The 56,601-nt window shown below is 71.1% G+C and carries 50 protein-coding genes, 3 tRNA genes and 1 pseudogene (1 of these 54 only partly in view); 24 read left to right on the forward strand and 30 right to left on the reverse strand.

What is annotated here, in order from left to right:
* Positions 1–125: 125 nt before the first annotated feature.
* Positions 126–1,670 carry an MFS transporter gene (locus LIV37_RS25845; protein WP_020870041.1) on the reverse strand — a complete coding sequence of 515 codons (1,545 nt, stop codon included), beginning with the start codon at positions 1,668–1,670 and terminating at the stop codon, positions 126–128.
* A 153-nt stretch (positions 1,671–1,823) separates the two neighbouring features.
* Here LIV37_RS25845 and LIV37_RS25850 point away from each other — a divergent pair, with 153 nt between their 5' ends.
* Positions 1,824–2,849, forward strand: coding sequence for an Lrp/AsnC family transcriptional regulator (locus LIV37_RS25850; protein ID WP_020870042.1), 1,026 nt, complete (start codon positions 1,824–1,826; stop codon positions 2,847–2,849).
* A 180-nt stretch (positions 2,850–3,029) separates the two neighbouring features.
* Positions 3,030–3,479, forward strand: a complete 450-nt coding sequence (locus tag LIV37_RS25855) for a phospholipase (protein ID WP_020870043.1) — start codon at positions 3,030–3,032, stop codon at positions 3,477–3,479.
* A 106-nt stretch (positions 3,480–3,585) separates the two neighbouring features.
* On the opposite strand, the gene LIV37_RS25860 is transcribed toward LIV37_RS25855, so the two are convergent.
* The 9 genes from LIV37_RS25860 to LIV37_RS25900 form a co-directional block, all read right to left on the reverse strand.
* Positions 3,586–4,416 (reverse strand): HAD family hydrolase, encoded by an 831-nt coding sequence (locus LIV37_RS25860; protein ID WP_020870044.1) that lies wholly within the window; start codon positions 4,414–4,416, stop codon positions 3,586–3,588.
* The gene (serS, locus tag LIV37_RS25865) at positions 4,413–5,690 is read right to left on the reverse strand and encodes a serine--tRNA ligase (protein ID WP_121824509.1); all 1,278 of its coding nucleotides are present in this window, start codon (positions 5,688–5,690) and stop codon (positions 4,413–4,415) included. The genes LIV37_RS25860 and serS overlap by 4 nt, the downstream gene beginning before the upstream one ends.
* A 599-nt stretch (positions 5,691–6,289) precedes the next feature.
* Positions 6,290–7,225 carry a prephenate dehydratase gene (gene pheA / locus LIV37_RS25870; protein ID WP_020870046.1) on the reverse strand — a complete coding sequence of 312 codons (936 nt, stop codon included), beginning with the start codon at positions 7,223–7,225 and terminating at the stop codon, positions 6,290–6,292.
* Between the two features lie 128 nt (positions 7,226–7,353).
* Positions 7,354–8,595, reverse strand: a complete 1,242-nt coding sequence (gene efeB, locus LIV37_RS25875) for an iron uptake transporter deferrochelatase/peroxidase subunit (RefSeq protein ID WP_020870047.1) — start codon at positions 8,593–8,595, stop codon at positions 7,354–7,356.
* Entirely contained in the window at positions 8,592–10,715 is a 2,124-nt protein-coding gene (locus tag LIV37_RS25880) for a copper resistance CopC/CopD family protein (protein ID WP_020870048.1), read from the reverse strand. Before LIV37_RS25880 ends, efeB begins: the two co-directional genes overlap by 4 nt.
* Before the next feature lie 6 nt (positions 10,716–10,721).
* Complete coding sequence (locus tag LIV37_RS25885; protein ID WP_020870049.1) at positions 10,722–11,225, reverse strand: copper chaperone PCu(A)C; 504 nt, start codon at positions 11,223–11,225, stop codon at positions 10,722–10,724.
* Positions 11,222–11,881 (reverse strand): SCO family protein, encoded by a 660-nt coding sequence (locus LIV37_RS25890; RefSeq protein ID WP_020870050.1) that lies wholly within the window; start codon positions 11,879–11,881, stop codon positions 11,222–11,224. The genes LIV37_RS25885 and LIV37_RS25890 overlap by 4 nt, the downstream gene beginning before the upstream one ends.
* 141 nt (positions 11,882–12,022) lie before the next feature.
* Positions 12,023–12,769 (reverse strand): YcnI family copper-binding membrane protein, encoded by a 747-nt coding sequence (locus LIV37_RS25895; RefSeq protein ID WP_020870051.1) that lies wholly within the window; start codon positions 12,767–12,769, stop codon positions 12,023–12,025.
* A 96-nt stretch (positions 12,770–12,865) separates the two neighbouring features.
* Positions 12,866–13,684, reverse strand: a complete 819-nt coding sequence (locus LIV37_RS25900; protein ID WP_121824508.1) for a hypothetical protein — start codon at positions 13,682–13,684, stop codon at positions 12,866–12,868.
* Positions 13,685–13,884: 200 nt separating this feature from the next.
* On the opposite strand from LIV37_RS25900, the gene LIV37_RS25905 reads away from it, so the two are divergent.
* Entirely contained in the window at positions 13,885–14,388 is a 504-nt protein-coding gene (locus LIV37_RS25905; RefSeq protein WP_121824507.1) for an ATP-binding protein, read from the forward strand.
* Positions 14,389–14,494: 106 nt separating this feature from the next.
* Here the strand turns inward: LIV37_RS25905 and pdxR are convergent, their stop codons facing one another.
* On the reverse strand, positions 14,495–15,970 hold the full coding sequence (pdxR, locus tag LIV37_RS25910; RefSeq protein WP_121824506.1) for a MocR-like pyridoxine biosynthesis transcription factor PdxR: 1,476 nt from the start codon (positions 15,968–15,970) through the stop codon (positions 14,495–14,497).
* A gap of 122 nt (positions 15,971–16,092) precedes the next feature.
* On the opposite strand from pdxR, the gene LIV37_RS25915 reads away from it, so the two are divergent.
* Positions 16,093–16,602 carry a carboxymuconolactone decarboxylase family protein gene (locus LIV37_RS25915; protein WP_020870055.1) on the forward strand — a complete coding sequence of 170 codons (510 nt, stop codon included), beginning with the start codon at positions 16,093–16,095 and terminating at the stop codon, positions 16,600–16,602.
* Between the two features lie 79 nt (positions 16,603–16,681).
* Here LIV37_RS25915 and LIV37_RS25920 read toward each other — a convergent pair whose 3' ends face one another.
* Positions 16,682–18,178 carry an aminopeptidase P family protein gene (locus LIV37_RS25920; RefSeq protein ID WP_121824505.1) on the reverse strand — a complete coding sequence of 499 codons (1,497 nt, stop codon included), beginning with the start codon at positions 18,176–18,178 and terminating at the stop codon, positions 16,682–16,684.
* Between the two features lie 204 nt (positions 18,179–18,382).
* Positions 18,383–20,035, reverse strand: a complete 1,653-nt coding sequence (locus tag LIV37_RS25925) for a GAF domain-containing SpoIIE family protein phosphatase (RefSeq protein ID WP_121824504.1) — start codon at positions 20,033–20,035, stop codon at positions 18,383–18,385.
* 581 nt (positions 20,036–20,616) lie between these two features.
* Here LIV37_RS25925 and LIV37_RS25930 point away from each other — a divergent pair.
* Positions 20,617–21,291, forward strand: coding sequence for a bifunctional DNA primase/polymerase (locus LIV37_RS25930; RefSeq protein ID WP_020870058.1), 675 nt, complete (start codon positions 20,617–20,619; stop codon positions 21,289–21,291).
* Positions 21,292–21,853: 562 nt separating this feature from the next.
* Here the strand turns inward: LIV37_RS25930 and LIV37_RS25935 are convergent.
* The 3 genes from LIV37_RS25935 to LIV37_RS25945 form a co-directional block, all read right to left on the reverse strand.
* Positions 21,854–22,822, reverse strand: a complete 969-nt coding sequence (locus LIV37_RS25935; protein WP_020870059.1) for a DUF5926 family protein — start codon at positions 22,820–22,822, stop codon at positions 21,854–21,856.
* 184 nt (positions 22,823–23,006) lie between these two features.
* Entirely contained in the window at positions 23,007–23,720 is a 714-nt protein-coding gene (locus LIV37_RS52650; protein WP_373920651.1) for an ATP-binding protein, read from the reverse strand.
* A gap of 140 nt (positions 23,721–23,860) precedes the next feature.
* Complete coding sequence (locus tag LIV37_RS25945; protein ID WP_020870061.1) at positions 23,861–24,694, reverse strand: glycerophosphodiester phosphodiesterase; 834 nt, start codon at positions 24,692–24,694, stop codon at positions 23,861–23,863.
* 231 nt (positions 24,695–24,925) lie between these two features.
* Here LIV37_RS25945 and LIV37_RS25950 point away from each other — a divergent pair, with 231 nt between their 5' ends.
* The 5 genes from LIV37_RS25950 (at position 24,926) to LIV37_RS25970 (ending at position 28,895) form a co-directional block, all read left to right on the forward strand.
* Entirely contained in the window at positions 24,926–26,530 is a 1,605-nt protein-coding gene (locus LIV37_RS25950; RefSeq protein ID WP_121824502.1) for a S1C family serine protease, read from the forward strand.
* A 39-nt stretch (positions 26,531–26,569) separates the two neighbouring features.
* Positions 26,570–26,656 (forward strand) — tRNA-Ser (locus LIV37_RS25955).
* A gap of 283 nt (positions 26,657–26,939) precedes the next feature.
* On the forward strand, positions 26,940–27,539 hold the full coding sequence (locus LIV37_RS25960; protein ID WP_020870063.1) for an ALF repeat-containing protein: 600 nt from the start codon (positions 26,940–26,942) through the stop codon (positions 27,537–27,539).
* Positions 27,540–27,725: 186 nt separating this feature from the next.
* On the forward strand, positions 27,726–28,388 hold the full coding sequence (locus LIV37_RS25965) for a M15 family metallopeptidase (RefSeq protein WP_020870064.1): 663 nt from the start codon (positions 27,726–27,728) through the stop codon (positions 28,386–28,388).
* Between the two features lie 192 nt (positions 28,389–28,580).
* Positions 28,581–28,895, forward strand: a complete 315-nt coding sequence (locus LIV37_RS25970; RefSeq protein WP_020870065.1) for a DUF1330 domain-containing protein — start codon at positions 28,581–28,583, stop codon at positions 28,893–28,895.
* 245 nt (positions 28,896–29,140) lie between these two features.
* On the opposite strand, the gene LIV37_RS25975 is transcribed toward LIV37_RS25970, so the two are convergent.
* Entirely contained in the window at positions 29,141–29,575 is a 435-nt protein-coding gene (locus LIV37_RS25975) for a VOC family protein (protein ID WP_020870066.1), read from the reverse strand.
* Positions 29,576–29,799: 224 nt separating this feature from the next.
* Between LIV37_RS25975 and LIV37_RS25980 the strand changes: the two genes are divergently transcribed.
* A complete protein-coding gene (locus tag LIV37_RS25980; RefSeq protein ID WP_158634887.1) occupies positions 29,800–30,309 on the forward strand; it encodes an SRPBCC family protein in 510 nt (169 codons plus the stop codon).
* Between the two features lie 90 nt (positions 30,310–30,399).
* Here LIV37_RS25980 and LIV37_RS25985 read toward each other — a convergent pair whose 3' ends face one another.
* From LIV37_RS25985 to LIV37_RS25995, 3 genes are all read right to left on the reverse strand, one after another.
* Positions 30,400–30,690 carry a hypothetical protein gene (locus LIV37_RS25985; RefSeq protein ID WP_148717799.1) on the reverse strand — a complete coding sequence of 97 codons (291 nt, stop codon included), beginning with the start codon at positions 30,688–30,690 and terminating at the stop codon, positions 30,400–30,402.
* Positions 30,691–30,775: 85 nt separating this feature from the next.
* Positions 30,776–32,278: an MFS transporter gene (locus tag LIV37_RS25990; protein WP_020870069.1), complete on the reverse strand. Its 1,503-nt coding sequence runs from the start codon at positions 32,276–32,278 to the stop codon at positions 30,776–30,778.
* Positions 32,279–32,447: 169 nt separating this feature from the next.
* Positions 32,448–32,897 (reverse strand): hypothetical protein, encoded by a 450-nt coding sequence (locus LIV37_RS25995; RefSeq protein WP_020870070.1) that lies wholly within the window; start codon positions 32,895–32,897, stop codon positions 32,448–32,450.
* Between the two features lie 326 nt (positions 32,898–33,223).
* On the opposite strand from LIV37_RS25995, the gene LIV37_RS26000 reads away from it, so the two are divergent.
* Positions 33,224–33,475: a helix-turn-helix domain-containing protein gene (locus tag LIV37_RS26000; RefSeq protein ID WP_338060263.1), complete on the forward strand. Its 252-nt coding sequence runs from the start codon at positions 33,224–33,226 to the stop codon at positions 33,473–33,475.
* A gap of 103 nt (positions 33,476–33,578) precedes the next feature.
* Here LIV37_RS26000 and LIV37_RS26005 read toward each other — a convergent pair whose 3' ends face one another.
* Together LIV37_RS26005 and LIV37_RS26010 are read right to left on the reverse strand one after the other, a co-directional pair.
* A complete protein-coding gene (locus LIV37_RS26005) occupies positions 33,579–34,376 on the reverse strand; it encodes a hypothetical protein (protein WP_020870072.1) in 798 nt (265 codons plus the stop codon).
* Between the two features lie 443 nt (positions 34,377–34,819).
* Positions 34,820–35,842 (reverse strand): bifunctional DNA primase/polymerase, encoded by a 1,023-nt coding sequence (locus LIV37_RS26010; RefSeq protein ID WP_020870073.1) that lies wholly within the window; start codon positions 35,840–35,842, stop codon positions 34,820–34,822.
* A 708-nt stretch (positions 35,843–36,550) separates the two neighbouring features.
* On the opposite strand from LIV37_RS26010, the gene LIV37_RS26015 reads away from it, so the two are divergent.
* The 6 genes from LIV37_RS26015 to LIV37_RS26040 all read left to right on the forward strand — a co-directional run bounded on the left by LIV37_RS26015 (position 36,551) and on the right by LIV37_RS26040 (position 42,591).
* Positions 36,551–37,555 (forward strand): bifunctional MaoC family dehydratase N-terminal/OB-fold nucleic acid binding domain-containing protein, encoded by a 1,005-nt coding sequence (locus LIV37_RS26015; RefSeq protein WP_020870074.1) that lies wholly within the window; start codon positions 36,551–36,553, stop codon positions 37,553–37,555.
* Positions 37,556–37,579: 24 nt separating this feature from the next.
* A complete protein-coding gene (locus tag LIV37_RS26020; RefSeq protein WP_020870075.1) occupies positions 37,580–38,065 on the forward strand; it encodes a MaoC family dehydratase in 486 nt (161 codons plus the stop codon).
* Entirely contained in the window at positions 38,062–39,228 is a 1,167-nt protein-coding gene (locus LIV37_RS26025; RefSeq protein ID WP_020870076.1) for a lipid-transfer protein, read from the forward strand. Before LIV37_RS26020 ends, LIV37_RS26025 begins: the two co-directional genes overlap by 4 nt.
* A 53-nt stretch (positions 39,229–39,281) precedes the next feature.
* Entirely contained in the window at positions 39,282–40,151 is an 870-nt protein-coding gene (locus tag LIV37_RS26030; RefSeq protein ID WP_020870077.1) for a DUF1906 domain-containing protein, read from the forward strand.
* A gap of 156 nt (positions 40,152–40,307) precedes the next feature.
* Positions 40,308–40,838 carry a SigE family RNA polymerase sigma factor gene (locus tag LIV37_RS26035; protein ID WP_020870078.1) on the forward strand — a complete coding sequence of 177 codons (531 nt, stop codon included), beginning with the start codon at positions 40,308–40,310 and terminating at the stop codon, positions 40,836–40,838.
* 97 nt (positions 40,839–40,935) lie between these two features.
* Complete coding sequence (locus LIV37_RS26040; RefSeq protein ID WP_020870079.1) at positions 40,936–42,591, forward strand: long-chain fatty acid--CoA ligase; 1,656 nt, start codon at positions 40,936–40,938, stop codon at positions 42,589–42,591.
* A gap of 127 nt (positions 42,592–42,718) precedes the next feature.
* Here LIV37_RS26040 and LIV37_RS26045 read toward each other — a convergent pair whose 3' ends face one another.
* Both LIV37_RS26045 and LIV37_RS26050 read right to left on the reverse strand, forming a co-directional pair.
* A complete protein-coding gene (locus LIV37_RS26045; protein WP_185057994.1) occupies positions 42,719–47,353 on the reverse strand; it encodes a PAS domain-containing protein in 4,635 nt (1,544 codons plus the stop codon).
* A 213-nt stretch (positions 47,354–47,566) separates the two neighbouring features.
* Positions 47,567–48,016: an SSI family serine proteinase inhibitor gene (locus LIV37_RS26050; protein WP_020870082.1), complete on the reverse strand. Its 450-nt coding sequence runs from the start codon at positions 48,014–48,016 to the stop codon at positions 47,567–47,569.
* A 304-nt stretch (positions 48,017–48,320) separates the two neighbouring features.
* Between LIV37_RS26050 and LIV37_RS26055 the strand changes: the two genes are divergently transcribed.
* A tRNA-Ser gene (locus LIV37_RS26055) sits at positions 48,321–48,411 on the forward strand.
* A 23-nt stretch (positions 48,412–48,434) separates the two neighbouring features.
* On the opposite strand, the gene LIV37_RS26060 is transcribed toward LIV37_RS26055, so the two are convergent.
* Together LIV37_RS26060 and LIV37_RS26065 are read right to left on the reverse strand one after the other, a co-directional pair.
* Positions 48,435–48,884, reverse strand: a complete 450-nt coding sequence (locus LIV37_RS26060) for a tyrosine-type recombinase/integrase (protein ID WP_020870083.1) — start codon at positions 48,882–48,884, stop codon at positions 48,435–48,437.
* A 338-nt stretch (positions 48,885–49,222) separates the two neighbouring features.
* The gene (locus LIV37_RS26065; protein ID WP_020870084.1) at positions 49,223–50,152 is read right to left on the reverse strand and encodes a LysR family transcriptional regulator; all 930 of its coding nucleotides are present in this window, start codon (positions 50,150–50,152) and stop codon (positions 49,223–49,225) included.
* 114 nt (positions 50,153–50,266) lie between these two features.
* Between LIV37_RS26065 and LIV37_RS26070 the strand changes: the two genes are divergently transcribed.
* Together LIV37_RS26070 and LIV37_RS26075 are read left to right on the forward strand one after the other, a co-directional pair.
* Positions 50,267–50,794 (forward strand): DapH/DapD/GlmU-related protein, encoded by a 528-nt coding sequence (locus LIV37_RS26070; protein WP_121825266.1) that lies wholly within the window; start codon positions 50,267–50,269, stop codon positions 50,792–50,794.
* Positions 50,795–50,829: 35 nt separating this feature from the next.
* Positions 50,830–51,321: pseudogene (locus LIV37_RS26075) on the forward strand (IS5 family transposase); the annotation flags it as partial.
* A 3-nt stretch (positions 51,322–51,324) separates the two neighbouring features.
* Here LIV37_RS26075 and LIV37_RS26080 read toward each other — a convergent pair.
* Entirely contained in the window at positions 51,325–52,560 is a 1,236-nt protein-coding gene (locus LIV37_RS26080) for an IS110 family RNA-guided transposase (RefSeq protein ID WP_121824500.1), read from the reverse strand.
* Between the two features lie 727 nt (positions 52,561–53,287).
* Here LIV37_RS26080 and LIV37_RS26085 point away from each other — a divergent pair.
* Positions 53,288–53,360 (forward strand) — tRNA-Arg (locus tag LIV37_RS26085).
* Positions 53,361–53,450: 90 nt separating this feature from the next.
* On the opposite strand, the gene LIV37_RS26090 is transcribed toward LIV37_RS26085, so the two are convergent.
* The 3 genes from LIV37_RS26090 to LIV37_RS26095 all read right to left on the reverse strand — a co-directional run bounded on the left by LIV37_RS26090 (position 53,451) and on the right by LIV37_RS26095 (position 54,701).
* The gene (locus LIV37_RS26090; RefSeq protein ID WP_020870087.1) at positions 53,451–53,822 is read right to left on the reverse strand and encodes a tyrosine-type recombinase/integrase; all 372 of its coding nucleotides are present in this window, start codon (positions 53,820–53,822) and stop codon (positions 53,451–53,453) included.
* Positions 53,823–53,949: 127 nt separating this feature from the next.
* A complete protein-coding gene (locus LIV37_RS53055) occupies positions 53,950–54,243 on the reverse strand; it encodes a DUF7848 domain-containing protein (RefSeq protein WP_455569395.1) in 294 nt (97 codons plus the stop codon).
* A complete protein-coding gene (locus tag LIV37_RS26095) occupies positions 54,240–54,701 on the reverse strand; it encodes an ATP-binding protein (protein ID WP_121825265.1) in 462 nt (153 codons plus the stop codon). Before LIV37_RS26095 ends, LIV37_RS53055 begins: the two co-directional genes overlap by 4 nt.
* Before the next feature lie 135 nt (positions 54,702–54,836).
* Here LIV37_RS26095 and LIV37_RS26100 point away from each other — a divergent pair, with 135 nt between their 5' ends.
* Entirely contained in the window at positions 54,837–56,384 is a 1,548-nt protein-coding gene (locus LIV37_RS26100; protein WP_185057995.1) for an NsdA family TPR-like regulatory protein, read from the forward strand.
* A protein-coding gene (gene ribD / locus LIV37_RS26105; protein WP_020870090.1) for a bifunctional diaminohydroxyphosphoribosylaminopyrimidine deaminase/5-amino-6-(5-phosphoribosylamino)uracil reductase RibD crosses the window boundary here: on the forward strand, positions 56,384–56,601 show its start. The gene runs 667 nt beyond the window's last position; 218 of the gene's 885 nt are visible here — the first part of the coding sequence; the start codon lies at positions 56,384–56,386; its stop codon lies beyond the right edge, outside the window. The genes LIV37_RS26100 and ribD overlap by 1 nt, the downstream gene beginning before the upstream one ends.

Consider the following 56,601-nt stretch of genomic DNA (forward strand, 5'->3'; position numbering starts at 1 on the left):
TCGCGTTGACGGACGTCAGTCTCAACGCCGCGAGGGGCGGGCGCCGTCGGGCGCCCGCCCCTCGTCGTACCGCGTCGTGCCGAGCCGTACCGAGTCATGCCGAGCCGTACCGCGTCGGCCACCGCTCAGGCGTGGACCGGCTCCGGCGGGGATTTCTCGGGGGTCGGCTTCGGGGGCGTGCCGCCGGGGCCGCCGCGGACGACGGCGAGGACCAACAGGCCCGCCGCCAGGGCCGCGATGCCCGCGATGACGCAGATGCGGTCGAGGCCGGCCGCGAACGACTCGTGGACCAGGGCGCGCGCGGCGTCCGCCCGGGCCGGGGGCGCGGCGGCGATCACGGCGTCGGCGTGGCCGCCGCTGATGGCCTCGGCGGCCTGCCCGGCGGCGCGGGCCGGAACGGTGTCGCCGCTGTCCACCATGTCCCGCACCCGGGTCGCGAACACCGTGCCCAGGACGGCGATCCCCAGCGCATAGCCCATCTGCCGGAAGGTGTTCACCGCGCCGCTGGCCATGCCCGCCCGCTCCGGCGGGGCCGAGCCGAGGGCGGCCGAGACCAGCACCGGCATGGCCAGGCCGATCCCCACACCGGCCAGGGCCAGACCGGGGACGAAGGCGGTCCAGTCCGCGTCCGGGGTCACCATCGCCGCGTTGACCAGCGCGCCCGTGCCCACCAGCAGCAGTCCGCCGCCGAGCGCCCGACCGGGGGCGACCCGGTCCAGCAGCCGTCCGCCCGCCGCGCCGACGACCAGCGAGACGCCCGCCATCGGCGTCACCGCGAGCCCCGCCTGCACCGGGCTCATCCCCAGCACCGACTGCAGCCACAGTCCGGCGTAGGTGAGGTACGGGAAGGCCGCCGCCTGGAGCAGCAGGGCCGCCGCCATGAGCACCGCGAACGTCGGGCGGCGCATCAGCCCCAGGTCCAGCAGCGGCTGCCGCTTACCGCGCTCCAGCAGGACGAAGGCGACCAGCGCGACCGCGGCCGTCACCAGCGCGGTGACCGTGCCGGTGTCGGCCCAGCCCTCCTCGCCGCCGCGCATCAGCCCGTACGTCAGCGCCCCGGTGCACACCGTGAACGAGGCGGCGCCCGGCAAGTCGATGCGCACCCCGGCCGCGCCGCGCGACTCCTCGATGGAACGGACCGTGATCCATACCGCGATCGCCGTCAGCGGCAGATTGACCAGGAAGATCGCGCGCCAGTCGACATACTCGGTCAGCACCCCGCCCAGCACCGGGCCGACGGCCGCGGCCGCCCCGCTCGTACCGCCCCATACGCCGAAGGCGATTCCGCGGTCGCGGCCGGAGTACGTCGCCATCAGCAGCGGGGTGTTGGTGGCGAACATGGCCGCGGCCCCCACGCCCTGCACGGCGCGGGCCGCGATCAGCACCCCGGCGTCCGGTGCCAGACCGCAGACCAGGGAGGAGATCGCGAACACCGCGAGGCCGACCAGGTACAGCCGCCGCCGTCCGAAGAGGTCCGCCGCCGATCCGGCCACCATCAGCAGCGCGGCCAGCGCCAGCGCGTAGATGTCCATCACCCACTGGAGGGAGGTGAAGGACGCGTCCAGGCCCCGTGCCACCTGGGGCAGCGCGGTGTTCACGATCGTGACGTCTATCAGCAGCATGAAGTTGCCGAGGGTGATGGCGGCGAGCGGCCACCATGATCTGCGCATGACTGACTCCGGGATCCGGCACATTCCGACAAGGGGAGGCGGGACCGGCCCCGAGGGCGGTTCCCGCGGCTCTTACGGTCGCCCCGACCCGACAGGTTCTCCCAGCCGGCCCCCGACCCGGCGGCGATATCCGACAGCCGCTAGCTTGGTGCGGTGGAATCCGACGCGTACGACGATCTGGACCGGGCGCTGGTGCACGCCCTCCAGCTCGACGGCCGGGCCCCCTTCAGCCGGCTCGCCGAGGTGCTGGGCGTCTCCGACCAGACCGTGGCCCGCCGCTACACCCGGCTGCGGACGACCGGAGCGATCCGGGTGCTGGGGCTCACCGACCCGGCGGCGGTCGGCGATGTGGTCTGGATGGTACGGGTGCGGTGCCTGCCGGACGCCGCCCTGCCGGTGGCCGAGGCGATGGCCCGGCGGCCGGACACCTCCTGGGTGTATGTGCTCTCCGACGGCACCGAGGTCGCCGCGTCGACGCGGGCGGCGTCCGGCCAGGACAGCGACGCCCTGCTGCTGCGCAAACTCCCGCAGACCCCACGGGTGGTGGGGGTGAGCGCGCACTGCGTGCTGCACGAGTACTTCGGCGGGGAGCAGAGCCTGGTCAACAAGTCCGACGCGCTGACGGCCGAGCAGATCGCTCGGCTGCGCACGCCCGCCGCGGACCGGCCGAAGGGCCCGCGCGGACCGGTGAGCGCCGGGGACCGCAAGCTGCTGGACGTCCTCGCCGGGGACGGACGGGCGCCGCTGGCCGAACTGGCCGCCGCCACCGGCTGGTCGCAGTCCACGGTGCGCCGCCGGCTGGCCGATCTGCGCGCCGACGGCACCCTGTACTTCGATGTCGACTACTCCCACCGGCTGTTCAGCCAGGGCATCACCACCGCGATATGGCTGTCGGTACGGCCGTCGGAGCTCGCCGCCACCGGGCAGACGCTCGCGAACCACCCCGAGGTGGCGTTCGCATGTGCGACCACCGGAACGAAGAACCTGCTGGCGACCGTGGTCTGCGCCGATGTCCCGGCCCTCTACACCTATCTGACGACCCGGATCGCCGAGCTGACCTCCGTGCGGGACATGGAGACCACCCCGATCCTCCGTCGGGTCAAGGGCCCGGGGCCGCTGCTCACCTCTCCCTCCCGGGTGCCCTGGCGGGCTCCTGAACGGCCCGTTCCGCAGCGGTAGTTGGAGGAAACTCCGAAACTCTGGTGGTCGAACTCTGTTCATCTCTACGTCGATGTAGATCTTGACGGTTGTCAGGGACCTGGCGAACTCTTGGCGTGCGCTGGATCACACCGCGCCGCCCCCTCCCTTGGTCACGAGCCTTTGAGGGGGTGTCAGGAGTGAAAACGGAGGGAACCCCGAATGCGTCGTCTCGTCACGAGTCTCGCCGCCACAGCCGTCACCGCGGCCGCCACCATCGCCCTGGCCGCACCCGCCCAGGCGGTCCCCGCGGACAAGCAGCAGGTCCTCGCCAGCTGGACCCAGACCAGCGCCAGCAGCTACAACACCTGGCTCGCGGCGCGGAACAACCAGGGCGCCTGGGCCTCCTACCAGTTCGACTGGTCCACCGACTACTGCAGCAGCTCCCCCGACAACCCGTTCGGCTTCCCCTTCCAGACCGCCTGCGCCCGGCACGACTTCGGCTACCGCAACCACAAGGCGATGGGCATCTTCGACGCCAACAAGGCGCGCATCGACAGCGCCTTCTACGAGGACCTGAAGCGGGTGTGCAGCGCCTACAGCGGTGCCACCAAGACGTCGTGCGACGGCACGGCCTGGACGTACTACCAGGCGGTCAAGGTCTTCGGCTGACCATTCCGCCGCAGGTTGACCATCCCCGCCGCGGGCCGACCATCCCCGCGGCCGAGCCCGGATGCCGGGCGGTCCGCCGAGGCGGCCGCACCGGCGTCCGGCCGGTTCAGCCGCTCGTCGCCGCCGACGGGAAGAGCCGCTCCAGCACCACGGCGATGCCGTCCTCCGTGTTGGACGCGGTGACCTCGTCGGCGACGGCCTTGAGGTCCTGGTGCGCGTTCGCCATCGCGACCGCGTGCTCGGCCCAGCCGAACATCGGGATGTCATTGGGCATGTCGCCGAAGGCGATCGCGTCCTCCGCGGTCATCCCCAGCCGGCGCGCGGCCATCGAAAGGCCCGTGGCCTTCGTCAGCCCCAGCGGCAGCAGCTCCACCAGCCCGGTGCCGGCCATCGTCACCCCGACCAGGCCCCCGGCGGCCGTCCGGGCGGCGTCCGCGAGCGCGTCGTCGCCCAGCTCGGCGTGCTGGATGTAGAGCTTGCTGATGGGCTCCGACCACAGCTCGGCCGGCTCGGTGAACGGCACCAGGGACATCCCCTCGTGGTCCATCCGGTACCCGTCGCCGAACAGCACCTCGCCGTCCAGTCCGTCGCGGGCCGCGGCCAGGAACAGCGGGCCGATCTCCGCCTCGATCTTCTCCAGCGCCAGCAGCGCCACCTGGCGGTCCAGCGTGACGGAGGTCAGCAGCCGGTGCTCGCCCGCGTGGTAGAGCTGGGCGCCCTGGCCGCACACCGCGAGCCCCTCGTAGTCGAGGTCGTCGAGTATGTGCCGGGCCACCGGGACGGTCCGCCCGGTGACCACGATGTGGGCGGCGCCCGCCGCGGTGGCCGCGGCGAGCGCGTCACGGGTGCGCGCCGAGACGGTGTGGTCGGGGCGCAGCAGCGTCCCGTCGAGATCGGTCGCGACCAGGCGGTACGGAAGGACGTCGCCGCCGCTCACCGTGCGACCGGTTCCAGGACCTCGCGTCCGCCGAGGAATGGCCGCAGTGCCTCGGGCACCCGCACCGAGCCGTCGGCCCGCTGGTGGTTCTCGAGGATCGCGACGATGGTACGGGTGACCGCGCACAGCGTGCCGTTGAGCGTGGCCAGGGGGCGGACCCGCTTGCCCTCGCGCATCCGGATCGACAGCCGGCGCGACTGGAACTCGGTGGTGTTGGAGGTCGAGGTCAGCTCGCGGTACTTGCCCTGAGTCGGGATCCACGCCTCGCAGTCGAACTTCCGCGTCGCCGACGAGCCCAGGTCACCCGAGGCCAGGTCGACCACCCGGAACGGCAGCTCCAGCGAGGTCAGCCACTGCTTCTCCCACTCCAGCAGCCGCTGGTGCTCGGTCTCGGCCTCCTCCGGCGTCGTGTAGACGAACATCTCGACCTTGTCGAACTGGTGCACCCGGAAGATCCCCCGGGTGTCCTTGCCGTACGACCCGGCCTCACGGCGGAAGCAGGAGGAGAACCCGGCGTAGCGCCGCGGCAGCTGGTCCGCCTCCAGGATCTCGTCCATGTGGTACGCGGCCAGCGGCACCTCGGAGGTGCCCACCAGGAAGAGGTCGTCCTTGTCGAGGTGGTAGACGTCCTCGGCGGCCTGGCCGAGGAAGCCGGTGCCCTCCATGGCCTTCGGCTTGACCAGCGCCGGGGTGAGCATCGGGGTGAAGCCCGCCGCGGTGGCCTGTGCCATCGCCGCGTTCACCAGTGCGAACTCCAGCAGGGCGCCGATGCCGGTCAGGTAGTAGAAGCGGGAGCCGGAGACCTTGGCGCCGCGCTCGGTGTCGATCGCGCCGAGCAGCTCGCCGAGCTCCAGGTGGTCCTTGGGCGCGAAGCCCTCGGCCTCGAAGTCGCGCGGGGTGCCGACGGTCTCCAGGACGGCGAAGTCGTCCTCGCCGCCGACCGGGACCTCGGAGTGGACCAGATTGCCCAGCTGGAGCAGGAGCCGCTGGGTCTCCTCGGCGGCCACGTCCTGCTCGGCGTCGGCCGCCTTGACGGCGGCGGAGAGCTCGCCCGCCTTCTTCAGCAGCTCGGCCTTCTCGTCGCCGGAGGCCTTGGGGATGAGCTTGCCGAGCGCCTTCTGCTCGGCACGAAGCTCGTCGAAGCGGACACTGGAGGACCTGCGCCGCTCGTCGGCGGTCAGGAGCGCGTCGACGATGCCGACGTCCTCTCCACGAGCGCGCTGGGAGGCGCGCACACGATCGGGGTCCTCACGGAGCAGGCGAAGGTCAATCACCCCCCCAGGTTACCGGTGTGACCTCGGGTGCTCGACGCGATATTCCTTTGCGTCCTATTTTGCCCCCTTTTGGGGCTGTGGGTAAACCGGGGAATTCCTGTGACGGCCACCGTCAAGGAATGCTTCCGCATTCCCCGAAAAGGGGCAAAGAGGCGGCGCCGAGTCGACCTTCTTCCCTTGCGTGCGGGGTGAGTTGGGGGTTGGTTGTCCACAGGCCTGGGGGGAATCCCCGAAGTTATCCACAGGCTGTGTGTGAGATCTGTGGATGTCGCAGTGATCGTTGAGGGCGCCCAGATGCTCGGCGATGGATTCCCCTATCAAACCGCGTTCACACACTCCTCAAGAGAGGAATCCCTCACTCCAAAGAGTTGGTCGAGCGAATTGAGGTGACAAGTGAGTGATGTCCGTCGATGGAGATAAACGCGAAGAGTGTTGCGATGTGCCCGGTGTGCCGGATTGATGATGTCGACTTATCCCCAGCGCGAGGCGTCTGCCTGTGGATAACTTTTCCGCAGCGATTGTGTTGACGCGCTCCGGCGTGGGTCCGGGACCGCTCCGGGGCCGCTCAGGCGCGGGTCCGGGTCAGGCGCGGGTCCGGCTCAGGCCCGGCCGTCCTGGCAGCGGGCCAGCCACTCCGCCGCCTCCGTGAACGCCTCGTCCGACGTCCCGTGCCGCAGCGACGCCATGTCGTCGGCCGTCACACCCGCCCGGGGGTACGAGCCCAGGAACCGCACCTTCGGGCAGATCCGCTTCAGCCCCATCAGGGCCGAGCCGACCCGCCGGTCGGAGATGTGCCCCTCACAGTCCACCGAGAAGCAGTAGCGGCCGATGCCCTCGCCGGTCGGGCGTGACTCGATCCGCATCATGTTGACCCCGCGCGCGGAGAACTCCTGGAGCAGCTCCAGCAGCGCGCCCGGGTGGTCGTCACCGAGCCAGATCACCACGGAGGTCTTGTCCGCGCCCGTCCGGGCGGCGGGCCGGGCCGGGCGTCCGGCCAGCACGAAGCGGGTCATCGCGTTCTGCGCGTCGTGGATGTCGGTGACCAGCGGGTCGAGACCGTACCTGGACGCCGCGAACTCGCCCGCGAACGCCGCGTCGTACCGCCCCTCCTGCACCAGCCGCGCGCCGTCCGCGTTCGAGGCGGCCGACTCCCATCGGGCGTCCGGGAGGTTCGCCGCCAGCCAGTTGCGCACCTGGGGCTGGGACACCGGATGCCCGGTCACCGTCTTGATGTCCGTGATCGCGGTGCCCGGCCGGACCAGCAGCGCGAAGCTGATCGACAGCAGCACCTCGCGGTAGATCATCAGCGGTTCGCCGGTGGCGAGCTCGTCGAGGGTCGCGGTGACCCCGCCCTCGACCGAGTTCTCGATGGGCACCAGGGCGGCCGCCGCGGCTCCGGAGCGCACCGCGTCGAGGGCCACCGGCACGGAGACCATCGGCACCAGCTCCCGGGTGGCGGCCTCCGGCATGGACCGCAGCGCGGCCTCGGTGAAGGTGCCCTCGGGCCCGAGGTAGGCATAGCGGCTGGCCGACATCACGGTCGCTCCCTGTGATCAGACGAGACCGCCACGATACCCGCGTCGGCCGGGGCCTCCGCCCCGCATGGTGGACACCCATATGGACACCCTTGGACGCGATGCCGCGGGGCGGCTCGTCCCCTTTCCTATGCCTCCAAGAGTGCCTGACCCACGTACTCCCCCGGGGCGCAGCCAGGAGGCACCGCGAACAGCGCGCTGGCCTCGTGCCGCAGGAACCGCGACAGATCGTCGCCCAGGTCCAGCTTCCGCTGCACCGGCACGAACCCCTTCATCGGGTCCGCCTGCCAGGCGATGAAAAGCAGCCCGGCGTCCGGCGCCCCGTCGTCGCGGAAGCCGTCGTGGTACGAGAAGGGCCTGCGCAGCATCGCGGCGCCCTGGTTGGACGCGGGCGCCGCGACCCGTACGTGGGCGGCGCCCGCGATGGCCAGGGCACCGTTCCTGTCGACCTTGTCGAGCTGAACCGGGGTGGTCTCGGTGCCGCCGGACAGCGGGGCGCCGTCGGACTTGCGGCGGCCGACCACCTTCTCCTGCCGCTCCAGGGAGAGGTGGTCCCAGGAGTCCAGCAGCATCCGGACGCGCCGGACGACCGCGTAGGAACCGCCCGCCATCCATGCGGGCTCGCCCCTCTCCGGTACGAAGATCCGCCGCTCGAAGTCGTCGTCGGTCGGCTTGGGGTTGTTGGTGCCGTCGATCTGGCCCATGAGGTTGCGGGTGGTCATGGGGCGGCCGGTGGCGCCGGGGGACCGGTTGAAGCCGTTCATCTGCCAGCGCAGCCGGGCCGTGTCCGCGGCCTCGCGCTGCAGGGCGCGCAGCGCGTGGAAGGCGACCAGCGCGTCGTCGGCGGCGATCTGGATCCACAGATCGCCGTTGCTGCGCTTGGGGTCGAGCGCGTCCGAGACGAAGTCGGGGAGCGGGGCGAGCGCCTCCGGCAGCCGGTCCTCGACCCCCGCCTTGCCGAAGAAGGTCCGGCCGAAGCCGAAGGTGACCGTAAGGGACGAGGGACCGGCGTCGAGCGCGATCCCGGTGTCATCCGGTGGGGCCTCGCCCGCCATCAGCTCCTTGGCCGTCCGAGACCAGCGGCGCAGCAGTGCGGCGGCCGCCTTACGGTTCGCACCGGGCGCCAGGTCGAAGGCGAGGAGATGGCCGTGGGCCTGGAGGGGGGTGGTGATGCCCGCCTGGCGCCTGCCGTGGAAGGGCACGGCGGTCGCGCCCAGCGAGCTGAGGGGCGCGGGGGCCTCCCGCGTCGCCTCGGACGCGTAGGCTCCGGCGGCTCCGCCGGCGACCAGTCCGGCCGCTCCGGCGGCGCCCGCCGAGCCCAGCAGACGCCGCCGGGAGATGCCGGACGAGGGTGGTTGCTCTGTGGTCATTGAGCGACTTTCACGTTCCTGGTCTCCGTCACCTGGTCGATGTCGGAGGTTCGTACGGTCAGGGAGAGCTGCCAGGTGCCCGCCATGGGGAGCTGGACGGTCTTGGCGCTCCAGTGCCCGGTCGAGAGGCGCTCGAGCGGGATGCGCAGTGGCCCGATCCCCTTGCCCTTGAGCGTCAGCGACAGCTTGACCTCGGGCACGTCCACGGGACGGTCGGCCAGGTCGGTGGTGAAGACGTGCAGCGTGTTGTCACCCGGCAGAGCGGGGTCGATCATCACCACGGCCTTGCCGCGTCCGCTCTTGGGGCCCGTGTCGTAGGGGATCAGCACGCTCACCGGGTCGACGTTCAGCTGGTCGCCGGGCTTGGCGGCCGGAGCGCTTGCCTGCTCGGTCTCGGCCCGGCCGGGCTGGGTGCCGCTGAGCACGGTGGCCACCGCGAGCAGCACGACGGCCACGATGGTCTCGGCCAGCACCGAGCGGCGCAGCCCGCTGCGCTCGCGGTCGGCGTCGCGCTCCCGCAGCGTGGCGGTCCTGTCCTTGGCGGCCCGCTGACGGGCGAGCTGGGCGGTGCGTACGGGGTCGTCATCGGCGGCGGCGCCGGTACCGGAGTCGTCGCCGGTACCGTCACCGGGCTCGGTTTCGGCCTCGGCGGGGGTGTCGACCGCCGCGTCGGCCGCACCGGTACGTACCGGCCGCGCGGCCTTCACCGCTGCCTTGGTCCCGGCCTTGGCCGTGTCGGCCGTGGCTTCGGCATCGGTCTCGACGTCGGTCTCGGCATCGCTCTCCGCCTCGACCGCCAAGTCCTTCTCCGCCTCGGCCCCAGCCGCCTCCGTGACATCCGTAAGGCGCCCGGTCCAGCGGCGCGAGATGGCCGCGATGCCCACGAGCACCGCCACCAGACCCACCTTGACCAGCAGCCATCGCCCGTACTCGGTGTCGGTCAGCGCGCCCCAGGAGCCCACCTGCCGCCACGACTGGTACAGCCCGGTGACCACCAGGGCGACGACCGAGCCGAAGGCCAGCCGTGAGAAGCGGCGCACGGCCGCCCGCTCGATCGGCTCGCCCGCCCGGAGCGTCACCGCGAGCGAGGCCAGACCGCCCAGCCAGACCCCGACCGCGATCAGATGGATCACGTCCACCGGCATGGCCAGCTGCCGCTGCAGGCCCACCGAGGCGTGCTCGGCCATCGCCCAGGTCGCGGCGAGTCCCACCGTCATCACCGTGCCGCCGAAGCCGAGCCCGAAGGCGAGGTCCTGGCGGCGCCGCGCGTCCGCCTCCCCCTCCCCGGTGCGCCGGGTGTACGAGCCGAAGAGGACGGCCAGGAAGACCGCCGCCGCGCCGAGCAGCAGCAGCCGGGAGAGCAGCGCCGCGCCCGGCTTGGTGGACAGCACATCGCCCAGCCTGCCGAGGTCGAGGAGCCCGCCGATCCCCTCGCCGTCGGTGTACGGCCCGCGCAGCAGCAACAGCAGCAGGCTGGCCGTGAAGACCGTCACCCAGCCGCCCACGGCGATCTTCCGCACCGGGCGCGAGGACCGGCAGACCCCGGCGAACACACAGCCGCCCACGAGCGCCGCGAAGCCGCCGTAGGCGGCGTACCGGCCGATCCCGTAGAGCGTGCTGACGGTGGTGTCGGACGCCTCGCCCGTGGGCACCTTGGCCTTGGTCTTGGACGGGGCGCCGATGGAGAAGGTGAACGCGCCGCTCACCGGGTGGCTGTCCTCCGAGACCGCCTTCCACGCCACCGTGTAGGTGCCGTCCGGCAGCCCGGAGTGCAGCCCGGCGGCGGCGGTCGACGACTTGCCGTCGACATGGGCGGTCTTCCCGGTGTCCACGCGCTTGCCCTTGGGGTCGAGCACGCGCACCGAGTCGCCGGAGAGCAGCACGCCCTCCGAGAAGTTCAGCGTGACCTCCCTGGGGGCGGTCTTCACCACCGAGCCGTCGGCGGGGTCGGTCGAGGTGAGCGCGGCATGCGCGGACGCGGAGTTCGCGCCCACGCTCAGCGCGCACAGCAGCGCGGCGAGCAGGGTGCCGCAGATCGCCATCAGCCGCCGGGCGGTCGCGGTGGTCCGGGTGGGAGTCGCGGTGGGTCCGGCGGGGGCCAGGGAGGTCGGAGAGGGCATCGGGCGTCAGTCCTTGGGGCGGTACGTCGTCGGCTCGACCGGGACTTTGATCTCGATGGGGTCGGAGGTGGCGAAGTGGAGGGTGAAGCTGACCCTCTCACCGACCTTCGGCCGGTGGGTGAGGTTTGTCAGCATCAGATGATCTCCGCCGCTGGTCAGCTCGAGCCGGCCGTCGGCCGGGACATCGAGCGAGCTCACCTGCTTCATCCGGTTGCCCTTGGTGGTGTGCAGGGTGACCTCGGAGGCGAGCGGGGTGGTGACGGACGTGAGCTCGTCGGCGCCGCCACCGGCGTTCCGTACGGCCAGGTAGCCCGCCGCCATGTCGTCCATGGGCGGCTGCGAGACATAGGCACCGCTCACGGACAGCTTCGGGGCGCCCTTGTGGCCCGCGTGGTTCCCGCCGTCCCCGCCGCCGCTGTCGTCGCTCCCGCAGGCGGTGAGCGCGGCGGACAGACTGACGGTGAGGACTACGGCGGCCGCCTTACGGATGCCGGGGCCGGTCGCCGTCACGGGTTCCGCCCCTCGATGATCTTTGGCAGATCCTTGGCGTAACGGTCCGCCGTGGCCTCCGTCGTGTAGATCCAGTGGCCCTTGTCGTCCTTGGGCGAGAAGCCGATCACCTCGGCGCCGTGGCTGACGGTGATGCTGCCGTCCTTCTCCTTCTTCGGCTTCTCGATGAAGATGCCCAGCGGCCGCGCGGCGGCCTCGATGGTGTTGAAGTCGCCGGTCAGGCCGACGAAGTCGGTGCCGCCCTGGGCGTCCAGCCAGGAGCGGATCCGCTTGGGGGTGTCGCGGGCGGGATCGGTGCTGACGAAGACGACCCGCAGCTTCTCCCGCTCGGCCTTGGGGAGCTTCTTCACGGCGAGGCCGACGTTGCTCATGGTCAGCGGGCAGACGTCCGGGCAGTGGGTGTAGCCGAAGAAGAGCAGGGTGGGCCGGCCCTCGGTCTCCTTCAGCAGGTCGTACTTCTTGCCGTCGGTGCCGGTGAGGACGAGGTCCGGCTTGGCCTTCGCCTGGTCGAGGACGATGGCCTGCCCCGACCTCTGGCCGCCCTTGACCTCGGCGGCGGCGTTGTCGCCCTTGCCCCCGTCGTCCGAACCGCCACAGGCGCTGAGGGTGAGCGCGGCGGCGGCGACGATGGCGGTGGCCAGGATTTTGGTGCGCATGGAGCTGTTCTCCCAGGAGGGGGTGGATCGGTGGCGTGGGGGGCGGCGGGCACGAGGGCCCGCCACCCCCGCCGGGGTCACGCGGTCGGTTCAGGACCGTGCTCACCGGCGGTCACGCGCATACGGTCGAGTGGTCGGCGGTCAGGCGGAGCGGCGGCGGCTGGCGACCACGCCGAAGACGACACCGGCGGCGCCGACGACGATGCCCGCGATGCCCAGCACCCGGGCGGTGGTGTCGCTGCCGTCCTCGTCGTCCGAGGCGTCCTTGGAGGCGGAATTCTCCGCTCCGGCCTTCTCGGAGCCCTTGTCCTGTCCGGACGCCGCGGCGGCGTCGCCGTCCGAGCCCTCGGCCGGGGCGACCAGCTTGAGCACCGGAGCCGGGTTCTCGGGCTCGGCGGCACCCTCCTTGGGCTCCTCGATCCAGCGCACGACCTCCTTGTTGTCGTACGTCTGGAGGGCCTTGAAGGCGAGCTGGTCGGCGTCGTCGGGCAGCTGGCCGACCGAGAGCGGGAACTGCTGGAACATCCCCGGCTCGATCTTGCCGCCGGTCCAGGTGACCTTGGTGACCGCCTCGGTGATCTTCTCGCCGTGCATCTCCAGGGGCTTGGGGAGCTTGGACTTGGTGACCTTGACGTCCCAGCCGGGCACCGGCTGGGGCATCACCGAGGCGAGCGGGTGGTCGGCGGGGAGGGTCACCTCGAGCTTGACGGTGGAGGAGTCGTCGCGCTCGTTGGGCACCTTGAAGTTGATGGTGCTGTAGCCGCCCTTCTCGGCCTGGCCGGGCTGCACGCTCACGTGTGCGAAGGCCGGGCCCGCGGTGAGCAGCACCAGGCCGCCCGCGGTGAGGGCGCCGAGGACCGGCAGACGGCGGAGACGCATGGCGTTCATGTCAACACTCCAGGAACAGGAATGATCAGATGGGTGGGCGCGTGTGCGGCGACGTCGCGGCCGCCCTCCGGTCCCGCTGGAGGAGCGTCGCGTCGGTCAGGCCGCGAGGTCGCAGACCGGCGGTCCCCGCCTGATCACGCTGTGCTGGAGGACGAGGGCCGTCGTCCCGCCCTCGTCCCGCTCGGCCGGGCACGGACGGCACGGCCCGCCGTAAGGCGCCTGCGAAGGGGCCAGGAGCACCCGTACGAGCCTCAGGGCGGCGCGCAGCGCCCGTACGAGCGCGGCCTCCGCGACCCCCCGGGCGCCGTCCACCGACAGTCGCACCGCCCGCCATACGGCCATCTCGCCCCGGCGCAGCAGCCAGCCGATGGCCAGCGCGGCGAGCAGATGGCCCAGGGCCATGGGCAGCGACGGCAGCAGGCTCTCCATCCCGGCCGCCCGCCCTGCCGGGGCGGTGGACGCCGGCATGGCGTGCGGGCCGCCGTGCGTCGCGGACGGGTCGATGCCCGCGTGGGCGACGATCCGATGGGCCGCCGCGGCGTCGAGCCGTCCGGGGCCCGAAGCGCACAGCAGCCTGGCGGCCAGGCCGATCACATGGCCCTGGGCGGCGTCGGCCCGATGGGCGGCCTCCTCGGCCGCCGCGGCCCGGTCCTGCCCGAGCGCGAAGAGCGCGTGCAGCGCCAGCTGCCCGACGGCCAGCACGGCCGCGATCCCGGGCAGCGACCGCTCCCGCCCGGCCAGCGACAGCGCCACCGTGAACATCGCCGCGCAGCCCACGCCCAGCGTCCACAGCGGCACGGTGGCGCAGGAGCCCAGCACATGCCCCGTCGCGGACAGCACGACGCAGACCGCGGTGAAGACCGCGGCCCGCAGCATTCGCAGATCGGCGCCGGCACGGGCGACAGGGGAAGCCATGGCCGCGCCATCATCCCACTGGGTGGACGCGTTCCCCACGGCGGGTGGGGCGTACCGGCGCACACCAGGACAGGCCATACACCGGTTCGTGCATCGAGCGCGTCCGCTGAATGAGCGGAGTCACGTCAATAACACGCTTACGGACCATGGACCCAGGCAATACGTAACGGTATGTCGAGCCGCGGCCGGGAGGCTGGAGCATGAGCATCTGGTGGTCACTCCATTTGCCCCGCGAGGCGGCGAGCGTTCCGCTCGCACGACGACTGCTCCTCGGCACCATGGAGACGGCCGGAGTGGATCCGGAGATCTCCTACGATCTGTCGGTCGCCCTCTCCGAGGCGTGTGCGAACGCGGTGGAGCACGGGGGTCGCGACGGCACGGGCGGGGATTATCGAGTCACGGCCTATATCGACGGCGACACCTGCCGTATCGAGGTCACCGACTCCGGTCCCGGCTTCGCCGGACGCGGCACCGTCCGCCGCGAGGCCCGCACCCGGAACGAGCGGCGTCCGGCGGGCGCGCCGAGACCACAGCAGCCGCGCAGTCCGGCCCCGCCACAGGCGGAGCACGGACGGGGGCTCTTTCTCATCGAGGCCCTCACCGACCATGTCCGCTACCGCGACCGTCCGGGGCGCGGCGGGGTGGTGGTGAGCTTCGACAAGATTCTCAAGTGGCGTGAAGGAGCGCTGCTGAGGGCGTCATAACCGTCTGAACGTCAGGGAGCCGCCTGAACGTCGGGCACCCGTCTGAACGTCAGGGAGCCGTCTGAACGCCAGGCGACCGCCTGAACGCCAGGGAGCCGCCCCAACGTCAGGTGGCCGTCTGTCCGGGCGGCAGGGCGCGGCACAGCGCGTCCAGCGCCCCCGCGAACGAGTGCTCGGGCGGGGTCGCGTAGCCCACCACGAGCCCGTCGCGGTGGGGTGCGGTGGCGTCCGGGTGGCGGTAGCCGCCGAGCCCGTCGAGCGCCAGCCCCTGCCAGGCGGCGGCGCGCAGGGCGGACCGCTCGGTGCCGGGCGGCAGCTCCAGCACCGCGTGCAGACCGGCCGCGATCCCCGAGACGCGGATATGGGGCGCGCGTTCGGCGAGGGCGGCGACGAGCTGATCCCGCCGACGGCGGTACTGCTGGCGCATGCGGCGCACATGGCGGTCGTAGCCGCCCGATTCGATGAAGTCCGCGAGGGTCAGCTGGTCGAGGACGCCGGTCCATCCCTCGCGCTCCCCCTTGGTGGCCAGCAGGCCGTCGACCAGATGGTCCGGCAGCACCATCCAGCCCAGCCGCAGCGCCGGGGAGAGGCTCTTGCTGACCGAGCCGAGGTAGAGCACCCGGTCGGGGTCGAGGCCCTGGACGGCGCCCACCGGACGGCGGTCGTAGCGGAACTCCCCGTCGTAGTCGTCCTCCAGCACCAGACCGCCGCTCTCCCGCGCCCAGGCGACGGCCGCGGCCCGCCGCTCGGGGTGCAGCGGACCGCCGGTGGGGAACTGGTGGGCGGGGGTGAGCAGGGCCGCCCGTACGCCGTCGAGGTCGGCCAGTCCCCCCGTAAGGGCGCCATCGGCGTCCAGCGGGAGCGGGACCGTACGGATCCCGGCCGATCTCAGCAGCGAGCGGTGGAAGGCCAGGCCGTATGACTCGACGGCCATCCGGGGCCGCAGCAGCCGGGTGTCGCTCAGCAGCCGTACCGCGTGCGCGAAGCCCGCGCAGACGACGATCCGCTCGGGGTCGGCGCGTACGCCGCGGACGCGGGCGAGGTAGTCGGCCAGGGCGCGGCGCAGCTCCGGGCGGCCGCGCGGATCCCCGGGGCCGAACGCCTCGTGGGGCGCGGCGGCCAGGGCGCGGCGGGCCGAGGCGAGCCAGGCGGTGCGGGGGAAGGAGGCGGCGTCGGGCTGGCCCTGGAGCAGGTTGTGTGCCGGGCGCGGGGCGGGCCGGGGCCCGCGGCGGCCACCGGTCGCCCCGGACGGCCGCCCGCCGCGCTCCCGGCCGGGCGCGCGCCGCCGGGGCGGGGGCGACGCGGGGCGGGGCGCGACCCGGGTCCCGGAGCCCTGGCGGGCGGTGAGCCAGCCCTCGGCGACCAGCTCGGCGTAGGCGTCGGCGACCGTGTTCCGGGCGATGCCCAGGTCGGCGGCGAGGGAACGGTAAGGCGGCAGCCGGGTGTCCGGGGCGAGCCGCCCGTCCCGGACGGCCTCGCGCAGCGCGGCCATCAGGGCGGTCCTGCGGCTGCCCGCGCGGGTCAGCTCCAGATGGAGGTCACTGCCGAGGATCTCCGCCGAATTGACCCATGAATCCGCCATGGAAATGCACCCTACAGAGGGTCGCTTAGCGGCCTAATTTCATTCCCGTGATGACTTCGACACCGGCACAGACGGCGACACCGGCACAGACGGCGACGACAGAGACGGCGGCACAGCCCGCGATGGCGACGCAGCCCGCGACGGCAGCACAGCCCGCGACGGCGGCACAGACGGCGGCGCGGCGGACGACCGGGCGGGTCGACTTCGCGAAGGCCGCCCCCAAGGCGTTCAAGGCGCTGATCAGCCTGGACGCGGCCGCCCGCGAGGGCCTGGACCCGGCCCTGGTGGAGCTGGTGCAGATCCGCTCCTCCCAGCTCAACCACTGCGCCTACTGCCTCCATATGCACACTACCGACGCCCATGAGGCGGGCGAGAGCAAGGAGCGCATCGCCCTGGTGGGGGTCTGGGAGGAGGCCGGGGAGGCCGGGTTCTACACCGAGAAGGAGCAGGCCGCCCTCGCGCTCACCGAGGCGGTCACGCTGCTGCCCGGCGGCGTCCCGGACGAGGTCTACGAGCGGGCCGCCCGGCATTTCGAGGAGCGGGAGCTGGCCCAGCTCATCGCCCTCATTTTCACGATCAACTCCTGGAACCGGATCGCCGTGACCACCCGTAAGGTGCCGGGGCAGAACTGAGCGCACCGTGTGGAGCGGCGGCCGCCGCTCCACACGGGCCCCACACGATCAGGCGATGAGCCGCCGCTGTGTGGCCGCCTCAGCCGGTGAGGCGGGCCATCCACGCCTCGACGTCATCGGCGGTCCGCGGCAGCGCGGCCGACAGCACGCGGTTGCCGTCCTCCGTCACCAGGATGTCGTCCTCGATCCGGACGCCGATGCCCCGGTACTCCTCCGGCACGGTCAGGTCGTCGGGCTGGAAGTACAGCCCTGGCTCGACCGTCAGGCACATGCCGGGCTCCAGGGTGCCGTCCACGTAGGTCTCGGTGCGGGCCGCGGCGCAGTCGTGGACGTCCATGCCGAGCATGTGGCCGGTGCCGTGCAGCGTCCAGCGGCGCTGCAGCCCCAGCTCCAGCACCCGCTCCACCGGGCCCTCGACCAGGCCCCACTCGACGAGTTTGGTGGCGAGGACGTGCTGGGCGGCGTCGTGGAAGTCGCGGTACTTCGCACCCGGCCGGACCGCGGCGATGCCCGCCTCCTGGGCCTCGTAGACCGCCTCGTAGACCTTGCGCTGCAGCGGGCTGTAGGTGCCGTTCACCGGCAGGGTACGGGTCACATCGGCGGTGTAGAGGGTGGTGGTCTCCACGCCCGCGTCCAGCAGGAGCAGATCGCCGGAGCGGACCGGGCCGTCGTTGCGCACCCAGTGCAGGGTGGTGGCGTGCGGGCCCGCGGCGGCGATGGTGCCGTAGCCGACGTCGTTGCCCTCGACCCGGGCCCGAAGGAAGAACGTTCCTTCGATATAGCGCTCCGAAGTCGCCCGCGCCTTGTCCAGAACCTTGACGACGTCCTCGAAGCCGCGGGCCGTCGAGTCGACCGCCGCCTGCAGCTGCCCGATCTCGAACTCGTCCTTGACCAGGCGCTGCTCGCTGAGGAAGACCCGCAGCTCCTCGTCGCGCTCCCTGGTGACCTTGTCGGTCAGGGCGGCCTCAAGACCGGCGTCATGACCGCGCACGATACGGACCGGGCCGGTGGCGTCCCGGAGCTCGTCGGCCAGCTTGCGGACGTCCCTGGCGGGCAGGCCCAGCCGCTTCTCGGCCTCCGTAAGGCTGAGCCGGCGGCCGACCCACAACTCGCCCTGGCCGTCCAGCCAGAACTCGCCGTTCTCCCGGTCGGAGCGCGGCAGCAGATACAGCGTCGCGGTGTGGCCGCCGCCCGCCTCGGGCTCCAGCACCAGCACACCGTCCTCGGTCTGGTCGCCGGTGAGGTACGCGTACTCGGTCGAGGCGCGGAAGCTGTAGTCCGTGTCGTTGGAGCGCGTGCGGAGATTGCCCGCGGGGATGACCAGACGATCGCCGGGGAAGCGCGCGGAGAGCGCGGCGCGGCGGCGGGCGGTGTGCGGAGCCTGTGCGAGGGGCTCCAGGTCGTGCTGTTCGGTGTCCGCCCAGCCGGACTGCATGCTCGCGGCGAGCTCGTCGGAAACGCCTGGGTACAGGCCGTTCTTCCGCTGCTTGATGGGCTCCTCGCCTTCCGGGGTCTCCGGGGCTTCGGAAGTGGGCTCCTCGGTCACGTCTTCCTCCTCGAACTGGACCCCTCCCATCGTATGTGCGGGGCCTGATGGCCGGGAGGGCCCGAGGCGCCGGGCGACCACGGCTCCAGCGGGGGCCGTGGTCCCGCTCGAGCCGTGCCCGTAAGGAGGCCGCGCATCACTCGACGTGGGTCCCTCGCCAGCCGACGTAGGCCGCGCGCCAGTCGACGTGGGCCACGCGTCAGCCGACGTGGGCCACGCCTCATCGGCCCTGCCTCAGTCGAAGTGCGCCACCAGCAGGACGAGGTCCTCGGTGCCGTCCTCCGAGGGCCGCCCCACGGCGGTCGCCGGACCGTCGGGGAGCACCGTACGGAGCACATGGTCGGCGAAGGCGTCCGGGTCGCCGCGGACGCCCTTGGGGGCGCTCGCGGCGGCCGTGTGCAGCCGGGCGAAGGCCCGGTCCATCGGCTCCCCGGTGCGGTGGAGCAGCCCGTCGCTGTAGAAGAGGAGGGTCTCTCCGGAGGACGGCGCGACCTCCACGCTGGGCGCCTCCCAGCACGAGAGCATCCCCAGCGGCGCGGACAGGGTGGTCTCCACGAACTCGGTGCGCCGCTCCCCGGTGAGCAGCGGCGGGCAGTGCCCGGCCCCGGCCAGCACCACCTTGCGCGTCCCGGGCTCGCAGTAGGCGAAGAGAGCGGTCGCGGAGCGGGCGGGCTCGGTGAGCCGCAGCAGCAGCTCCAGGTCGGACAGTACGGCGACCGGGTCCTCGCCCTCCATCACCGCGTACGCCCGCAGCGAGGCCCGCAGCCGCCCCATCGCGACCACGGCGCTCGGCCCGGAGCCGGAGACCCCGCCCACCGAGAGCCCGAGCGCCCCGTCCGGCAGCGGCAGCGCGTCGTACCAGTCCCCGCCGCCGCGCGGACCGGGGTGGTGGCGGACGGCCAGGCGCACCCCGGGGACGCGGGGCAGCCGGGTGGGCAGCAGCTCCTCCTGGACGGTCGCGACGGCGGCGCGGGCGCGGGAGAGCTCGATCAGCCGGGCGATGTGGGCGGCGGCGTACTGGCAGTACAGGCCCACGAGATGGCGCTGGCGCTCCGCGGGCTCGGCGGGCTCGTCGTAGAGCCAGGCGGCTCCGCCGAGCCGCCCGGAGGGGCCGCCGGCGCCCATGGCGGCCGCAAGGCCGGGCGAAGGCGTGACGGCCGCGGCCGGTGCGGTATCGCGCCCGTGGCCGGTTTCGGGGAGGCGCGGGGCGTCGGTGACGCTCGTCGCTCCGGGGCCGGGGCCGGGGACGCCGGGGGCCGGGTGGTCGCCCGCGCCCGCCGGGGAGCCGGGGCCGGTGCCGTCCGTGCCGGGGGCGGGCGCGGGGATGGCGGAAAGGCCGGGCGTGGCGCGGGGGGCGGCGTGGAACGGGTCCAACGGCACGGCGTAGCTCGCGGAGAAGCCGAGCCGCGCGGCCACCTCGCGGTGGCGCGGGTCGAGGTCGGCCTCACTGGCGATATCGGGGTGGGTCACATCGGCGCGCCGCTCGCCGCCCGGCTCGGGCAGCCCGTCCAGGAGATGGCCGGCGGAGGCGGAGCCGCGCGGGATGGTCTCGATCTGGCCGAGGTCGGCGTGGCCGAGACCGAGCCCCACGGTGATCACTGGGCCGAGCCCGTCGGCCGGTTCGAGCGCCACCAGTCCGCGCCGGGCGCCGACCAGGGACGCGCCCGCGCGCAGCAGTTCGCGCAGCGCCTCGTCGAGGGTGCCGGTCCGGACCAGCCGCTCGGTGAGCTCGTGAAGGGTGGTGAGGTCCGAGACCCAGCCCGCCAGCCGGTCCTGGACACCGGAGTTGGGCGCGGCCAGGGGCGGTGTGACGGGGTCGGCAGTTTGCGTGGGCGAGGGGAGGGAAGGATCGATTCCAGCCACTTTCGGCGCCTGGGGCGAGTTCATGGGCCGCTGCCTTCACCCGCCGGGTCCGGCTCGCTCAATAGCATCGCAAACCCCCTGTCGTGCTGCGCCGCTACTGTGCCGCTACTGTCTCCAGATGTACACGGAGCGCAGATGCGATGTCCAGCATTGTCCCGGTGGTCTTGTTGGTGTCTGGGGGGAATTGAACTTGGCCGAAAAAAAGTCGTTAGGCTGTCCCTTCGAGGTCGACTGACGTCGTTCGACAGCGCGTCGTCTCCACCGCGGCGGGTACACATCGGAGAAGGGGCAGGGGCAGTTCGGATCGCCCCGGAACCCCGCGGCCGGTCCAGGCGTCATAGACCACAACGGCCGCGCCCATCCCCGAGTGGCGAGGAAGGCACCAACCGGACGGCAAGCGCCATGCGCGCGCCACCCCTCGCCACGTTCCACGCTCGGCCCGCGGCGTGATGCGCTGCCTTGTACGCGCAGTGACTTGTGATCCACCTGCTGTGACGGGCCGAACGATGCCGGACAGCGCCACGTAAGTCCAAGTGAAGTGCCATCTGAAGTGCGATGTAGTGCGACGGACAGCCCTCGGCGTTAACGGAAAGGAACGAGCGCTCATGCGCGAGATCCTCGGAAGGCGACGCAAGTTCTCGCTGCGGCGCGGCGCGCGATCGCCGCTGCTGCGCGCGGCGCTCACCTGCGCCACCGAGTGGCAGTGGCCCGTGGTCCCTGGCGTCGGACTCCGGTCCGGCGGCGGACGGCCGCGAGTGTGCGGCTGCCCCGACCCGGAATGTGCGGTTCCGGGTGGACATCCGTTCGACCCGGTTCTCCTCGCCGCCACCACGGACGCGCGCATGGTGCGCTGGTGGTGGGGCAACCGGCCCTCCGCGCCCCTCCTGCTGGCCACCGGCGGCCACGCGCCCTGCGCGGTGAGCCTGCCCGCTGTCGCCGGGGCGCGGGCGCTGGCGGTCTTCGACCGGGCGCGTGTGCGGCTCGGCCCGGTGGTCGCCACGCCCACCCGCTGGTCGCTGCTGGTGGAGCCGTACTCCCTCGAAGACCTCGGCGAACTGCTGAGCCAGCAGGACTGGGTGCCCAGCTCGCTGCGGTTCCACGGCGAGGGCGGCTATGTCGTCCTGCCGCCGTCGCAGACCGGCTCCGGGCGGGTGCGCTGGGAGCGTCCGCCGCTGCGCCGCTCCGGGCGGCCCTGGCTGCCCCAGGTGGCCACGGTGGTGAACGCCTTGGTCGAGGCCAGCACCAGCGCGCCCGACGGAGGCAGTCGGCTCGCCTACTGAGGCGGGCCCCGGGTGCGGGGGTTCGGGGGCCGCTGAGCGCGGCGGACCGCTGAGCGCGACGCTCGCGGGTGTGTGAGGGCTCGGAGGCCGGGGAGGCGACTTCCTGGCCTCCGAGCCCGTCCTGGCTCTGGGGCCGTTCCTGGGCGCCGTTCCTGGCTCCGGGCCCGGCGTTTTTCGTGGGCACTGGGCACTGGGCACTGGGCGCTGAGGGCTTTATGCGCGAGCCAGTGCCGCGCACCGTGTGGGCACCGCTGTGCGCTGTGGGCGCCGGAGCAACTCCCTGACCAGGCCCACCAGGCCCCGGGAGCAACTTCCTCGCCGCCGACGGCAGTTGGTCCGTACCTGACCCGCCGTCCCGCGTCGCCGTCCGGACGCGGACATGGAAGCGCCCGGTCGCTGGCGACGGGGGATGCACCAGCGACCGGGCTTTTAGAACCGTAACAAGAGATCGGCCGATAGCAAATTCGATCGCGGATTTCCGGACGTCGATTTGCAGGGCGTAACAGTGAGTTGTGAGCGGCGTCACGTACCCCCGCGGCGCCCTCCGGCCGTCCGGGGGACCTCAGCTCAGGGTCACCTGACGGTTGGTGAGACCGCCCCGGGCGCGGCGCTGCTCGGGCGTCAGCGGGGCGTCGGAGGCGAGCGCCTCCGTGAGCCGTTCGGCGAGGTCCACGGCCGGCTTCTCGGTGTCCTCGGCGCTCATCCCGCGTGGCAGATCCCACACCGGCACCGTGAGCCCATGGGCCCGGAAGGAGCCCACCAGCCGGGTGTTCTCGCCGAGCGAGGAGGCACCCGCGGCGTGCAGCCGGGCGAGCGCGTCCAGCAGCTTCTCCTCGGGGTGGGACATCACCCAGCGCAGGTGGTTCTTCTCCGGCGTCTCGCACCAGTAGGCCGCCTCCACGCCGGTGAGCCGGGCGGTGGGGATCGCGGCCGCGTTGGCCCGTTCCAGGGACGCGGCGACCTCTCCGGTCGCGTTCGCGGCGTCCTCGAGCCAGAACTCGAACCCCTCGTGCAGGGTCGGCGAGAAATTGCCCTTCGGGTCGAGCAGATCCTGCAGCCGCGGACCGTCGCCCGGAGCCCGCTCGGCGGCCACCGGGGTGCCCGGCTCGGCGGTCAGCGCGCGGCGCAGGGTGTCGGCCAGGTCGCGACTGATGTCGCCGGAGGGCGTGTCGTTCTGGAGGCCGAGCAGCACGGTGCCGTTGTCGCGGCGCAGCGCGGGCCACGCCATGGGCAGCACGGTCGCCAGGGTGACCGACGGAACCCCCTCGGGCAGCCCCTCGGCGAGGGTCAGCTCGACGGTCGCGGCGGGCACCAGCTCGCGCAGGGCCACCCAGTCGCATTCGCCGGGGAGCCCCTCGAAGGGGCGCTGCACCAACTCGGTGACGGCGTGTGCGGCTTCCCTGCCGTGACAGGCTTTGTAGCGACGGCCCGAGCCGCACGGGCAGGGCTCCCGCGCGCCCACCACAGGGATCTCGCCGTTGGCGACCCGTGGGCCTGCGGCCTTCGTCTGGGGGCGGCGCTTCTTGGCCATGGTGAGGCTGTCTCCCGATCGTGCGGCTCAGGGCTTGCTCGTACGCCCGTGACGGTCTGCGTACGTACGCCCGTGACGGTCTGCGTACGGCCGCGGCGGTGCTCTCTCACGGCGCGTACGACTCGTTTACGGGCGCGAGCCTAGCCCTTTGGCCGAACCGCGTCGGCTCCCTGAGCCGCGTCGGCTACGCGAGCTCGTCCAGATCGGCGAAGTCCAGCTCGCGATCGAAATCGGGGTCGATGTTCGCCTCGACATTCGAGCCGAAGCCGGAGCCCAGGTCGGCGTCGAGGTCCGAGCCGACGTTTGAGCCGAGGTCCGAGCCGAGGTCCGAGCCGAGATTCGCGTCGATACCGGCCTCGAGATGCGCGTCGAGGCCCGGACGCAGCCCGGAGGCCAGTTCCGCACCCAGGTGGGGATTCAGCTCGGGCGAGAGATCCGAGGGAATCGTGACGCGGCGGGCGAATTCGTCGTCGGGCGGGAGAAGGGCCCATACGGTGACTTCGCCGATGTCGTCCCGCACGCCCCATTCCTCGGCCAGCGACCTGATGATGTTCAGCCCGCGGCCGCCGCGTGCGGTCACCGACGGTTTGGCCGGAAGCGGCCTTGTGGGTCCGCCGCCATCCGTCACCTCGACCGTCAGCCGGTCGTCCTCGTCGACGGTCCATGCAGCCCGGACCGTGCCGCCACCATGGTCGGAACGCCAAGGGCGGCCATGTCGCCATGCGTTGCTGAGCAGTTCTGAAAGGATCAATACAGCGTCGTCTATGACCGAATCCGATACCCCAGTCCTGCCCAAATCGATACGCATCCGCTGTCTTGCCGCGCGGACGCCCGCAGGACCATGGGGTACGGCCATGGTCGACGACGTCGGCACCTGCCGTGCCACCACCAAAGCCACCCCCGAGACCTCCTTAGCCCCACGCCACGGGATGAATGCCCCGCGGTGCTGGAGCGGAAACCGGCCAAGTGGCATCGCGTGACGCACTTGTCACGATCGAATACGTACCGAACGCGCCGGTGCACGCCTTGTAATGCCCATTATGAGCGTCCGAGTTGGGACAGTACCTGTTTGGGGCGATTGGTGATCAGGGCGTCAACGCCCAGGCGGACGCACAATTCGACGTCCTCCGGTTCATCGACGGTCCAGACGTGCACTCGGTGCCCCTCGCGCTGCAGCCGTGACACATAGCCGGGGTGGTTCCGCACGATCCGGATGCTCGGCCCCGCGATCCGCACCCCGGGCGGCAGCTGGCCGTCCCGGTGGCGCGGCAGTATGAACTGCATCAGGTAGACGGTGGGGATGGCGGGGGCCCCGCTGCGGATCCGGTGCAGGGAGCGCGCTGAGAAGCTCATCACACGGATGGGTGAACGTTCGCCGGGTGGCGGCGCGTCCAGGCCGAAGCGGCGCAGCAGCCCGAGCAGCCGGTCCTCCACCTGGCCCGCCCACCGGGTGGGATGCTTGGTTTCGATCGCCAGCTCGATCCGGCGTCCGGCGTCCGAGACGAGCCCCAGGAGCCGTTCCAGGGTGAGGACGGAGACGCTGTCCCGGCTGTCGCGGTCCGGCTCCTCCCTGTCGGTGGCCCGGCCCTTCCAGGAGCCGAAGTCCAAGGTCGCCAGATCGGACAGCTCCAGCGCCGAGACCGCGCCCCGGCCGTTGGAGGTGCGGTCGATGCGGCGGTCGTGCACACAGACGAGATGGCCGTCGGCGGTCAGCCGGACATCGCACTCCAGGGCGTCGGCACCGTCCTCGATTGCCTTACGGTAGGCAGCCAGGGTGTGCTCCGGGGCGTCCTCGGAGGCCCCGCGGTGAGCGACGACGGAGACGATGTGCGGCCCGGGGCGGCCGTCCCGGGCAGGGCGCGCATAGGTCACCGCGTTATGGTGCCACCGCCCGGTGCGAGCCGGTGGACGCGGCCCCATCCGTTCGTTCGCACGGAATGGCGGTGGGGCGAATTGTCCGGGATAAAGGGTGGTAGTCCGCGGGGCTGTCGCTCCTTACGGCGGTCTGACGCGCTGTGGGAAAAGCTGACGACGGTAAGACGTAACGGTAAGACGTACACGCAGGCCGTCGAGGAAATCTGTCGTGCACCTGAGGAGAGAGCTGTGAGCACCGAGAACGAGGGCTCTGCCGTCCCGCCCGCGCCCGGGCCGCATCCGGCCCCTCCGGCGCCGCACCCGAACCCGGCGGTGCCGCCCGCGCCGGACTACGAGCCCACCGCGGGCGCCGCACCGGACGGGCCCATAGGCACGCCCGACGCCGCAGGATCGCCGGGAGCCCCCGGCCCCGCGCCGTCGGCGCCCCCCGCCCAGCCCCCGTCGACGCCCCCGCCCGCGTCACCGGCCGCTCCCGCGGCCGTCTCGGCGTCGGCCGGCGCGGGCGACGGGTCAGGCGGCGGCGCACCCGGCGCCCCGGGCCCCGGCTCGGACGCCGGGCAGTCCGGCGCGTGGTGGTCGGCCGAAGGCGGACAGCCGCACGGCGGCCAGGGCGACGGACAGGGCGGGCAAGGAGTCCCGGGCGGACCGGACGGCCCGGGCGGACCGTGGGGGACCGCTCCCGTGCCGCCGTCCTCCGGCCCCTCCGAGCGCAAGCCCCGCGGGCTGGTCGCCGCCGTGCTGGCCGCCGTCCTGGTCGCGGGCGGCATCGGCGGCGGCATCGGCTTCTGGGCCGCCGACCGGGAGAGCGACAGCGGCGACACCAGCACCGTCTCCGCCTACGGCAACCCCAAGACGGAGAGCCGCGCACCCGGCTCGGTGTCGAGCATCGCCAACAAGACCCTGCCCAGCGTCGTCACCATCGAGGCCCAGGGCAACAACGGCGAGAGCGGCACCGGCACCGGCTTCGTCTACGACAAGCAGGGCCACATCCTCACCAACAACCACGTCGTCGCCTCGGCCGCCGACAACGGCAAGCTGACCGCCACCTTCTCCAACGGCAAGCGGTACACCGCCCAGGTCGTCGGCCGCGCCCAGGGCTACGACGTCGCCGTGGTCAAGCTCAAGAACGCCGCGGGCGCCAAGCTCGACCCGCTGCCCCTCGGCAACTCCGACCGGGTCGCCGTGGGCGACGCCACCGTCGCCATCGGCGCCCCCTTCGGCCTCTCCGGCACCGTCACCACCGGCATCGTGAGCGCCAAGAACCGCCCGGTCGCCTCCAGCGACGGCGGCAGCGGCAACGCCTCGTACATGAGCGCCCTCCAGACCGATGCCTCCATCAACCCGGGCAACTCCGGCGGCCCGCTGCTCAACGCGGACGGCGGCGTCATCGGCATCAACTCCGCCATCCAGTCCGCCGGCAACGGCAGCGGCCTCGGCGAGTCCCAGCAGTCCGGCAGCATCGGCCTCGGCTTCGCGATCCCGATCAACCAGGCCAAGAACGTCGCCGAGCAGCTGATCAAGACGGGCCAGCCCGTCTACCCGGTCATCGAGGCCACGGTCAACATGAAGGACTCCACCAGCGGCGCCACCATCGCCTCCAACGGCACCGGCGGCAGCCCCGCCATCGTCCCCGGCGGCCCGGCCGACAAGGCAGGCCTCAAGTCCGGCGACGTGATCACCAAGCTCGACGACACGGTCATCGACAGCGGCCCCACCCTCATCAGCGAGATCTGGACCCACCAGCCGGGCGACAAGGTCACCCTCACCTACAAGCGCGGCGGCAAGGTGTCCAAGGTGGACGTCACCTTGGGGAAGCGCAAGGGCGACAGCTGACGCGCTAGGCTGATCCCCGCGCCATCACGAACGGCGCGGGGAGGCTTGCCCGAGCGGCCTAAGGGAACGGTCTTGAAAACCGTCGTGGCAGCGATGTCACCGAGGGTTCAAATCCCTCAGCCTCCGCACAGGTGAGAGAACGAGCACATCAGAAGGGGCGCCCCGATCCAGGGGCGCCCCTGTCTCGTGCCGGGCGGACGAGACGGCTGTCTGGGGCAGTGCGTACCGTTCGATGTGCTCCCGCCACATCCGGACCAGCACCGGGGGGCCGGGGCTACCGCGAGACGTTCCGGGTGTTCCTGACAGCAACGGCGGCACGCTTTTCCGGACTAATCGATTCCTCGTGCGATTCTGGCGCGCATGGGTGATCATCTGCATACCTGAAGTCCGAACACGGAGGCGTATTTTCATGAGACCGACGCGTGCCGTTCTGCTCGTCGTGGCCACCGCCCTGACCCCAGCCCTCCTCTTGACCGCCCCGGCGTTCGCCAGCGGTTCGGCGGCCCCGGTCACCGCCACCGTGGCGACTGTGTCCGACACACCGGTGGACGAGATGTCGGAGGACGAACTGCGTGCGGCGATCGCCGCCATCCTGGCGGACGAGGACAGCGGCCGGGGGGTCACCCGAGAGGCCAATGAGGCCCTCAACGGCACCGTGGATGACATGCGCACCTTCTTGAAGACCGGCTACCGGCTGGCTCAGGCCGAGGACGACCGGGTCGCCATCGCCCGCATCCTCCACGTAGCGACGCAGAACAATGACAAGCGAGTCATCGAGGAGGCCAACAAGCTCCTCGACAACAACTCCCCGGAGGAGATGCGCGCCTGGCTGGAGAGCGGCTACCGGCTGGCCCAAGCCGAGGACGACGCCGTCTACATAGCTCGCATGCTCGCGGCTCCGGACATCAGTGACGCCCTGCGCGCCGCAGCCAACGCTGCCCTCGACGACGGCTCCCCGGAAGCCCTGCGCTACTTCCGTGAGGTGGGGCAGTACGAGGTGGAGGGTTAGGCAAGGCGGGGAATACGCCCTGCCCGACGTGTCCGGCGGCAATCCGATCAACGACTCGGTGCCTCCCAGCAACTCGGTGGGGGCGCCGGTCCGGAGTGCTGCCGGGCCCGCGCCAGGGCCCTGCCCGAACCTACGGATCAAGAGGTCTGAAGCTGTGGTCTACGAATTCTGCGCGATGATCAGGCTATGAGTGAGATCGTCTTGATGTCGGACCCGAAGGTCGCCGCCATGCCCGTCGTGGAATGCGGCGAACGTCTCGTAGACGTGCGTCGTAGCGGCTCGTTACTGGTCGATACACGCCAAGAGGACCCGTTAGGTGCTTTCGCGTATCTGCGGGAAGGTGTGTCGGATCGGCTGCTCAAGGCTCAGGCGATGCTTCCGCAGGGCTTTCGGCTGCTGTTTGTCGAGGGGTATCGTCCGCCCTCGCTTCAGCGGGAGTACTTCGAGGAGTATGTGAGCCAGCTGCGCACCAGCCGTACCGATTGGTCCGATGAGCAGGTCTATTCGGCGGCGAGTCGGTATGTGTCCCCACCTGACATCGCTCCCCACAGCGCCGGTGCAGCCGTCGACCTGACCCTTGCCGACGTCAGTGGGTCTGAGTTGGATCTGGGCACGCGAATGAATGCGGACCCTGAGGAGAGCGAGGGGGCCTGCTTCACCCACGCCACCAACATCAGCGAGGAGGCTCGGGCCAACCGGAAGGTACTGGGGGGAGTGCTCAGCGCTGCGGGCCTGGTGAACTACCCCACAGAGTGGTGGCACTGGTCCTTCGGTGACCGCTACTGGGCTCTGCTCACGGGGGAGGCCGCAGCTCTCTACCGCCCGAAGGAGATGGAGCTGTGCGGGTGACACGCCAGGCCTGACCGATGCGTTCAACGGATGCGAGATCCAGCAGCATCGCCGTGTTGATCGTTCCCGATCACCGCTCCGGTGGTGGACCTTATTGCCCGCTGGGCCGTCCGGATGGCGATGTGAACCCCTGGTGGGCCACGGGGTCTACTTGAACACCGCAGCAACAACCACAAGGAAACGGGGAACCCTGTGAGTGCTTACGTCATCGTCAACGTCGATGTGCTCGACGAGGAGGCTGGTCTGGCCTACGCCCCCGTGGCCCAGAAGTCCGTCCTCAGCCACGGCGGCCGTTACCTGGTCGCGGGTCCCACGCCCGAGCCCGTCGAGGGCACCTGGGATTCCTCCCGGTTCCTGGTCATCGAGTTCCCCGATATGGACCGGATCCGGGAATGGTACGACTCCCCCGAGTACCGGCGAGCCCGGGAGATACGGGAGGAAGAGGTTCGGGTTCAGATGCTGTTCGCCGAGGGCTCGCCGCCGGAGGGCTTCTCCCTTCCGGCCTAGCGTGCGACAGGGGAGTTGGAGGGCGAGGGACGTCCGATGTGGTGAGACCGGCACCACCGTCGCGGTGGACAATATCGTCGGGCTCTACCTGCACCGACCCCCACCACGTAATGGCGTACGGCGACTGAGAGGGTAGGTAACACTTCTCCGTCTGCTTCCGGGCTCACCCCACCGGCGGGGAGCTCCGGACGAGCCCTGCCTCGGCTGACCGGCTTCCGCCGCGCACGGAGCCGGTCAGCCGCTCGCTATGACGAGGCCGCGCCGACGCAGAACTCGTTGCCCTCTGGGTCAGCCATCAGAATATGGTGCCCGTCGAACTCCTCCAGGACCTTCCCTCCCGCTCTCATCAGCCGCTCGGACTCTGTTCTCATCCGCGCCCACCGTTCGTCAGGGCTGCCGTGTCCTGGCACCCGGATGTCGAGATGAAGCCGGTTCTTCGCTGTCTTCCGCTCGGGGACCTTGAGGATGGAGAGCCTGGGGCCGATACCGTCGGGATCGCAGAGCCATGCGCCGTCGTCCGCGGAATCGTCTTCCCGGAGATCGAACTGTGCAAGCCACTCCTCGCGGGTTTTGAAGGGAGCGGGCGGTGGCTCGTCGACATACCCCAGGGCCGTCTTCCAGAACTCGGCGAGGAGATTCGCGTCCGTGCAATCAAAGGTCAGATCGATTCTGGCTGCCATGTCAGGACCGTACTGCGCGCCGCTGACACCGAGGGTTCACATTCCTCAGCCTCTGCCGAGGTCAGCGAACTAGCTGGTCAGAAGGGGTGTCCATGGTTCGGGGGCGCCCCTTTTGCGTGTCCGCCGTCTCACTCCATGCTGTGTGGGGGGTTTCTGGGTCGGAGGGGCTGCGATGAGTTTTCGTCGGCTGGTCGGTCTGTCCTCGTATGGATCAGGATTTCGGCGTGACTGGCGCCCGTGCAGAGGTCGAACTATCCGTCGACGTGCCGGTGGACCAGTTCTGGGAGGCGGTCACGGACCTCTCGCGGATCGGTGACTGGAGCCCGGAGTGCACCTACGCGGGTTGGCTGGACGGCTGGAGCGGACCAGTGGTCGGGGCGCGCTTCGAGGCTCGCAACCGGTTCCCCAACGGGCTTGTCACGCAGGTCGTGTGCGTGGTCGTCGCGGCGGATCGGCCGTACTCGTTCGGCTGGAGAGTGTTCGGGGGCGCCCCGGAGACCGAGGAGCATTTCGCCACCTGGCACTACGATCTACGGCCCGCCGCGCGGCAGGATCAGACGGTGGTCCGTCAGTCGTTCATCCATGGACCGGGTGACAGCGGGGCCCGTGCGGCGGTGCGGGCCGACCCTGAGAACGCCGCGGCGCTCCTGCAAGGACGGCTGGACCAACTACGCCGCAACATGACAGCGACGATCGAGGCCATGGCCCGCGACATCCGGAGCCGGCGCGTATGAGCACCTGCTCCCGATCTCGCGTGGCGTAGCTGTCGGAAGGGGTGCCCATGGTTCGGGGGGGCACCCCTTCCGCGTGTCGTGCTCCGGGCGTCAGGAGATGGAGGCGCTGGTGCCGAACTGGAAGACGTTGGACTCGCTCGGCCGGACCTGGCTGATCGCGTGGCCCTGGCAGTTCGGGAGGTCAAAGACGGTGGCGACCTGGTTGGTGTTGTTGGCCACGAACATGGGCCAGACGTTCGTCGTGTAGCAGCCGCTGGGGTTGATGTGGGTGGCCAGGCCGACGGTCAGGGTGCCCTCGGCGGCCATGGCCGATCCCGCCGGCGACAGGGCGAGGGACACCGCACCCGTCACCGACGCCGCCACAAGTCCGGTACGACGCATCGTTGCCTCCTGCTCAGACACGATCCGGAGGAGACGCCGACCGCCCCTCCTCACCCATTGCTAGCGGCCGTCGCTTGACGGGCGCTCACGGCTCGCGTGAGCCGTGGCGGTTCGCGCGGCGGGTCGTGGTCAGTGGCGCGGCGATGCACGCGGCGGCCAGGAGGATGCCGAAGGCGACGGTCAGGGCTGTGGTGTAGCCGTGGACGGACGCCGAGCTCGGCGTGGTGTGGCGTGCCGATGTCAGGGAGGACGCCGTTGCGCTTGCCGCGATGGTGTTGAGGAGTGCGGTGCCGAGGGCGGCTCCGAGTTGCTGGGAGGCGTTGTAGGCGGCCGATGCGGCCCCGATGTCGTCTCGCCGTGTGTCGGCGGTGGCCAGGGCGGCGGTCGGGGGGATGACGCAGCCGAGGCCGAGCCCGGTGAGTACCAGGGCGGGTGCCAGGTAGAGCGGCAGGACGTGTGCGCTGTGTGGGGTCAGGCGCGTGAGGATGAGCATGCCGGAGGCCGCGGCGATCAGGCCGGGGAGGATCAGTGCCGCGGGAGTGAGGCGTCCGTGGAGCGTCCCGGCGATGAGTGTGGAGCCGATCAGGGCGGCCAGGGCGTTGATCATCAGCGTCAGGCCCGCCTGGACCGGTGAGTAGCCGAGGACGGTCTGGGTGTAGTAGCTCATGAACAGGTAGAAGCCGAACATGGCGACGAACATCAGGCCGATCGAGATGAGTGCGCCGCAGCGGGCACGGTGCAGGAGCATGCGCATCGGCAGCAGCGGGCGGCGGGCTCGCGTCTCGACGGCGGCGAACGCGGCCAGCAGCAGGCCGCTGCCGGTCAGCAGGGTCAGTACCCTCGGTGAGCCCCAACCGAGGGGTTCGGCCTCGTTGAAGGCGTAGACCATGGCGGCGAAGCCCGCGGCGCTGAGCAGGGCACCCGCGACGTCGAGCGGCCCGTCGCCGCGGCAGGGGTGGTCCGGTGGCACGCGTGTCGCGCCGAGCAGGGCGAGCAGTGCGACAGGGACGTTGATGTACAGGCAGCCCCGCCAGCTGACGTACTCGGTCAGCAGTCCCCCGGCGACCAGGCCGAGGGCGGAGCCGGAGGCACCGACCGCGGCGAACACACCGAACGCCCGGCCGCGTTCGCGCGGCTCGGTGAACGTCGTACTGAGCAACGACAACCCGGCGGGCGCGAGTACGGCGGCGAAGACGCCTTGCAGGGCGCGGGCCCCGAAGAGGGTCCCGGGGTTCACGGCGGCACCGCCCAGCGCGGACGCAGCGGCGAAACCGGCCAGGCCGATGATGAACGTACGGCGATGGCCGAGTGCGCCGCTGACCCTGCCGCCGATCAGCAGCAGACCGCCGAAGGCCAGGGCGTACGCGGTGATCGCCCATTGCCGGCTCGCGTCGGACATGCCGAGCGCGCTCTGGGCGGAGGGCAGCGCGATGTTCACGATGGTGCCGTCCAGGACGACGAGTAGCTGGGCCGCGCTCACCGCCAGCAGCGTCGGCCACTGCCGCCGCGCGGGGGCGGCTCCTCCCGTGTCGCGGCGCGTCTCGAGGGCAGGCTCCGCCCGGGGCGGATCGGTGTCTCGGGGATTCATGACTTCAAGTGTTTCGTTGAAGTGATCCCGGAGACTTTTCACCGCCTCCGGCCACCGGACCAGCGCCGATGAGCCGATATCCCTCAAGTCGCCGGTTGAAGCCCGGCGAGGTGAGGGGCCGGACGAGGGTTTCCGGACAAGGGCTTCCGGACACGGCTGTGCGGCGACTTCACATCCGGTCGGGCTCTTCGTCGGCCCCGCTTCTGCTCTCGTACGGCACGACGACGATCTGGTACGCGTCCTCGTAGACGATCCTCCCCGGATTCGACGACCGGATCATCCGGCACTCGATGCCATGGGCGGCAAGGATCTCCAGGTACCCGTCCACCCGTGTGATCAGGTCCTGGGATGTGGGCTTGAACCAGGCCGCCGCGCCGGGGTGGACCTCATGGTCGTAAACCGTCGGATCCACGGTCGAGGGGTCTGGATACGCCGCGTTGTACCAGTCATTGTTGGCCCGTCGGAAGCGTTCCTGCTCAGCGCTCAGCTTCCCGTTCCGCGCCAGGCCGTTGACCAGGCCGAACACCCCGGAGAAGTAGCCGCGCTCGTTCCGGACCGGGCTCTGGAAGCGTACGTAGGGGGCTTCGTCAACGAGTTGTCTTGCTTCGCCGATCTTCACGGTGCGGATGTTAGAGACGGGGGACGGGGGCCGTCGTTCGTTCGGTGGGGCTGGTCGGCGGGCAGATCTGGCCGAAAAGGTATGGGTGGGGGTGTTGGTGCAGGTCAGGGACGGGGGATCGGCTGTTTGGGGGGTGGATGACGGGTGCGAAGGCGGGAAGTGGGCTTTTAGTTGTAGCTAAAGGTGGGAAGCTTTCACTCAGGGCGTTCGACGCCCGAGGTCGGCACCATGCGCTGGGAGGTTGATGAAGCGTGCCGTGGAAGAGCAAAGGTGCGAAGGCGGAGGCTGCCGACCACTCGGGGGCGCGGTTGGCGCGTCAGGCCACTGTGGAGGTCGCCGGGTTGCTGGGGAAGCGTGGCATGAGCCGCACTGACCTCGCCCGGCTCATGGATGTCAGCCCGGGACGAGTGAGCCAAATCCTCTCCGGTGACGAGAATCTGACGCTGCGCAGCCTCGCTGCCGTGGCCGATGCGCTGGAGCTGGACATCAAGATCAGTTTTGTGGAGCCCAAGGGGGACGGGGCTCGGCGGCCGCGTGGGCTGGGCGATGGGTCCGATGCTTTTGTCTACGCTCCTTGAAGGCATCGGGGTGCGCGGGGTGCGTCCCTGACGGGCGTCGCCGTGGTGTGCGGTGTGCGGCGCCACGTCAGCGGTGCGAGTCATGTCAGGGGTCCGAGTCACATCAGGGGTGCGAGGCACCCGTCGTGGCGAGGGGGCGTACCGCCAGTGCCTCGTCCCGCAGCCGCGTGAGCTCGCGGTCGCCGCTCCGCTTCCCGGTGCGGTAACCGAACTCCAGCATGCGTACGCAGGCGTCCATGGCCATCGCCAGGGTCTGACGGCGGTCCTCCGCCTCCTCCCGGGTCGGGGCGTGCAGCTCCGGTGGGAACTCCTGGACCTCTCGCTGCCGGCATTTCGCCTCGATGTCGGCCTCGACCTTGGCCGCGTCGTCCAGGAGCTGGTCCACCTCCTCGTACAGGGTGTTGATCGTCGTCCTGTCCTTGGTCGCCGAGGTGCAGCCGCGCAGGTGGAGGCGGGTCTCGAAGGCGAACATGCGCAGCTGGGCCACGTTCTCGAAGTTCCTGACCAGGCGGTGGCAGTGGAGGTACATGTCGTGGACCAGCCGCCGCTCCAGCTCGCTCAGCAGGACCGCGATGCCCAGCGTGATCACGGCCACGAAGGGCGGTGTGGACTGCTGGTTCTGCTGCTGACGGACGCGAGGCGCCAGGGCTCCGCCCGCGGCGGCGGCGGCCACGGCGGGTGGCACGTCGGCGGCGTGCGGCAGCAGCAGGGCGATGGTGAGCAGCGCCGCCGCGCAGGTGCAGGCGATGATTCCGCAGCACAGCGACGCGGACCTTACGGTCCCCAGCAGGCGGCCCTTGTCGGCGAAACGATGGACCAGCGAGATCCAGGTGACCAGCGCGCAGACGCCGATGGGTAACGCGATGTCCGCGAACCACCCCTGTGCGTAGAGCTCGTGCAATGCTCCCCCCTGATCGCGCCTTGGTGCCGGTGCGCCGAAGGCGGTCGGCCGGTCACCGGGCGCCGGTCACGGAGCACCGGTGCCGAAGCGCCGGTCACGAGGCACCGATCGCGGGGAGAGCGGGAATCCCTTCACTGTCCGCCCTCAGGGGCGGAAGCACCGGCGAGTGGGCGTGTGGTTCCTGCGCCGTTCGGTCCCCGCGCCGCCTGGTTCCTACGCGTTTCGGTCCCTGCGCCTTCCGGTTGCTGCGCCTTCCGGCTCCTGTGCGGAGCGCCTCGTCGCGTGGTCACGATAGTGCTCTTCGTTCCCGTAGCGCACGGGTCACCGTCCGTGTACCGCTGGATCGCGCCGCCTCTGGTGTCCTGCGATACGTCTGCCGCCTCTGTTCCGTTCATGCCGCCCAGGGGGCATACCGGGCATCAGGCCGGGCATCAGGCAGGGCGTCAGGCGCACGCGTCCGGGGGCTGGAGGTGGCGGGCGGCGCTGCGGGCCGCGGAGGCCAAGGTGGCGCGGGCCTCGCGCGGGGACAGGCCGGTGTCGAGCGCGGCCTCGATCAGGGCGGGGGCCAACTCCGGCCCCGCGCCCGCCTCGTAGGCGCGGCAGGCCGCCCAGAACAGCCGGTCGTTGCGCTGACCCTCCCGTGAGGCGCGGACGAACCGTACGAGCCCCTCCAGGGCCGCGGGATGCGGTTCGGGGAACGGCGGGCCGGGGTGGTACGAGGGGCGGTACGAGCGAGGCTGGGCCGGGCGCGGTGGTGTGAGCAGGCGCAACAGGGCGGACGGTACGGGGGCCGGGGCCCAGGCGGGGGCGCCGGGCGCGAGGCGATAGCTGCCGTGCGAGGCGTAGGAGCCGGGGCCGACCAGATAGCCGCCCAGCCCCCGGATGTCGATGCCGGGTGCCAGACGGCCGGCGGAGTTGGGGACGGCGAGGCCGGGTGGGCCGCACAGCCACAGATGGCGGCCGCCGCTCGGGGTGAGCACGGTGACCGTACGGGGGATGGCGAAGGCGTGCTCGCGGGCCAGCCGGGCGAGGGCGGCCAGACCGTCCGTGCCGTCCTTACGGCTTGCATCGGGACTCCCCGCTGCTCCGGCGGTTCCGGCTGCCCCGGCATCGACATCCGGGGGCTGGGCCCTGCCAGGCGCTCCGTGCTTATCGGGCCGCACCTCCCTGACGTCGAGGTCGACGCCGATGAGGTGGTACGGGGCGCATCCGCAGGCGATGCCGTAGCCGGTGGCCCAGGGGGCGGCGGCGAAGAGGGCGCGGATCGCGTCCGGGTCCGCTGAGGCGTCGTGGACTCCGTGGCCCAGCCGACCGCATTCGCCATGGCACGGCAGCGGGGCGGGGTCGTGGTGGTGAGGGGAGCGCACGGCGGGCAGCTTCGCGCGGGTCAGCGGGATCACTCGGAAACCGTGGCCCGCGGCGGTCAGGGCGTGGGTAAGAGCATGGGCGAGTGAGGGATTCGCCATGCCCTCATTTTCGGACAAGTGTTCGGTAATGGGAAGAGGGCCCGGCAAGTCGCCGAGGATGGCCGAAATTATGCGGAACGGAATCTCTCGTAAGGCTCGGCTCATGGCCGGGTGGGGGCGGCACGCCGGGCGCACCGGCGTGACGTGGGGAGTGGGGGTGCGTGGGGTGTTTACAACAGGTTCATCATGCTTGCGTGGTAATTCCAGCGGCCCGTGCGCATCGTCCGAGAATCGGTGGGCAACTCTGCTTCCGCGACCCTTTCGAGCCTCGGGGAGGTCGCGGGAGTCGGAGGATCGGAGGAATCGAGATGGCGGACATCCGGACGGGTCCCGGTCGCACCTTCGCCGCGCCACCGTTCTCCGCGTCCAGGGTGGGGCGCGGCTCCTGGGGTGTGGCTCGCTCGCACGGGGGCAGGTCGCCGCCATCGCGAGCACCCGCGACCGCCGCGAGCGCCCGTAAGGGAGACGCGGGAATCGTGGGAATCGCGGAGAACGCGAAACAGCGGCCGGTGTCCGAACGATCTGAGTGAGCTGTGGTGATTCATTGAGCGAAACGGGACGGGTGAGGTCGTACGGTCGCGCGATGGCGTATCAACGCCATCGCGCGACCGCGCGTGTGCCGTGCTTCGGGGTTCGTCCTTGACAGCGTCGATTTATCTGACGGATAGTCAGATTGCTTTCTACGGCGGACATGCGGCAGGGGAAGCGATGACGCGTGATGACCTGGACGTTGACCCGGAAGAGCTGTACGGACGGCTGAAGGCGTACGAGGGGCGGACGGCCGCGAGCGGTGGCGCGGGCAGGGACCCCGTCAACGAGCCCATGATCAGACACTGGTGCGAGGCCATGGGCGACACCAACCCCGCCTATCCGGCTGTCGCCCCGCCCACGATGCTCCAGGCGTGGACGATGGGCGGGCTGGCCGGGCACCCCGGTGGTTCGGCCCGCTCCGAGGCGTACGACGAGCTGCTGGCGCTGCTCGACGACGCGGGCTGCACCTCGGTGGTCGCCACCGACTGCGAGCAGGAGTACCTGCGGCCGCTGCGCCCCGGCGACCGGGTCACCTTCGACGCGGTGATCGAGTCGGTGTCGCCGCGCAAGACCACCAAGCTGGGCACCGGACACTTCGTCACCACCCGGATGAACGTCCGCGCCGGGGACGGGGACGGGGAGCTGGTCGGCACCCACCGCTTCCGCATCCTCAAGTACGCACCCGCGCGGCCAAAGAAAGCGGCGAAGCCGGAGCCGACGCGGAAGCCGGAGCCCACGCGGAAGCCGGAATCGACGCGCGGGCCGGAGCCGACGGCCGACCGTCCCCGCCGCCCTCGCCCCGTCATCAACCGCGACAACGCCGGTTTCTGGGAGGGCGTGGCCCGGCATCGGCTGCTCATCCAGCGCTGCCTGGACTGCGCCACCCCGCGCTTCCCCTGGCTGCCGGGGTGCGGGGCGTGCGGCTCCCAGCGGTGGGAGACGTTCGAGGCGTCCGGCGCCGGCACGGTGTTCAGCTACGTGGTCATGCACCATCCGCCCTTCCCCGCGTTCGACCCGCCCTACGCGGTCGCCCTGATCGAGCTCGCGGAGGGTGTGCGGATGGTCAGCGACATCACCGGGGTGCCCTACGACAAGGTGCGCATCGGTATGCCCGTCGAGCTGGAGTTCCTGCGCGTGGACGAGGAGCTGGAGCTGCCGGTGTTCCGGGGCGCGGAGGCGTAACGGATGACGCGAGGAGGCGGTCGTATGACGGTGCGTACGGGCGATGAGCTGCCCCCACTGCGCATCCCGATCACCCGGACCCTGATCGTCGCCGGTGCCCTCGCATCCCGGGACTACCAGGATGTGCACCACGACGCCGAGGCGGCCAAGGAGAAGGGCTCCCCGGACATCTTCATGAACATCCTCACCACCAATGGACTGGTCGGCCGGTACATCACCGATCACTTCGGGCCGCTGGCCCGGCTCCGTAAGGTCGCGATCCGGCTCGGGGCGCCCAACTACCCGGGCGACGAGATGGTGCTGACCGGCCAGGTCACCTCGGTCGCGGGGGGCACGGCGGAGGTCGCCGTCATCGGTAAGAACGGCATCGGCCACCATGTGACCGGCACGGTCACGGTGCAGCTCCCCCGCGACGTCCCGGGAACCGGCGAGGTCCCAATGAGGACCACCGACGCCCCGAGGACCAACCCCATCACGGCTTCCTCCACCACCCCGGACACCCCCCGATGAGCGCCCGCAAGCCGGACACCCTGGGCGGCCGGGCCGCGATCGTCGGCATCGGCGCCACCGAGTTCTCCAAGGACTCGGGCCGCAGTGAGCTGAAGCTGGCCGTCGAGGCCGTCCAGGCGGCCCTGGACGACGCCGGGCTCGCCCCGGCCGACGTGGACGGGCTGGTCACGTTCACGATGGACACCAGCCCCGAGATCACCGTGGCGCAGGCGTGCGGCATCGGCGATCTCACCTTCTTCTCGCGCGTGCACTACGGCGGCGGCGCGGCCTGCGCCACCGTGCAGCAGGCCGCGCTCGCCGTCGCGACGGGCGTCGCCGAGGTCGTCGTCTGCTACCGCGCGTTCAACGAGCGCTCCGGGCGCCGCTTCGGCTCCGGCGTACAGCACCGCGAGCCGTCCGCCGAGGGGGCAGCGCTCGGCTGGTCGCTGCCGTTCGGGCTGCTGACCCCGGCCTCGTGGGTCGCCATGGCCGCCCAGCGCTATCTCTACGCCTATGGGCTGACACCCGAGGTTTTCGGCCATGTGGCCGTCACCGCCCGCCGCCACGCGGCCACCAACCCGGCCGCGTACTTCCACGGCAAGCCGATCACCCTCGCCGAGCACGCCGCCTCCCGCTGGATCGTCGAGCCGCTGCGGCTGCTCGACTGCTGTCAGGAGACGGACGGCGGCCAGGCGATCGTGGTGACCAGCGTGGAGCGGGCGCGCGACCTGCGGCGTCCGCCCGCCGTGATCACGGCCGCGGCGCAGGGCGCGGGCCGCGGCCAGGAGCAGATGACGAGCTTCTACCGCGACGGTCTGACCGGCCTGCCCGAGATGGGGGTGGTCGCCGGTCAGCTGTGGCGCGGCAGCGGCCTGACCCCGGCCGACGTCGACGTGGCCATCCTCTACGACCACTTCACGCCGTTCGTACTGATGCAGCTGGAGGAGTTCGGCTTCTGCGGGCGCGGCGAGGCGGCCGGATTCGTAGCCGAGGACGCGCTGCCGCTCAATACCCACGGCGGTCAGCTCGGTGAGGCGTATCTGCACGGGATGAACGGGATCGCCGAGGCCGTCCGCCAGATCCGCGGCAGCTCCGTCAACCAGGTGCCGGGGGCCGCCCGCACTCTGGTCACCGCGGGCACCGGGGTACCGACATCCGGGCTCCTCCTCGGCGCAGACGGCTGACTCGCGTGCGTGTCGGCGGTATCGGGCCGCCGAGGTCCACCTTCACTCGTCATATGACCCGAAGTAAGCAGAGCAGATGGCAGCTCACGGGCTGGGCCACCGGTCTGGCCGCGGCCATGGCCACCGCGGTCGCCGGGGCCACCGCGGTCGCCGGGGCCACCCCCGCCGCCTCGGCGGAGGCCCTGCCCGACCCCCGCCCCCTGGGGGCCAAGGTCTTCAAGGGCTGGGCCTTCGACACCTGCCATGCGCCGTCCCTCGCCACCCTGCGCGCGTGGAACAGCTCCCGCTACCGCGCCGTCGGCGTCTACTACGCGGGCCGCGGCCGGGCCTGCGCCAGCCAGCCCAACCTCACCGTCTCCTGGATGCGTGGCGTCAAGAGCATGAAGTGGCACGTACTGCCCATCTTCGTCGGATCCCAGTCGCCTTGCGTCCGCAACACCAACAAGAAGCACGTGCCCATCGGCGGCAAGCCGTTCTCCCAGGGGCAGGCGGAGGGCAAGGACGCGGTGGCGCGCGCCAAGGCGCTCTCCCTGAAGAAGCGCAGCGCGCTCTACCTCGACATGGAGGCGTACGACCTGAAGCGGACGAGCTGCGCCGCCAAGACCCTCTCCTTCATCCGCGGCTGGAACCGCGAGGTCCGCTCGCGCGGCTTCTTCCCCGGCTTCTACAGCAGCGCCGAGTCCGGGGTGCGCCATGTGGAGCAGGCCCGCCGGGCCGGGGTCCATGACCTGCCCTCCGTGATGTGGTTCGCGCGCTGGAACGGGAAGCCGTCGCTGTACGGGGAGTCGACGCTGGCCAAGAGCGCGTGGAAGCCGCACCGCCGCATCCACCAGTACCGGGGCAACGTCGATGTGACGCACGGCGGCCGGACGCTGCGCATCGACCGCAACAAGGTGGACGCGCCGGTCGCGATCATCAAGTGAGCACCCGTGGGCCGCCCTCGGGAAGAACCCTGACCCTCCGACCGCCCCCTCCCCCCGCAGGAGGTGGTGCCAGCACTACCCGTACAACCTGAGGCTGATTGCGCTTCGGCACTTATGGCCGATCCGCTCCGACCTGCTCGCTTCTAGCGTTGAGCCATGACCACGACCGTGTGCACAGGCGTATCCGCCGCCGCGTTCCCGTCGTTCACCTCGTACGTACGGGCGCGGGGGCCCGTGCTGCTGCGCACCGCCCGCTCGCTGACCTCCAACGCGTGCGACGCGGAGGATCTGCTGCAGACCGCGCTGACCAAGACGTACCTGGCGTGGGAGCGCATCGAGGACCACAACGCGCTGGATGGCTATGTGCGGCGCGCCCTGGTCAACACCCGGACCTCGCAGTGGCGCAAGCGCAAGATCGATGAATTCGTCTGCGATGAGCTGCCCGAGCCCGAGACGGTGCCCGCGCCGGACCCCGCCGAACGGCAGGTGCTCCGCGACTCGCTGTGGCGGGCCGTACTGCGGTTGCCGGACCGTCAGCGGGCGATGGTCGTCCTCAGGTACTACGAGGACCTGAGCGAGGCGCAGACGGCGGAGGTGCTCGGGGTGTCCGTCGGCACCGTCAAGAGCGCGGTCTCGCGCGCCCTCGGCAAGCTCCGCGAGGACCCGGAACTCGGCCACGCGGCCTGAGATCCACGGGGTCCGGGGGTAGTGACATACCAGGTGGTCGGCTGCAGAATCGGCGGAACCTCAACCCGCGCGTAACCGGAACCCTGGAGGCGCCCCGGTGCTCAGCACGATGCAGGACGTACCGCTGACCGTGACCCGCATCCTCGTGCACGGGACCCTCGTGCACGGCCGCACGGCCCATGTGACCACCTGGACCGGAGAGGGCGAGCCCCAGCGGCGCAGCTTCCACGAGGTGGGGGTGCGGTCGACCCAGTTGGCGAACGCGCTGCGCGATGAGCTCGGGGTCGAGCCGGGGCAGGCCGTGGCCACCTTGATGTGGAACAACTGCGAGCATCTGGAGGCGTACCTCGCGGTCCCCTCCATGGGCGCGGTACTGCACACCCTCAACCTCCGGCTGCCCGCCGATCAGCTCGGCTGGATCGTGAACCACGCCGCCGACCGCGTGATCATCGTCAACGGTTCCGTGCTGCCGCTGCTCGCCCCGCTCCTCCCCACCCTGACCACCGTGAAGCACATCGTGGTCGCGGGCCCCGGCGACCGCTCCGTCCTGGACGGCTGCGCCGCCCGGGTCCATGAGTACGAGGAGCTGATCGAGGGGCGGCCGCGGCGTTACGCCTGGCCGGAGATCGACGAGCGCCAGGCCGCGGCCCTCTGCTACACCTCGGGGACGACCGGACACCCCAAGGGCGTGGCCTACAGCCACCGCTCCATCTATCTGCACTCGATGCAGGTCAACACCGCCGAGTCGTTCGGGATGTCCGGGGGCGACGTACTGCTGCCGGTGGTGCCCATGTTCCACGCCAACGCGTGGGGCACCCCGCACGCCGCCTTCATGGCGGGCGCCTCGATACTCATGCCCGACCGCTTCCTCCAGCCCGAACCGCTCGCCGAGATGATCGAACGCGAGCGTCCCACCATCGCCGCCGCCGTCCCCACCGTCTGGCAGGGGCTGCTCGCCGAGCTCGACGCGAGGCCACGTGAGGTGAGCTGTCTGCGGAACGTCTTCATCGGCGGCGCGGCCTGCCCGCCCTCCCTGATGAAGGCGTACGAGGAGCGCCATGGCATCCATGTCGTCCTCGCCTGGGGCATGACCGAGACCTCTCCGCTCGGCTCGGTGGCCCATCCGCCGGGCGGTCTCACGGCGGAGGAGGCCTGGCCGTACCGGATGTCGCAGGGCCGCTTCCCGTCGTCCGTCGAATGCCGGTTGACCTCGGCGGACGGCGAACTCGTGCCGTGGGACGGGAAGACGCCGGGTGAGCTGGAGGTACGCGGTCCGTGGATCGCGAGCGCGTACTACGGAGGGGCGGACGGCGAGCCGTTCCGCCCCGAGGACAAGTTCACCGAGGACGGCTGGCTGAAGACCGGCGACGTCGGCACCATCAGCCCCGACTGCTATCTGACGCTGACGGACCGGGCCAAGGACGTCATCAAGTCCGGCGGTGAGTGGATCTCCTCGGTCGAGCTGGAGAACCAGCTGATGGGCCATCCGGAGGTCGCCGAGGCGGCGGTGGTGGCCGTACCGGACGAGAAGTGGGGCGAACGGCCGCTGGCCACGGTGGTCCTCACGGACGGCGCCACGGTCGGCTACGAGGGCCTGCGGGCCTTCCTCGCCGAACGGGTCGCGCGCTGGCAGCTGCCGGAGCACTGGGCGGTGATTCCGGCGGTACCGAAGACGAGCGTGGGGAAGTTCGACAAGAAGGTCATCCGAAAGCAGTACGCGGACGGGGTGCTGGACGTGACCACGCTGGGCTGAGGAACGCCGGGTCAACAAGGTGAAGGGCTGCTGATGAGCTGACACCTGGCGTGCCTGTCGCCGACGAGCCCCGGGGCCGGAAGAGGCCCCCGGGCTCGTCCGACGCCGGTAAGGGCGGCCGCGAGCGTCAGTTCGTGCCGATCTTCGCCAGCAGGTCCACGATCCGCGACTGCACCTCCGCGCTCGTCGAGCGCTCCGCGAGGAACAGCACCGTCTCGCCCGAGGCCAGCCGGGACAGGTTCGCCGGGTCGATGTCCGCGGAGGTGTAGACGACCAGCGGGGTGCGGTTGAGCAGTCCGTTGCCGCGCAGCCAGTCGACGATCCCGGCCCGGCGGCGGCGTACCTGCATCAGGTCCATCACCACCAGGTTCGGCCGCATCTGGGCCGCGAGCGAGACCGCGTCCGCGTCCGTCGCGGCGCGGGCGACCTGCATGCCGCGCCGCTCGAGCGTCGCCGTCAGCGCCATCGCGATCGGCTCGTGCTCCTCGATCAGCAGCACGCGCGACGGATGCTGCTCGCTGTCGCGCGGCGCGAGCGCCTTGAGCAGGACGGCCGGGTCGGCGCCGTACGCCGCCTCGCGCGTCGCCTGGCCGAGCCCCGCGGTCACCAGCACCGGCACCTCGGCGGCGACCGCCGCCGTACGCAGCGACTGCAGCGCGGTCCGGGTGATCGGCCCGGTCAGCGGGTCGACGAACAGCGCCGCCGGGTACGCGGCGATCTGCGCGTCCACCTCCTCACGGGAGTTCACGATCACCGGACGGTAGCCGCGGTCGCTCAGCGCCTGCTGGGTGGACATGTCCGGCGCGGGCCACACCAGGAGGCGGCGCGGGTTGTCCAGCGGCTCCGGCGGCAGTTCGTCGTCGGGCGGCGGGGTGCGGTCGTCGACGATCTCGACGGCGCCGTTGGGCCCGTCCAGCGGCTCCGGCCCCTCGGCGCCCTCGTCCGGCGCGCCGATGGCGAACGTACGGCCGGAGCCCTGCGACTGGCCCACCGCCCGCTGCGGCTGCGCCCCCGGCCCGGGCTGGGGACGGGGCTGTGCGCCGGTCTGCGGACCGGGGTGGGGCTGCGGTCCGGTGTGGGGCTGCTGGCCGCCGTGCGTGGGCTGCCCGGTGTGGGGCTGCGGTCCGGTGTTCGCCCGGTTGCCGGCCGGCTGCAGCTCTGCCGGGGCGCCCTGGTCCGTCATCTCGGGCCGGGCGGCCAGCTTGCGCCGCCTGCCGCCCCCCGTACTGGTGCCTCCGGAGGGCGTCTGCTGCTGACCCTGCGGCGGGCGTCCCTGCGGCTGGCCCTGTGCGGACCGGCCCTGGGGCTGCTCCCCCACCTGCTGGGCGAACGGCACCCCTTGGCCCAGGGTGCGCACGCTGATCGCGCGCCCCTGGGTGGTGTCGGCACTCGGCGGGGCTTCGGCTGGCAGCGGCTGCGGACGCGGCTGCGCGGGCGCGTCCGGCCACTGCGCGGGGGACTGCGCCGACTGCTGGGCCGGTGGGCGCCCGCTGGTCTCCGCGGGCTGCGGACCAGTCTGGGCCTGGGGCTGCTCCGGTGCCTCGCCCAGCGCGCGGCGGGCGCGGCGCCGTCCGGTGGGCGGGACGGTGGGCGGGACCTCCTGCGGCTGGCCGCCGCTTGTGTCCTGGCCCCAGTTGGGCTGCTGTTCCTCGGGGGTGCGGGCGGCGGGCAGCGCGGGCATGCCCGACGCGGCGGGCTGAGGGCCTTGGGCCTGCGGCTGGGGCTGAGGCCGGCGCGGGTCCTGGCCCTGCCCCTGAGCGGGGTCGGACGGCCAGCCACCGGGCCGCGCCGCGCCGTTGGGCGGTACGGGCTCACCTCTTACGGCCAGCCCCCCGCCCTGCTGCGGCTGGGGCGCGCCGCCCCGCGCCTCGCGAGGCCCGTGCTGCGCGGGGACGAGCCCGGCCGGGCCGAGTTCGGGCGGCAGCGCGCCGGGCTGCGCCCGGTCGGCGGCGGCCGGGGGCAGCGCGAAGGGGGAGCGGACGAGGCCGGGATCCCCCGCGGGCTGCGGCTGGGACTGCTGAGGCTGCGATTGCGGCTGGCCAGGGGCCTGCGCCTGGTCGGGTGTCGGCTGCTCGGGCGCCTCGCCCAGCGCGCGGCGGGCGCGGCGCCGTCCGGTGGGCGGGACCTCCTGCGGTTGACCGCCGCTTGTGTCCTGGCCCCAGTTGGGCTGCTGTTCCTCGGGGGTGCGGGCGGCGGGCAGCGCGGGCATGCCCGACGCGGCCGGCTGGGCGGGCTGCTGGGGCGTGTCGGCGGAGGCCGCGGGCAGGGCGAGGGCAGGTCGGCCGCCCGCACCCTGCGCGGGGGCGGGCGCGTTGGCGGTCTGAGGCCCGCCCTGCTCCTGCGCCGGGGCGCCGCGCCGGGCGCGACGGCCCTGGGGCTGCTGGGCCGGAATGCCCTGCGGCGGCACAACGCCCATGGCGGCGGGGCCCGTCGGTTGCGGACCGGCCGCTTCCGGTGCGCCGCCGCGAGCGTGGCGATGGCTGCCGGTGGCGGCTCCCTCGGAGTTCTGGCCGGGGTTCGCGGCCCTGGCCGCCGCCGGGTCCTCGTCGGGATGGGGGCGCGCCCTGCGCCGTCCGGTGGGCCGTGGCGGGTTCGCGGGCTCGGCCGCGTTCTGCTGCTGGGCCGCGGTGTTCTCGCCGACGACCGCGGGCAGCGCGGCGGGTGAGGTCGCGGGCGCGTCAGGGGCCGTCCCCGGGGCGCCCTGCGGAGCGGCGGTGCGCGGGTCGACCGTACGGGGATCGGCCGTGTGGGGCTCGGCCGTACGCGGGTCGGCCTTACGCGGGTCGGCCTTACGGAGGTTGGGCGGAGGCGTACCGCCCTGCGTGCCGTTGCCGTGCGTGCCGCCGCCCTGCGTACCGTTCCCCTGAGTGCCGCCGCCCTGCGTGCCTCCGCCGCTGGTGCCGCCCGGCGTGTCGCCGGGGGCCCCTCCGTGCCGGGCGCGGCGTCCGGTCGGGGTCTGGCCGGTGGCGTTGCCGCCCGCCGTGCCCGCGCCCATACCGGCACCCGTACCCGTACCGGCACCCGTGCCCGTACCGGCACCCGTGCCCGTGCCCGAGGTGCCCTGCCCCTGCGTACCGCCGCTCTGTCCGGCGGCGTCACCGTCCATGCGCTTCTGCTCGGCGGCTGCCGCCGCCGACATCGGTACCTCCAGGACGTACGCGTGCCCGCCCATGCCCGGCATCTCATGGGTCTGGAGCACGCCCCCGTGCAGGCGCACGATCCCGCGCACGATCGGCTCGTGCACCGGGTCGCCGCCCGCGTACGGTCCGCGGACCTCGATCCGTACGACATCGCCGCGCTGCGCCGCCGCGACCACGATCGTGGAGTCGCTCGCCGCGACGCCCGAGGCGGCGTTGCCGGTGGAATCGACCCCTGCCACGTCCGCGATCAGATGGGCGAGCGCCTGGGCCAGCCGCTCCGCGTCCACCTCGGCGTCGATCGGCGGGGCGTGCACGGCGAACTGCGCGCGCCCCGGCCCGATCAGCTCGACCGCGCCCTCGACACCGGCCGATACGACCTCGTCCATCGAGACCGTACGGCGGGCCAGCTCCTCGCCGCTCGAGTCGAGCCGCTGATAGCTCAGGACGTTGTCGACGAGCGTGGTCATCCGGGTGTAGCCGGCGGCGAGGTGGTGCAGGATCTGGTTGGCCTCGGGCCACAGCTGCCCGGCCGGGTCGTCGGCGAGCACGCCGAGCTCACGGCGCAGCTGCAGCAGCGGTCCGCGCAGGGACTGGTCCAGCACGGCGAGCAGCTGGCTGTTCCGGGCGGTGGCGGACTCCAGCTGTGCCGCGTACCGCGCGCGCTCCTCGGTGAGCCGCGTCCGCAGCTCCTCCAGGGCCTTCGTGTGCTGGGTGGTGAGCCCCTCCAGCTCCTCGGCGTGCCGGGTGGTGAGGCTCTCGACCTTCTCCGTGTGCCGGGAGGTGAGGCTCTCGACCTCCTCGGCGTGCTCGGCCGCCATGGCCTTCTCGGCCCGTCGGTCGGTGAAGGTCAGCACGGCGCCCACGAGTTGGTCGCCGTCGCGGACGGGCGCGGTGGTCAGATCGACCGGGACCTGGCTTCCGTCCTTCGCCCACAGCACCTGGCCGCGCACCCGGTGCTTGCGGCCGGAGCGCAGGGTGTCGGCGAGGGGCGATTCCTCGTACGGGAAGGGGGAACCGTCCGGGCGCGAGTGGTGTACAAGAGAGTGAAGCTCCTGACCGCCCATGTCGCTGGCCCGGTAGCCGAGGATCTGCGCGGCGGACGGGTTGACGAGGACCACCTTGCCCTCGGTGTCCACGCCGACCACGCCCTCCGCCGCCGCGCGCAGGATCATCTCGGTCTGGCGCTGCTGACGGGCGAGTTCGGCCTCGGTGTCGAGCGTCCCGGTCAGGTCGCGCACGATGAGCATCAGCAGCTCATCGCCGGTGTAGCTGTACTGATCGGCGTAAGGAGTCCGCCCGTCCTCCAGATTCGCGCTGGTCACCTCGACGGGGAACTGCGCCCCGTCGGTGCGCCGGGCCATCATCCGGGTCGGCTTGCTGCCGTCCCCCTGTGTCTCGTCGGGGCGCCGCATCGACCCGGGAATGCGATTGGGATCGAAGGAGGGGAGCAGATCGAGCAGACCACGGCCGACCAGGGCGGTGCCCGGAGCCTCGAAGGACTCCAGCGCGTGGTGGTTGGCGTTGACGATCGTGCCGTTGCAGTTGACCAGCAACAGCGCGTCCGGGAGGGCGTCGAGTATCGCCGCGAGGCGAGCAGCGCCTCGGGATGGCCTGCTGCTCACGACGACGCTTCCTCCCTGACTACCGCACCTTGCTGACACCCGCGGTCATTCTGCCGTCCCATCTGCGGAGTGTCTCTAGGGGAGTCTACGGGCACCAGCGCCGGACGCGACGGCGGATGAGAGGGAGGTCGCAGCGCGACGTACGCGTCTCGACGCACGCCCGGACAAACTTCACCGGGCTCTTCTCCTCTCACTCCCGGCCCAATCCCCAGGTCAGCTCCCAGGCGTGCGCAAAACGACGGAGAACCGATTCCATCGGGCGATTTCACACCCGTTGGTGCGGTTGAACCAGGCGTTGACGGGACGCCCCGCCCAGTGCCCCGTCACCCGAGCCGTGGCAGGCCCGCCGTACTGCCCGGTGCACATCGCGTCCGGCGACACCGGCGCGAACGGATCCCGGCCCCACACCGTCTGCGAATCCAGCTGCCTGCACGCGGCCCGCGCCCGGGGGTGCGTACCGCCGGTCGGGTGGCAGTTCAGCAGAAACGTCGCGGCGTCGTCGGCCTCACCCGTCTCACTCACGGTGATCACAAGCCGGTCGGCGCTCTCCCCGTCGAACGGCAGGGGCAGCGGCAGCGGCGTGGCCGCGGCGGGTGCCAGCGCGCCCGCGGTGGCGGCGGTCGTCAGCGCGGCGGTGACGGCGAGGCGGTGCAGCAGGGGCATGGGGGCACTCCTGGTGTGATCAGTCGGGGACGCGCTGCCCCCGCCCCGTCTAACGCGCCGCCGCCGCGCGCGTTGCTCCGCCGTAAGGGGCTGTGCGCGCGTAAGGCGCCGTGCGCGCCATAAGGGCCCCTCCGGCCGTAAGGGGCGCGCTCCGCCGTACGGGCCGAGCTCCCCCCACCCCCTATTAGGGCTTTGCGATGGGCCCCGCCCGCCGAGTACCGTAGTCCGCGATTGGTGACATCCCACTGGGCTGTGACATCATCTGCACACGCCACCTCGCGCTCACGCGAGCGACCGGTGTGTTGGAGGCTTCGCCTAGTCTGGTCTATGGCGCCGCACTGCTAATGCGGTTTGGGCCCTAAAGCCCATCGAGGGTTCAAATCCCTCAGCCTCCGCTCTCCGACCAGGGAGTCTGTGTCTATGGCGCAGGCTCCCTGTGTTGTTTCCGCGGCCATGATTCGCGGCCGGATGGCACAGTGATGGCACCAACCGCCGCGGATCGCTTCTGGCGGGGGATGAACGCCGAGATCTTGCGAGCAGCGTCCTCAGCCAGCTCCTCGGCGACGACTGCGTACACGTCCTTGGTGAAGTTCACGGACGCATGGCCGAGGGCCTCGCTCACGAGCTTGTCGTCCACCCCAGCCGCGATCAGCATCGTCGCCGCGCCGTGACGAAGATCATGGAAGCGGTTCGGTGGAAGCGGCATCGTCGACGCGAGGTGCTCCGCCTCCACGGTCGTCCGGTGCCGCTGTGCGATCCGCTCGACGGTCCAGCCCTCGGCGTGTCGCTGTCGTAGCTTCCTGTACCGCTTGATCAGCAGCTTGAAGCGCTGCGAGACGTCCGGCGGCTTCAGCGCAGCCCCGTTCATGTACGTGAATACGCGGCCCGATTCCTGGTACGCCTCGCCCCAGTGCAGCCGTCCCGCGTTCCCGTTCCCTAGGGGACGCGGACACTCTCGCGACGTCCACATGCGACTGAAGGGCCTGAGGCCGGCACGCGGAGTCGGAGTCCACCGGCCAACGCCTGACCGCCACAACGCTCCGCGAGCCGTACCCGGTTCCCGCCCCTCTCGCGCGTGCGGGAAGACATCTCGGAACCACTGGCCGGCGTTCTGCCAACGCGCCCACCGGCAAGGGGGCCGTCCCAACCCCATGCCAGACCAACCGGAGGGCTTGCTAAGCCGTGTCTGTTAATTCGGTCGTCTGGTCAGCGGGCTACCCAGTCCGGTGCCCACGCGTCGTGCGGGGTTCGTGGGCCCGCAGTGTGCAGATGGTCGCGTAGCGCGGTCAGCACAGGGTGCTGATCTCCGCTGCGGGACAGCAGCACGTGCGGGTAGACCGGGGTCGGGTCGTGCAACGGTATGCGCCGTAGGTCGTGGGTCTGGGGCCACAGGTACCGGTCCCCGCTGCCGACGAGGGTGGCCAGCGAGGCCGAGTCGGCCAGAGCGTCCATCAGGGCCTCGTCACCGAAGTTGGGGCCGAGCGCGTCGATGCTCAGGCCGAAGGCCTCGGACAGTGCCTGGTAGAACGCTGCCCACTCCGTGCTCGGCCTGATCCCGGGGATCCAGATGCGGTGACCACCCAGGTCCGCGGGACTGACCCAGGGCGCGTCAGCCAGCGGGTGACCGGGGCCGACCAGGAGCTCCAGGGGTACGTCCAGGAGTCGTTCGGCGCTGATCCCGGCCGGGACCTGGTCTGCTGGCAGGGCACGGAAGGACGCGTCGACGGTCCCTTCGAGCACCGCTTGGACGGCCTGGGCGGCGTTCTCCTTGCTCAGCGTGACCGCGTCCAGGTCCGTCTCGGGGTGGGAGCGGTAAAACCGATAGACGGCCTGGGCCGGGGAGATGCGCCGATTGAGGACATCGACACGCAAGGGACGGCTTCCGGGGTGCACGGCCCGCTCGGCCTGCTCGATGACCGCCAGGACTTTCTTGGCGTGCGGCAAGAAGACCTTCCCGTCCAGGTTCAGCCGGGAGCCTCGGGACGTCCGCACCAGGAGCGTGACCTCGATGTGCCTCTCCAGGGCCGCAATCCGCTTGGAGACCGCCTGCTGGCTGATCCCCAGCTCGTCGGCCGCGCCCTGGAACTGGCCGGTCTCGGCGACGGCAACGAACGTCCGCAGTGCTTCAACATCCACGCTTCCACCCTACTTCCACAACCATTGGTTGTGTCTGGTGTGGTGCAGGGTTGTTTGATCCTGTGTTCTGCGCGGTGGTGGGATCAGCACATGTCCACCCGCACAGAGCAGGTCATGTATGTACAGACGTCTGAGTTCGCGCGTCATGCGGAACGGATCGTGGAGGTGACCGATGCGACGTCTCGACTGAACGTGCTTCCGTTCAGCGACAGCGAAGGTCGTGCGGAACTACTTTCTGTTGTGTTCGGCGGCCCGCTGCCGGAGTCGGTGGTGATCTACCCGCCGTTCTTCACCGAGAACGGGCTGAACACAACGTTCGGGGAAAACGTCTTCGTCAACCAGGGATGCACCTTCATGGACAAGGGAGGCATCCGTATCGGGAACGGCGTCATGATCGCCCCCAAGGTCAGCCTCATCACCGGAGGCCACCCACTGCCCCTGGCCGAGCGCCGCGAGTACCTCTCCTTCGCCCCGATCGTCATCGAGGAAGACGTCTGGATCGGGACGGCTGCCGTGATCACGCAAGGGGTGACCATCGGCGCAGGCGCGGTGGTCGCTGCCGGTGCGGTGGTCACTCGTGATGTCCCTGGCGGCACCGTGGTCGCGGGAGTGCCCGCCCGGGTGATTAAGACGATCGACTGAGCCCGGCCGGGCAGCACCTCTGCGTTCTGATCCTGATGCCTCGTAACGCCCGGCTGACCGACCGGCAGTGGGACCGCAGCCAACCTCTGCTGCCCTCGAGTACCGGTCGTCGCGGCAGGCCGTGGGCCGATCACCGCTGCATTGTGGAGGCGATCGCCTACCGGTACCGCACCGGTATCCCTTGGCGAGACCTCCCAGCCGGATTCGAATCCTGGAAGACCGTGTGGGCCAGCCACCGCCGCTGGGCCGCCGACGGGACCTGGGACCGCGTACTCGGCGTCCTGCTCGCCCGCGCAGACGACGACGGGCTGATCGACTGGCGGGTGGCGGGTGGCGGGTGGCGGGTGGACTCCACCATCACCCGGGCCCACCAGCACGCCACCAACACCCGCCGCCCCGAGAAGTGCCCGCCCGCAGCCCGAGGGCAGGGCCTCGACGGCCGCCGAGAGCCCGCTGGGCACCCCATCAGCCGATCCCGCGGCGGTCTGACCACGAAGACATCTCATGTCGCTGAAAGTCAACTTCGGCGGTCAGGCGGCGAGTGCGACGTGTGGGGCGAAGGCTCGCTCCGGGTCGTAGGCGGTGCGGTTCCGCAGACAGTGGTAGAGACAGCCGAGGAGCTTGTTGAACAGGTTCCGCAAGGCTGCGGTGTGCCGTTCACCACCGCCGCGTCGACGGTCGTAGTGTTCACGGGGCTCGTGTGAGCGCAAGGCTGCGAACGCCCACATGTAGCCCACGGAGGCCAGGCGTTGGTTCTTGACGGTCCTGGCGACCACGACATGGCTGCGGCCGGAGGCCCGTGTCACGGGTGCCGCGCCGGCGTATGCCTTCAGTGCCCGGGCATCGGCGAACCGTGCCCGGTCATCGCCGACCTCGGCCAGGACGCGGGCTCCGGACATGACCGACAGGCCGGGAAAGCTGGTGATGATCTCCGCGTCCGGATGGGCGGAGAACGCTTCCTCGGTGGCCGCCGTGAGGTCGTCAACGCTGCGGCAGGCCGCGTCGAGTTGCTGGGTGAGGGCCTGGGTCTGCTTGCCCATGGCTTGTTCGACCTGCGGCAGCTGGTGCAGGTACTCCCTGCGGAAGATCTCCCGGAGTCGCTCGGCCTCGGCCTCGATCCCGCGCCGAAGCCGTCCGGCTCGCTTGAGCAGGGCGCGTAGTCGGCTGCGAGTGAGCCGGGCCGCTGTCGCCGGGGTGGGCGCCGCGGCCAGGACCGCGCGGGCGTGTGCCGAGTCAAGGCCCAGGCTGCCGCTGCCGTGGAAGGCGGCGAGGGCGCCAGGGTAGTACTCGCGCAGGTGGGAGCGGAGCCGGTTGACCATCTGGGTCTTGTCCCAAATGGCGTCCTGGTGGGCTCGGGCGAGGACGGCGACGGCCTGGGCGAGTTCGCTGTCGGCGGGCAGCGGCCGGTGAGCGGCCATGTCGGTGCGCAGGATGTTCGCCAGGACGCGGGCATCGGCGGCGTCCGATTTGGCGCGGGCGACGCTGCTGCGATCGCGGTAACGAGCGGCGGCCAGCGGGTTGATGGCGTAGATCTTCCGGCCGGTGGCGCGCAGGCATGCGACCAGCAGGCCGCGCGGGGTCTCGATGGCCACCGGTATGGGGTCTTCCGGAGTGTCGCCGTGGCGGGCGAGCAGTTCCAGCAGGGCGTGAAATCCGGCGCTGTCGTCACTGATGCGCTGCTTGGCCAGCTGGGTGCCGTCCTGGTCGACCAGGGCGATGTCGTGGTGGTTCTCGGCCCAGTCGATCCCGCAGAAGACCTTGTTCAACGTCGTTCTCCCGTCCGTGCACTGTGTCAATGCGCTGGTCAGCTCCGTGCGGAGCACGCGGCGCTCTAATAGAAGTGCTCGGGGCACGCCATCTCATGAGCCGTTCGTGTCTCCAGCGACCGGCAGGGACCTCGGCCTGTTGGAGAGCTCCGGGCTCGCGAACTGCTGAGAGGTCGGCCCCTGCCGGCGGGCTGGGGACATGAAACCTTGCTGGGTGCCACCGGGCGGGGCGCGGTCTTCGTGGAGGGATCGCGTCCCCGGATCCACCTCGGGCCTCCGCCCGGCGGCATGAGAGGGGGAGGCCGGTCTGACCAAAGGGATCACAGTCCCAGAACGGCGGCAGGCTTCCACCTCACACGGTGGGCCCTTGCACATACGTGCACGGGCTCACTGCTGAGCTATTAGATCCACCATGCCGTGGACGGTAATCGGGCCCCCTGTGTCGTTCCCGGACCCGCCACGAATGATCACGCAACTGCGCCGCGAAGCGGAGGCAACGCAATGTGACGTATTCGTGGCTTTCCGTGGCACCCGCCCTCGCTCCTCAAGCAACTCGTGACGCGAAGGCGGACTTCCGGGGGCCTCGCGAGAGCAACCCCGCAGGCCCTCAAAAGTGGAGTTTTCGCAGGTCAGCTGGGGTGAGGGAAACGGATTTCGCCTGACGGCACAGGTCATGTAATGTTGTCCCCGCAACGCCGACCGGCAAGAAAAACCGCCGGGAAGCCAAGCGCTCGTAGCTTAACGGATAGAGCACTTGACTACGGATCAAGAGGTTGCAGGTTCGAATCCTGCCGAGCGCGCACCAGCTCAGAGGCCCCTTCCGATCATCGGAAGGGGCCTCTTGCGTATGCAGTGACATCAGTTCTGACATCAACCGCCGGGGGACGCGATCAAGCGGGTACGGCGCCGCCGCTCGGGCGGTCATCGTCATCGTCGCCGCTGATGTCACGCAGGGCGTTGCCGACGCGATCGAAGGCTGAGCGCTGCGAGTCCAGCCGGACGAAGGTGTAGATGTCCATCGTCACGCGGATCGAACTGTGCCCAAGCACTTCCATGATCATCCGGGCGTCGGCCCCCTTCTCGTGGAGCAGAGAGGCGCAGGTGTGCCGGAGGTCATGGAAGCGGACGCGCCGGACGCCCGCCTTGTCGCACAGGAGAGTGAAGGCGCGGTTCAGGTCGCGCGGTTCGGCTCGTACTGACGGGCAGAGTCGAAGCGAGCACGACAACCGCCCCGGTACCATCGGCACCGGGGTCCTGATCATGGACTCTCCGCCGGACCACCCCGCGCCTGCCAGGGTTTGAGGGGTGGTCCGGCTTCAGGTCTGAAGTTGTTGAGGGCGGGGGCCGCCGGTCCCTCCACGACTGCGACCCCCGCCCAGCCTTGAGGGGCTACGCGTCAGGCGTCGCCGTTCGGCCTCGCGCAGCCGTCGCGGAAGAGCCCACGTTCGCCATGGATGCGCGGAAAAAGCTCGTGATGATCATCCGGAATCCCGTGTGGCCTGTCTGGTTCGCGTGACGCAGGCACCACACCTCCGGCTGCTTGGCCTCTTCAGTCGCCCCGGATGAGTCGTCACACGTCGTGCATTCGGCCTCCAAGATCGGAGGACTCCCGGTGACGTCTGTGCTCAGGGTCCACAGGGTCCAATCGCCCTGCCGTGTTACGGAGTTTCCGGCGGTCGTCACGACTGCCCCTCTCTACGCTCTCCACTGGCCAGTGAGGCCCGATCGTCGGCAGGAAGTGCGAGGACTGCCCAGACCACCTTGCCCACCGCTGGCCGTGGGGTGACGCCCCACTGATCGGCGAGCGTTTCCACCAGGACCAGCCCTCGGCCGCGTACCGATTCGAGGGTCGGAGCCCTCAGCTTGGGCAACTGGTCGGCCGCGTCGTGAACCTCGATCCGCACCTTGTCGCCCTGGTGCAGGTAGCGCGTCTCGATCTGGCGCCCCGGCACCCGTGCATGACGCACGGCGTTCGTTATCAATTCGGACAGCACCAACAGCGCGGCCTCTTCGACCGCGATCAGCCCCCAACCAGCCAGAGCCTTCCGCAAGTCGGCTCGGGCCAGGGCGACACAGCGGGGGTGGCGGGTCCAACGCCTCACCACCACGCGTCCATCCGGGCCTGTCAGCTCTGGCTTCATGGCCACAAGCGTGCAGGTGAGACGCCCTCATCGGGACAGCCAACGGGGTACTCCAGGAGGCGAAATGGGGTACCCCAATCCATGGCGCGATCTACGCTGGACTGGACGCACGTCCCTATACCTCGTGAGCGGCCCATGAGTGAACGTGAAGCCAGGCGCAGCGGATACCCCCTCACCATCCCGGACCGCTTGCTCCTGAGCGAGGACATGAAACGGGCATGCAGGCGAAGGGACTTCGGGGAGATCTTCCGTCTCGTCAACCGACGAGCCCCAGCGAGCTACGCGGCGATCGCCGCCGCCGTCACCAAGATGACCAGCGCGCGTGTCGGCGACGTCATCCGAGGTGATCGAGGTATTCGCAGCGTCGCCGTCATGGAACGCATCGCTGATGGACTGGGCATTCCCGGCCACATGCTCGACCTGCCCGAACGGCCCTGGGAGGGTACCCCGTCACCGGCCGCCACTGCCCAGAACCAGGCTTACGCTCGCAGTAGCCCAGAGGGCCCGAACGAACCCCCGTCCGTACCCACAACGGGGGCGATTCCTGGTCTGCCGATTGTGCACGTGGACCCCTCGAATTCGGCGGACGCGGATGCGCTACCCGAAATCGTTCTGGTTTCGGTGTACGTCGATGGAAGGGAGCAGATCGTGCCGATAAATCGCCGAGCCCTTCTCGGGCACGCAATTGGTGCCGCCCTGCAAGGAAGCGGACCCCTCCGTGCCGTCAACGCTTCCGCTGAGATCGTGAGCCCCAAGCCCACCAGACCACACCGACTCCGCGCCGGACGAGGCGAAGCAGCCATCGAGCACTTCCGCGACATGTGGCACACCCTGGTCAGGGCCGATAACCTCTTCGGCCCGCGTCACGCCCTCGCGGGAGTGCATCAGCAGCTCGACATGTTGCAAGGTCTTCTGGAGGACAGCAGGGGCGAGCACCGGCAGCAGCTGTTGAAGCTCTCGGCCCAGTACGCCGAGTCCGCCGCATGGCTCCACGAAGACTCCATGGACTTGTCCAGCGCGGAGACCTGGACGAGCCGGGCCATGGAATGGGCTATGGAGGCCGGAGACGAAGGCATGCTCTCGTGGACCCTGTTCCGTCGCAGCCAGCTTGCGGCAGGGAAGAAGAACGCAGGCCAGGCAATCGGCCTCGCCCAGGCCGTACAGCGTCACGAACGAGCGCTCTCCCGGCCGATGAAGGCTGCCGCCATCCAGCAGGAGGCGCAGGGACTTGCGCTCGACGGGGACGAGATCGCCTGTCACCGGAAGCTCGACGAGGCCCACGAGTTCGCCGCCATCGCCGAATCGTCCGGCGACGCCCGATCCGGCCACGGGGATTTCTGCACGCCCAGCTACATCGAAATCCAGCGCGCGAATTGCTGGCTCAACCTCTCCCGGCCCGATCGGGCAGTCTCCACCTTCAAAACCGCACTGGCCGAACTCCCAGACGTCTATCAGCGCGACCGGGGATTCGCCCAGGCGCGGCTCGCTATGGCCTACGTCGGAATCCAGGAGTACGAGCAGGCCGCCGCCGAGGCCGCAGCCGTTCTCGACGTGGCCCGCGGCTCCGGTTCCGGCCGCACTCTGCAAGAGGCCGTGACGGCCGTCAACGCTCTCGCGGCGGCGAGTAATGTTCCCGCTGTGCGGGATCTACTCGACGCAGTCAAGGAGAATGCGGGGTTCTGATGGCCACGCCGAACGAACTGACGGCCATGCGGCGAGCAATCGCCATCTCTGCCCAGGGCCTCGGGACGACGAGCCCTAACCCGCCCGTCGGGTGCGTGATCCTCGACCGCGACGGCATACCGGTCGGCGAGGGATACCACCTCCGCAAGGGCGACCACCACGCCGAGGTGAACGCACTCACCGCAGCGAGGGAGCGGGCCGAGGGCGGCACGGCCGT

The organism is Streptomyces rapamycinicus NRRL 5491, assembly GCF_024298965.1.
Lineage (GTDB): Bacteria > Actinomycetota > Actinomycetes > Streptomycetales > Streptomycetaceae > Streptomyces > Streptomyces rapamycinicus.

Coding starts and splice junctions, on each gene's coding strand:
- LIV37_RS25915 (WP_020870055.1), top strand. CDS start 16,093: ATGGCGACGCAGCCCGCGACGGCAGCACAGCCCGCGACGGCGGCACAG.
- LIV37_RS26090 (WP_020870087.1), bottom strand. CDS start 53,822: ATGATCAGGACCCCGGTGCCGATGGTACCGGGGCGGTTGTCGTGCTCG.
- LIV37_RS26030 (WP_020870077.1), top strand. CDS start 39,282: ATGACCCGAAGTAAGCAGAGCAGATGGCAGCTCACGGGCTGGGCCACC.
- LIV37_RS25920 (WP_121824505.1), bottom strand. CDS start 18,178: ATGGGAGGGGTCCAGTTCGAGGAGGAAGACGTGACCGAGGAGCCCACT.
- LIV37_RS26060 (WP_020870083.1), bottom strand. CDS start 48,884: ATGAACGGGGCTGCGCTGAAGCCGCCGGACGTCTCGCAGCGCTTCAAG.
- LIV37_RS25990 (WP_020870069.1), bottom strand. CDS start 32,278: ATGAATCCCCGAGACACCGATCCGCCCCGGGCGGAGCCTGCCCTCGAG.
- pdxR (WP_121824506.1), bottom strand. CDS start 15,970: ATGGCGGATTCATGGGTCAATTCGGCGGAGATCCTCGGCAGTGACCTC.
- pheA (WP_020870046.1), bottom strand. CDS start 7,225: ATGTCGGCCAGCCGCTATGCCTACCTCGGGCCCGAGGGCACCTTCACC.
- LIV37_RS25935 (WP_020870059.1), bottom strand. CDS start 22,822: ATGGCCAAGAAGCGCCGCCCCCAGACGAAGGCCGCAGGCCCACGGGTC.
- LIV37_RS26070 (WP_121825266.1), top strand. CDS start 50,267: ATGTATGTACAGACGTCTGAGTTCGCGCGTCATGCGGAACGGATCGTG.
- LIV37_RS25930 (WP_020870058.1), top strand. CDS start 20,617: ATGCGCGAGATCCTCGGAAGGCGACGCAAGTTCTCGCTGCGGCGCGGC.
- LIV37_RS25855 (WP_020870043.1), top strand. CDS start 3,030: ATGCGTCGTCTCGTCACGAGTCTCGCCGCCACAGCCGTCACCGCGGCC.
- LIV37_RS25880 (WP_020870048.1), bottom strand. CDS start 10,715: ATGCCCTCTCCGACCTCCCTGGCCCCCGCCGGACCCACCGCGACTCCC.
- LIV37_RS25900 (WP_121824508.1), bottom strand. CDS start 13,684: ATGGCTTCCCCTGTCGCCCGTGCCGGCGCCGATCTGCGAATGCTGCGG.
- LIV37_RS25845 (WP_020870041.1), bottom strand. CDS start 1,670: ATGCGCAGATCATGGTGGCCGCTCGCCGCCATCACCCTCGGCAACTTC.
- LIV37_RS25905 (WP_121824507.1), top strand. CDS start 13,885: ATGAGCATCTGGTGGTCACTCCATTTGCCCCGCGAGGCGGCGAGCGTT.
- LIV37_RS25925 (WP_121824504.1), bottom strand. CDS start 20,035: ATGAACTCGCCCCAGGCGCCGAAAGTGGCTGGAATCGATCCTTCCCTC.
- LIV37_RS25960 (WP_020870063.1), top strand. CDS start 26,940: ATGAGACCGACGCGTGCCGTTCTGCTCGTCGTGGCCACCGCCCTGACC.
- LIV37_RS26020 (WP_020870075.1), top strand. CDS start 37,580: ATGACGGTGCGTACGGGCGATGAGCTGCCCCCACTGCGCATCCCGATC.
- LIV37_RS26095 (WP_121825265.1), bottom strand. CDS start 54,701: ATGAAGCCAGAGCTGACAGGCCCGGATGGACGCGTGGTGGTGAGGCGT.
- LIV37_RS25965 (WP_020870064.1), top strand. CDS start 27,726: ATGAGTGAGATCGTCTTGATGTCGGACCCGAAGGTCGCCGCCATGCCC.
- LIV37_RS25895 (WP_020870051.1), bottom strand. CDS start 12,769: ATGAACGCCATGCGTCTCCGCCGTCTGCCGGTCCTCGGCGCCCTCACC.
- LIV37_RS25890 (WP_020870050.1), bottom strand. CDS start 11,881: ATGCGCACCAAAATCCTGGCCACCGCCATCGTCGCCGCCGCCGCGCTC.
- LIV37_RS26035 (WP_020870078.1), top strand. CDS start 40,308: ATGACCACGACCGTGTGCACAGGCGTATCCGCCGCCGCGTTCCCGTCG.
- LIV37_RS26025 (WP_020870076.1), top strand. CDS start 38,062: ATGAGCGCCCGCAAGCCGGACACCCTGGGCGGCCGGGCCGCGATCGTC.
- LIV37_RS26100 (WP_185057995.1), top strand. CDS start 54,837: ATGAGTGAACGTGAAGCCAGGCGCAGCGGATACCCCCTCACCATCCCG.
- LIV37_RS25985 (WP_148717799.1), bottom strand. CDS start 30,690: ATGCGTCGTACCGGACTTGTGGCGGCGTCGGTGACGGGTGCGGTGTCC.
- efeB (WP_020870047.1), bottom strand. CDS start 8,595: ATGACCACAGAGCAACCACCCTCGTCCGGCATCTCCCGGCGGCGTCTG.
- LIV37_RS26010 (WP_020870073.1), bottom strand. CDS start 35,842: ATGGCGAATCCCTCACTCGCCCATGCTCTTACCCACGCCCTGACCGCC.
- LIV37_RS26050 (WP_020870082.1), bottom strand. CDS start 48,016: ATGCCCCTGCTGCACCGCCTCGCCGTCACCGCCGCGCTGACGACCGCC.
- LIV37_RS26015 (WP_020870074.1), top strand. CDS start 36,551: ATGACGCGTGATGACCTGGACGTTGACCCGGAAGAGCTGTACGGACGG.
- LIV37_RS25975 (WP_020870066.1), bottom strand. CDS start 29,575: ATGGCAGCCAGAATCGATCTGACCTTTGATTGCACGGACGCGAATCTC.